60 protein-coding genes, 1 tRNA gene and 3 pseudogenes (1 of these 64 only partly in view) are annotated in these 56007 nt (G+C 71.0%); 38 read left to right on the top strand and 26 right to left on the bottom strand.

The window, feature by feature from the left end; genetic code table 11:
• Positions 1–584: the 3' portion of an AmmeMemoRadiSam system radical SAM enzyme gene (gene amrS / locus RM445_RS26270; protein WP_311559536.1), read on the top strand. Its footprint begins 526 nt before the window's first position; only the last 584 of its 1110 coding nucleotides appear in the window; its start codon lies off the left edge, out of view; the stop codon is at positions 582–584.
• Between the two features lie 24 nt (positions 585–608).
• Positions 609–1418: an AmmeMemoRadiSam system protein B gene (gene amrB, locus RM445_RS26265; RefSeq protein WP_311559535.1), complete on the top strand. Its 810-nt coding sequence runs from the start codon at positions 609–611 to the stop codon at positions 1416–1418.
• Positions 1419–1485: 67 nt separating this feature from the next.
• Here the strand turns inward: amrB and RM445_RS26260 are convergent, their stop codons facing one another.
• Entirely contained in the window at positions 1486–1722 is a 237-nt protein-coding gene (locus RM445_RS26260) for a hypothetical protein (RefSeq protein WP_311559534.1), read from the bottom strand.
• Between the two features lie 159 nt (positions 1723–1881).
• The gene (locus RM445_RS26255; protein WP_311559533.1) at positions 1882–2079 is read right to left on the bottom strand and encodes a CsbD family protein; all 198 of its coding nucleotides are present in this window, start codon (positions 2077–2079) and stop codon (positions 1882–1884) included.
• A gap of 491 nt (positions 2080–2570) precedes the next feature.
• Here RM445_RS26255 and RM445_RS26250 point away from each other — a divergent pair, with 491 nt between their 5' ends.
• Genes RM445_RS26250 through RM445_RS26235 form a run of 4 tightly spaced genes read left to right on the top strand, consistent with a single transcriptional unit; the run spans position 2571 to position 6861 of the window.
• The gene (locus tag RM445_RS26250; RefSeq protein ID WP_311559532.1) at positions 2571–3986 is read left to right on the top strand and encodes an ABC transporter substrate-binding protein; all 1416 of its coding nucleotides are present in this window, start codon (positions 2571–2573) and stop codon (positions 3984–3986) included.
• A gap of 4 nt (positions 3987–3990) precedes the next feature.
• Positions 3991–5028 (top strand): ABC transporter ATP-binding protein, encoded by a 1038-nt coding sequence (locus tag RM445_RS26245; protein ID WP_311559531.1) that lies wholly within the window; start codon positions 3991–3993, stop codon positions 5026–5028.
• Positions 5029–5063: 35 nt separating this feature from the next.
• On the top strand, positions 5064–5975 hold the full coding sequence (locus tag RM445_RS26240) for a carbohydrate ABC transporter permease (RefSeq protein WP_311559530.1): 912 nt from the start codon (positions 5064–5066) through the stop codon (positions 5973–5975).
• A 4-nt stretch (positions 5976–5979) separates the two neighbouring features.
• A complete protein-coding gene (locus RM445_RS26235) occupies positions 5980–6861 on the top strand; it encodes a carbohydrate ABC transporter permease (protein ID WP_311559529.1) in 882 nt (293 codons plus the stop codon).
• Positions 6862–6967: 106 nt separating this feature from the next.
• Here RM445_RS26235 and RM445_RS26230 read toward each other — a convergent pair whose 3' ends face one another.
• Positions 6968–7138: a hypothetical protein gene (locus RM445_RS26230; protein WP_311559528.1), complete on the bottom strand. Its 171-nt coding sequence runs from the start codon at positions 7136–7138 to the stop codon at positions 6968–6970.
• Between the two features lie 303 nt (positions 7139–7441).
• On the opposite strand from RM445_RS26230, the gene RM445_RS26225 reads away from it, so the two are divergent.
• From RM445_RS26225 to RM445_RS26205, 5 genes are all read left to right on the top strand, one after another.
• Positions 7442–8395 carry a phosphoribosyltransferase gene (locus tag RM445_RS26225; RefSeq protein ID WP_311559527.1) on the top strand — a complete coding sequence of 318 codons (954 nt, stop codon included), beginning with the start codon at positions 7442–7444 and terminating at the stop codon, positions 8393–8395.
• The gene (locus RM445_RS26220; protein ID WP_311559526.1) at positions 8392–9891 is read left to right on the top strand and encodes an Nramp family divalent metal transporter; all 1500 of its coding nucleotides are present in this window, start codon (positions 8392–8394) and stop codon (positions 9889–9891) included. The genes RM445_RS26225 and RM445_RS26220 overlap by 4 nt, the downstream gene beginning before the upstream one ends.
• Positions 9892–10639: 748 nt before the next feature.
• The gene (locus tag RM445_RS26215; protein ID WP_311559525.1) at positions 10640–11518 is read left to right on the top strand and encodes a tripartite tricarboxylate transporter substrate-binding protein; all 879 of its coding nucleotides are present in this window, start codon (positions 10640–10642) and stop codon (positions 11516–11518) included.
• Positions 11519–11559: 41 nt separating this feature from the next.
• Positions 11560–12198 carry a tripartite tricarboxylate transporter TctB family protein gene (locus RM445_RS26210; protein ID WP_311559524.1) on the top strand — a complete coding sequence of 213 codons (639 nt, stop codon included), beginning with the start codon at positions 11560–11562 and terminating at the stop codon, positions 12196–12198.
• 9 nt (positions 12199–12207) lie between these two features.
• Positions 12208–13710, top strand: a complete 1503-nt coding sequence (locus RM445_RS26205) for a tripartite tricarboxylate transporter permease (RefSeq protein WP_311559523.1) — start codon at positions 12208–12210, stop codon at positions 13708–13710.
• Positions 13711–14215: 505 nt separating this feature from the next.
• Here RM445_RS26205 and RM445_RS26200 read toward each other — a convergent pair.
• Positions 14216–14300 (bottom strand) — tRNA-Leu (locus RM445_RS26200).
• Positions 14301–14381: 81 nt separating this feature from the next.
• Between RM445_RS26200 and RM445_RS26195 the strand changes: the two genes are divergently transcribed.
• Positions 14382–15686, top strand: coding sequence for a M20/M25/M40 family metallo-hydrolase (locus tag RM445_RS26195; RefSeq protein ID WP_311559522.1), 1305 nt, complete (start codon positions 14382–14384; stop codon positions 15684–15686).
• Positions 15687–15764: 78 nt separating this feature from the next.
• Here RM445_RS26195 and RM445_RS26190 read toward each other — a convergent pair whose 3' ends face one another.
• Positions 15765–15980, bottom strand: coding sequence for a DUF5703 family protein (locus RM445_RS26190; RefSeq protein WP_311559521.1), 216 nt, complete (start codon positions 15978–15980; stop codon positions 15765–15767).
• 160 nt (positions 15981–16140) lie between these two features.
• Complete coding sequence (locus tag RM445_RS26185) at positions 16141–17058, bottom strand: aldo/keto reductase (RefSeq protein WP_311559520.1); 918 nt, start codon at positions 17056–17058, stop codon at positions 16141–16143.
• Positions 17059–17167: 109 nt separating this feature from the next.
• Between RM445_RS26185 and RM445_RS26180 the strand changes: the two genes are divergently transcribed.
• The 6 genes from RM445_RS26180 to RM445_RS26155 all read left to right on the top strand — a co-directional run bounded on the left by RM445_RS26180 (position 17168) and on the right by RM445_RS26155 (position 22155).
• Positions 17168–17989 carry an undecaprenyl-diphosphate phosphatase gene (locus RM445_RS26180; RefSeq protein WP_311559519.1) on the top strand — a complete coding sequence of 274 codons (822 nt, stop codon included), beginning with the start codon at positions 17168–17170 and terminating at the stop codon, positions 17987–17989.
• Positions 17990–18032: 43 nt separating this feature from the next.
• Positions 18033–18737 carry a histidine phosphatase family protein gene (locus RM445_RS26175; RefSeq protein ID WP_311559518.1) on the top strand — a complete coding sequence of 235 codons (705 nt, stop codon included), beginning with the start codon at positions 18033–18035 and terminating at the stop codon, positions 18735–18737.
• 71 nt (positions 18738–18808) lie between these two features.
• Positions 18809–19375 carry a DUF3090 domain-containing protein gene (locus RM445_RS26170; protein WP_311559517.1) on the top strand — a complete coding sequence of 189 codons (567 nt, stop codon included), beginning with the start codon at positions 18809–18811 and terminating at the stop codon, positions 19373–19375.
• A complete protein-coding gene (locus tag RM445_RS26165) occupies positions 19372–20187 on the top strand; it encodes an SCO1664 family protein (protein ID WP_311559516.1) in 816 nt (271 codons plus the stop codon). The genes RM445_RS26170 and RM445_RS26165 overlap by 4 nt, the downstream gene beginning before the upstream one ends.
• Positions 20188–20290: 103 nt before the next feature.
• On the top strand, positions 20291–21136 hold the full coding sequence (locus tag RM445_RS26160) for a patatin-like phospholipase family protein (RefSeq protein WP_311559515.1): 846 nt from the start codon (positions 20291–20293) through the stop codon (positions 21134–21136).
• Positions 21137–21144: 8 nt separating this feature from the next.
• Positions 21145–22155, top strand: coding sequence for a 1-acyl-sn-glycerol-3-phosphate acyltransferase (locus tag RM445_RS26155; RefSeq protein ID WP_311559514.1), 1011 nt, complete (start codon positions 21145–21147; stop codon positions 22153–22155).
• 79 nt (positions 22156–22234) lie between these two features.
• Here the strand turns inward: RM445_RS26155 and RM445_RS26150 are convergent, their stop codons facing one another.
• From RM445_RS26150 to RM445_RS26140, 3 genes are read right to left on the bottom strand one after another with little or no spacing between them, the layout of a single operon-like run.
• Positions 22235–23290 carry a Gfo/Idh/MocA family protein gene (locus tag RM445_RS26150; RefSeq protein ID WP_311559513.1) on the bottom strand — a complete coding sequence of 352 codons (1056 nt, stop codon included), beginning with the start codon at positions 23288–23290 and terminating at the stop codon, positions 22235–22237.
• Positions 23287–24306 (bottom strand): Gfo/Idh/MocA family oxidoreductase, encoded by a 1020-nt coding sequence (locus RM445_RS26145; RefSeq protein ID WP_311559512.1) that lies wholly within the window; start codon positions 24304–24306, stop codon positions 23287–23289. The genes RM445_RS26150 and RM445_RS26145 overlap by 4 nt, the downstream gene beginning before the upstream one ends.
• 4 nt (positions 24307–24310) lie before the next feature.
• Entirely contained in the window at positions 24311–25510 is a 1200-nt protein-coding gene (locus RM445_RS26140) for a phytanoyl-CoA dioxygenase family protein (RefSeq protein ID WP_311559511.1), read from the bottom strand.
• A 97-nt stretch (positions 25511–25607) separates the two neighbouring features.
• On the opposite strand from RM445_RS26140, the gene RM445_RS26135 reads away from it, so the two are divergent.
• Both RM445_RS26135 and gndA read left to right on the top strand, forming a co-directional pair.
• On the top strand, positions 25608–26639 hold the full coding sequence (locus RM445_RS26135) for a LacI family DNA-binding transcriptional regulator (RefSeq protein ID WP_311559510.1): 1032 nt from the start codon (positions 25608–25610) through the stop codon (positions 26637–26639).
• 172 nt (positions 26640–26811) lie between these two features.
• Entirely contained in the window at positions 26812–28350 is a 1539-nt protein-coding gene (gene gndA, locus RM445_RS26130) for an NADP-dependent phosphogluconate dehydrogenase (RefSeq protein WP_311559509.1), read from the top strand.
• Positions 28351–28826: 476 nt separating this feature from the next.
• On the opposite strand, the pseudogene RM445_RS26125 reads toward gndA, so the two are convergent.
• The 3 genes and pseudogenes from RM445_RS26125 to RM445_RS26115 all read right to left on the bottom strand — a co-directional run.
• Positions 28827–29876: pseudogene (locus RM445_RS26125) on the bottom strand (NAD(P)-binding domain-containing protein); the annotation flags it as partial.
• A gap of 119 nt (positions 29877–29995) precedes the next feature.
• Positions 29996–30403 carry a four-helix bundle copper-binding protein gene (locus RM445_RS26120; RefSeq protein WP_311559508.1) on the bottom strand — a complete coding sequence of 136 codons (408 nt, stop codon included), beginning with the start codon at positions 30401–30403 and terminating at the stop codon, positions 29996–29998.
• Between the two features lie 176 nt (positions 30404–30579).
• A complete protein-coding gene (locus RM445_RS26115) occupies positions 30580–32316 on the bottom strand; it encodes a glycerol-3-phosphate dehydrogenase/oxidase (RefSeq protein WP_311559507.1) in 1737 nt (578 codons plus the stop codon).
• A 168-nt stretch (positions 32317–32484) separates the two neighbouring features.
• Between RM445_RS26115 and RM445_RS26110 the strand changes: the two genes are divergently transcribed.
• Both RM445_RS26110 and glpK read left to right on the top strand, forming a co-directional pair.
• Positions 32485–33246: an IclR family transcriptional regulator gene (locus tag RM445_RS26110; protein ID WP_311559506.1), complete on the top strand. Its 762-nt coding sequence runs from the start codon at positions 32485–32487 to the stop codon at positions 33244–33246.
• A 10-nt stretch (positions 33247–33256) separates the two neighbouring features.
• Positions 33257–34768 carry a glycerol kinase GlpK gene (glpK, locus tag RM445_RS26105; RefSeq protein ID WP_311559505.1) on the top strand — a complete coding sequence of 504 codons (1512 nt, stop codon included), beginning with the start codon at positions 33257–33259 and terminating at the stop codon, positions 34766–34768.
• Position 34769: 1 nt separating this feature from the next.
• Here the strand turns inward: glpK and RM445_RS26100 are convergent, their stop codons facing one another.
• Positions 34770–35861: a spore photoproduct lyase family protein gene (locus RM445_RS26100; RefSeq protein ID WP_397469401.1), complete on the bottom strand. Its 1092-nt coding sequence runs from the start codon at positions 35859–35861 to the stop codon at positions 34770–34772.
• Between the two features lie 110 nt (positions 35862–35971).
• Between RM445_RS26100 and RM445_RS26095 the strand changes: the two genes are divergently transcribed.
• Complete coding sequence (locus tag RM445_RS26095) at positions 35972–36400, top strand: hypothetical protein (RefSeq protein ID WP_311559503.1); 429 nt, start codon at positions 35972–35974, stop codon at positions 36398–36400.
• 12 nt (positions 36401–36412) lie between these two features.
• Here RM445_RS26095 and RM445_RS26090 read toward each other — a convergent pair whose 3' ends face one another.
• Genes RM445_RS26090 through RM445_RS26080 form a run of 3 tightly spaced genes read right to left on the bottom strand, consistent with a single transcriptional unit; the run spans position 36413 to position 38896 of the window.
• The gene (locus tag RM445_RS26090) at positions 36413–37327 is read right to left on the bottom strand and encodes a sucrase ferredoxin (protein WP_311559501.1); all 915 of its coding nucleotides are present in this window, start codon (positions 37325–37327) and stop codon (positions 36413–36415) included.
• On the bottom strand, positions 37324–38556 hold the full coding sequence (locus RM445_RS26085) for a cupin domain-containing protein (RefSeq protein ID WP_311559500.1): 1233 nt from the start codon (positions 38554–38556) through the stop codon (positions 37324–37326). Before RM445_RS26085 ends, RM445_RS26090 begins: the two co-directional genes overlap by 4 nt.
• Before the next feature lie 28 nt (positions 38557–38584).
• A complete protein-coding gene (locus tag RM445_RS26080; protein WP_311559499.1) occupies positions 38585–38896 on the bottom strand; it encodes a hypothetical protein in 312 nt (103 codons plus the stop codon).
• 192 nt (positions 38897–39088) lie between these two features.
• On the opposite strand from RM445_RS26080, the gene RM445_RS26075 reads away from it, so the two are divergent.
• Entirely contained in the window at positions 39089–40099 is a 1011-nt protein-coding gene (locus RM445_RS26075; protein WP_311559498.1) for a TerC family protein, read from the top strand.
• A 6-nt stretch (positions 40100–40105) separates the two neighbouring features.
• On the opposite strand, the gene RM445_RS26070 is transcribed toward RM445_RS26075, so the two are convergent.
• From RM445_RS26070 to RM445_RS26055, 4 genes are all read right to left on the bottom strand, one after another.
• Complete coding sequence (locus RM445_RS26070) at positions 40106–40432, bottom strand: putative quinol monooxygenase (RefSeq protein ID WP_311559497.1); 327 nt, start codon at positions 40430–40432, stop codon at positions 40106–40108.
• Between the two features lie 56 nt (positions 40433–40488).
• Positions 40489–41628: a hypothetical protein gene (locus RM445_RS26065; RefSeq protein WP_311559496.1), complete on the bottom strand. Its 1140-nt coding sequence runs from the start codon at positions 41626–41628 to the stop codon at positions 40489–40491.
• A gap of 10 nt (positions 41629–41638) precedes the next feature.
• Entirely contained in the window at positions 41639–42607 is a 969-nt protein-coding gene (locus tag RM445_RS26060; protein WP_311559495.1) for an asparaginase, read from the bottom strand.
• A gap of 83 nt (positions 42608–42690) precedes the next feature.
• Positions 42691–42843 (bottom strand): hypothetical protein, encoded by a 153-nt coding sequence (locus RM445_RS26055; protein ID WP_311559494.1) that lies wholly within the window; start codon positions 42841–42843, stop codon positions 42691–42693.
• 225 nt (positions 42844–43068) lie between these two features.
• Here RM445_RS26055 and RM445_RS26050 point away from each other — a divergent pair, with 225 nt between their 5' ends.
• Positions 43069–43752, top strand: a complete 684-nt coding sequence (locus RM445_RS26050; protein ID WP_311559493.1) for an NADPH-dependent F420 reductase — start codon at positions 43069–43071, stop codon at positions 43750–43752.
• Between the two features lie 6 nt (positions 43753–43758).
• On the opposite strand, the gene RM445_RS26045 is transcribed toward RM445_RS26050, so the two are convergent.
• Complete coding sequence (locus RM445_RS26045; RefSeq protein ID WP_311559492.1) at positions 43759–44517, bottom strand: glycoside hydrolase family 16 protein; 759 nt, start codon at positions 44515–44517, stop codon at positions 43759–43761.
• 140 nt (positions 44518–44657) lie between these two features.
• Here RM445_RS26045 and RM445_RS26040 point away from each other — a divergent pair, with 140 nt between their 5' ends.
• Positions 44658–44933 (top strand): GlsB/YeaQ/YmgE family stress response membrane protein, encoded by a 276-nt coding sequence (locus RM445_RS26040; RefSeq protein WP_311559491.1) that lies wholly within the window; start codon positions 44658–44660, stop codon positions 44931–44933.
• 39 nt (positions 44934–44972) lie between these two features.
• Complete coding sequence (locus RM445_RS26035; protein WP_311559490.1) at positions 44973–45608, top strand: TetR/AcrR family transcriptional regulator; 636 nt, start codon at positions 44973–44975, stop codon at positions 45606–45608.
• Here RM445_RS26035 and RM445_RS26030 read toward each other — a convergent pair.
• On the bottom strand, positions 45583–46272 hold the full coding sequence (locus RM445_RS26030; protein ID WP_311559489.1) for a rhomboid family intramembrane serine protease: 690 nt from the start codon (positions 46270–46272) through the stop codon (positions 45583–45585). The two genes, RM445_RS26035 and RM445_RS26030, sit on opposite strands and share 26 nt — an antisense overlap.
• Before the next feature lie 51 nt (positions 46273–46323).
• On the opposite strand from RM445_RS26030, the gene RM445_RS26025 reads away from it, so the two are divergent.
• From RM445_RS26025 to RM445_RS26015, 3 genes are read left to right on the top strand one after another with little or no spacing between them, the layout of a single operon-like run.
• Positions 46324–46473 (top strand): hypothetical protein, encoded by a 150-nt coding sequence (locus RM445_RS26025; protein WP_311559488.1) that lies wholly within the window; start codon positions 46324–46326, stop codon positions 46471–46473.
• Positions 46470–46607 carry a hypothetical protein gene (locus RM445_RS26020; RefSeq protein ID WP_311559487.1) on the top strand — a complete coding sequence of 46 codons (138 nt, stop codon included), beginning with the start codon at positions 46470–46472 and terminating at the stop codon, positions 46605–46607. The genes RM445_RS26025 and RM445_RS26020 overlap by 4 nt, the downstream gene beginning before the upstream one ends.
• 1 nt (position 46608) lies before the next feature.
• Entirely contained in the window at positions 46609–46968 is a 360-nt protein-coding gene (locus tag RM445_RS26015; RefSeq protein WP_311559486.1) for an MmcQ/YjbR family DNA-binding protein, read from the top strand.
• Between the two features lie 37 nt (positions 46969–47005).
• On the opposite strand, the gene RM445_RS26010 is transcribed toward RM445_RS26015, so the two are convergent.
• Positions 47006–47191: a DUF1918 domain-containing protein gene (locus tag RM445_RS26010; RefSeq protein WP_311559485.1), complete on the bottom strand. Its 186-nt coding sequence runs from the start codon at positions 47189–47191 to the stop codon at positions 47006–47008.
• A 241-nt stretch (positions 47192–47432) separates the two neighbouring features.
• On the opposite strand from RM445_RS26010, the gene RM445_RS26005 reads away from it, so the two are divergent.
• Together RM445_RS26005 and RM445_RS26000 are read left to right on the top strand one after the other, a co-directional pair.
• Positions 47433–47861, top strand: coding sequence for a PPOX class F420-dependent oxidoreductase (locus RM445_RS26005; RefSeq protein WP_311559484.1), 429 nt, complete (start codon positions 47433–47435; stop codon positions 47859–47861).
• Between the two features lie 640 nt (positions 47862–48501).
• Entirely contained in the window at positions 48502–48975 is a 474-nt protein-coding gene (locus tag RM445_RS26000; RefSeq protein WP_311559483.1) for a hypothetical protein, read from the top strand.
• 463 nt (positions 48976–49438) lie between these two features.
• Here RM445_RS26000 and RM445_RS25995 read toward each other — a convergent pair.
• Positions 49439–49819: pseudogene (locus RM445_RS25995) on the bottom strand (AMIN-like domain-containing (lipo)protein).
• A 737-nt stretch (positions 49820–50556) separates the two neighbouring features.
• Between RM445_RS25995 and RM445_RS25985 the strand changes: the two are divergent.
• The 3 genes and pseudogenes from RM445_RS25985 (at position 50557) to RM445_RS25975 (ending at position 52745) form a co-directional block, all read left to right on the top strand.
• Entirely contained in the window at positions 50557–50715 is a 159-nt protein-coding gene (locus tag RM445_RS25985; RefSeq protein WP_311559480.1) for a cupin domain-containing protein, read from the top strand.
• 109 nt (positions 50716–50824) lie between these two features.
• The gene (locus RM445_RS25980; protein ID WP_311559479.1) at positions 50825–51520 is read left to right on the top strand and encodes a hypothetical protein; all 696 of its coding nucleotides are present in this window, start codon (positions 50825–50827) and stop codon (positions 51518–51520) included.
• Between the two features lie 383 nt (positions 51521–51903).
• Positions 51904–52745, top strand: a pseudogene (locus RM445_RS25975) (IS5 family transposase).
• A gap of 543 nt (positions 52746–53288) precedes the next feature.
• On the opposite strand, the gene RM445_RS25970 reads toward RM445_RS25975, so the two are convergent.
• Entirely contained in the window at positions 53289–53474 is a 186-nt protein-coding gene (locus RM445_RS25970) for a DUF1918 domain-containing protein (RefSeq protein ID WP_311559478.1), read from the bottom strand.
• Positions 53475–53970: 496 nt separating this feature from the next.
• On the opposite strand from RM445_RS25970, the gene RM445_RS25965 reads away from it, so the two are divergent.
• Both RM445_RS25965 and RM445_RS25960 read left to right on the top strand, forming a co-directional pair.
• A complete protein-coding gene (locus RM445_RS25965) occupies positions 53971–54708 on the top strand; it encodes an MEDS domain-containing protein (protein WP_311559477.1) in 738 nt (245 codons plus the stop codon).
• Positions 54675–54923, top strand: coding sequence for an ATP-binding protein (locus tag RM445_RS25960; protein WP_311559476.1), 249 nt, complete (start codon positions 54675–54677; stop codon positions 54921–54923). The genes RM445_RS25965 and RM445_RS25960 overlap by 34 nt, the downstream gene beginning before the upstream one ends.
• On the opposite strand, the gene RM445_RS25955 is transcribed toward RM445_RS25960, so the two are convergent.
• Positions 54875–55039: a hypothetical protein gene (locus tag RM445_RS25955; RefSeq protein ID WP_311559553.1), complete on the bottom strand. Its 165-nt coding sequence runs from the start codon at positions 55037–55039 to the stop codon at positions 54875–54877. The genes RM445_RS25960 and RM445_RS25955 overlap by 49 nt on opposite strands.
• Before the next feature lie 84 nt (positions 55040–55123).
• Here RM445_RS25955 and RM445_RS25950 point away from each other — a divergent pair, with 84 nt between their 5' ends.
• The gene (locus RM445_RS25950) at positions 55124–55882 is read left to right on the top strand and encodes an MEDS domain-containing protein (protein ID WP_311559475.1); all 759 of its coding nucleotides are present in this window, start codon (positions 55124–55126) and stop codon (positions 55880–55882) included.
• Positions 55883–56007: the final 125 nt, after the last annotated feature.

Below are 56007 nucleotides of genomic sequence, written 5' to 3'. Positions count from 1 at the left end.
GGCGAGAGCTGTTCAACCATCTCGACGCGGCGAACGTGGACCTGAAGGCGTTCACCGACGACTTCTATCGCCGCACCTGTGCGGCACGCCTGCAGCCGGTGCTGGACACCCTGGTGTACCTGCGGCGGGAGACGGACGTGTGGTTCGAGATCACGACGTTGCTGATCCCCGGGCACAACGACTCGGATGCCGAGATCGACGCCGAGTGTGGATGGATCGCCGACAACCTCGGCGCCGACGTCCCGCTGCACTTCACCGCGTTCCACCCCGACTTCAAGATGCGCGACGTCCCTCCGACGCCACCGGCCACCCTGCTGCGGGCCCGGCAGATCGCGCTGGGACACGGGCTGCGGTTCGTCTACGCCGGCAATGTCCACGACGCCGAGGGTGGCCGGACGACCTGTCCGGGCTGCGGCGCCGCCGTGGTGGAGCGGGACTGGTACCGCATCGACCACTATCGGCTCACCGACGACGGACGGTGCGCTCGATGCGGGATGGAATTACCCGGCCGCTACGACGGTCCGGTCGAGCGCTGGGGGCCCCGCCGGGTACCGGTGTCGATCACCAGCGGGATCCGGTCCTGACCCGTGGAGGGTGACGGGGTTCGCGTGCGTCCGGCGGCAGTCGCCGGCCGGTTCTACCCCGACGACCCCGACGCGCTCGCCGCGCTGGTGGATGCGCTGCTGGCGGACGTTCCGCCTCCGCGGCGACGCTCGCGGCCGGTCGCCGTCGTCGCTCCGCACGCGGGCTTCCGGTTCTCCGGCCCGGTGGCGGCAGCCGCGTACGCGGACCTGTCTTCGTGGCGCGGCAACGTGGGCCGTGTGGTGGTGCTCGGTCCCGCACATTTCACGCCGCTGCACGGCATGGCGATCCCGAGCGTCGGGGCCTTCGCCACCCCGCTCGGTCCGGTTCCGGTCGACGCCGACGCACGCGCGGTCGCGGCCGGGTTGTCCGCCGTCGTGGTCGACGACGAGCCGCACGCGAGCGAACATGCCATCGAAACGCAGCTACCGTTCCTGATCCGCACGCTGGGCCCGGGGGTACCGGTTCTCCCCGTCGTCGTGGGCGGCACGCCGCCGTCGGCGGTCGCCACTCTCCTGACCACCCTGCTTGGCGCAGCCGGCACGATCGTCGTTGTTTCCACCGACCTGAGCCATTACCTGAACCGTGCGCAGGCCCGCGAACGCGACACCCACACCGCCGCCGCCGTCCTCGCCTGCAACGGCGACGCGCTTCAGCCCGGCGACGCCTGCGGCTTCCACCCCCTGCGCGGGCTGCTGCGCCATGCCGTGGACCGCGGCCTCGTCGTCGATCAGCTCCAGTTGGCCACGTCGGCCGACACCGGAGGCAATCCCGGGCGCGTCGTCGGATACGGAGCCTTCCTGTTTCACGAGGCAACCGGCGAGGCCACGGAGTGACCCCGCTCCGTCGGCGCGTCGCGCCGGCGAGATCCGGCCTCCGGCCTCCGGCCCGGTCCAGGCTTCTTCAGATCGAAGTACTGAGGCCGCCGACGGGCGGAGACGAACGGGATATGCACGCGCGGGCAACGGCGAGCCGGCGGGCGATCTCGCCGGTGATCAGGTCGGCGTCGGCGGCCCAGCGCTCTTCCCGTTCGTCCTCGGGTACGCCGCGGTAGGACCGCAACAGGTCGTCGAGTGCGGCGAAGAGCTCGGCGATCGCTACGGCCCTCCCCGGTGATGGAATCTTCTGCACGGTATCCACGCTGTCCTGGCCTACTCCCGCGCGATCGGATCCGAGTGGCCCATCGGCACCTCCGGCTGCCGACCGATGGCTGGGCAGCGCGGACGTGCTCGACGCGCTGGTCGGGGTCACGCCGTCGGATGGAAACGGGCCGCCGCGTCCGGGAGGCGGTCGGTCTTGTCAGTGCCGGGGGCGGCGCCGACCACGGCCGCGGAAGGCGTCCTTGAACTTCTGCCCGGCCTGCTTGAGGCCGCCTCGGACCTCCTCGGAGCTGCCCTCGGCCTCGAGCCGCCGGTCACCGCTCACCGCGCCGGCGTTGCGCTTCATCCGCCCCCGCAGCTCCTGGACCCTGTTGGCGAACTTGTCCGCGAAGCCCACTTCAACCACCCTCCGCCGAGGGGCGCCCGGACCCCCCGGGGCCCGTCGGTACCAGCGAGGATACGCCCCCAGCCGCGAGGGGAGCGGTGTCGTTGACGGCGCCGCGAGCATGCCGGGGCGAGGTAGACGAGGGCTTGTGCCGGGCTCCACCGGCACGGGGTATCTGGCCAGCTGCGGGACGGCGGCAAGGATCTCGGGGGCGCTCAGCACTACCCGGAACTATTGACAGTTTGGCCCTCCCCGATGCGCGGCCGTCGTCGCTCCGTCGACGGCACGACTGTGAGTGCCCGAATGTGCAGAGCCCCGTGACCGGCTGGCTCGCCGCTGCTCCGAACGTGGTTCGGGCACTGGCGAGCCTCCACCTCCCGCGACGGCGACCAACCCAGGCTCGCGGGAAACGGGTAACAATCGGATCGACCTGGAGCTGGGCAGGTGGCCGATCCCCTACCATCATCCGTTTCGACCGGTTCCGTGTGGTGAGGGCTCACATCATGCGAGACAACATCGAATTCGACCGCCGCCGTTTCCTGCGTGCAGCGGGCCTACTGGCACTCGGTGGAGCCGCGGTGGCCTGCGGCGGTGACTCCGGAGGCGGGCCGCCCGAGCCACCGGCAGCTGCTGCTCCGTCCGGCGCCTTCACCGAGCCCCGGTCGGCTCTGTCGGGGACCATCGCGATCCTCATGTGGAGCCACTTCGTGCCGGCGCACGACATGTGGTTCGACCCGTGGGCGAGGGAATGGGGCTCGCGGGTCGGTGTGGACGTGACCGTCGATCACATCAACTACGCCGAGCTGCCCGCGCGGACGCAGGCCGAGATCCAGGCCCGGCAGGGCCATGACCTCATCCTGCACATCGCCCCCGTTCCGCAGTACGAGCCAAGCGTGCTCGACCTCACCGACGTGGTGACCGAGGCGGGCAACCGTTACGGCGAGCAGCTCGACCTCTGTCGGAGGTCGAGCTACAACCCGACCACCCGCAAGTTCTTCGCCTACGCTCCCGCGTGGGTCCCCGACCCGGGTGACTACCGCCGCAGCCTGTGGACCCCTGTCGGACTCCCCGATGGCCCAGGAACGTGGGACGACCTGCTTCGGGGCGGCGCGGAGATCAAGCGCAGCCAGGATGTCCAGCTCGGTGTCGGCATGTCGCAGGAAATCGACTCGAACATGGCGGGCCGTGCGCTGTTGTGGTCGTTCGGCGCCTCGATCCAGGATGAGAACGAGCAGGTCGCCATCAACTCTCCGCAGGCTGTTGAGGCCGTCGATTTCATGGCTCGGCTTTTCCGGGACGCGATGACGCCGGAGGTGTTCTCATGGAATGCCGCGTCGAACAACCAGGGCTTGGCCGCCGGCCAGTTGTCCTACATCCTCAACTCGATCTCGGCGTGGCGGACCTCGCAGGAGACCGACCCCGAGGTGGCCGACGACATCTTCTTCACCCCGGCGCTGCGCGGTCCCGCGGACGCCCGGGCCGCGAGCCACGTCATGTACAACTGGATCATCCCCAGCTTCGCGGCGAATGCGGACGCGGCGAAGGAGTTCCTGTTGTACTACACCGACAACCTCGACGTGATCGCCTGGAACTCGCGGCTCTACGACTTCCCGGCTTACGCCGACGTGGTGCCCGATCTCGCCGGATGGCTGCAGAGCGACCCGTTCGGCGCCCGGCCCGCGGACAAGCTCGCCCTGCTGGCGAACGCCACCGAGTGGAGCACGAACATCGGTTACCCCGGCACGGCCAACACGGCCGAGGGCGAGGTGTTCGCGACCTTCGTCATCCCGAACATGTTCGCCCGGGCCGCCCGCGGCGAGGTCAGCGCGCAGCAGGCGGTCACCGACGCCGAGGCCCAGATCCGCCCGATCTTCGACCAGTGGCGGGCGCGCGGGCTGATCGGCACCGGCGGGAGCTGAGGACGTGGCGACGGTCGAGGTCCGCCACTTGCAGAAGCACTTCGACGGCGGCCGCGTGCGCGCCATCGACGAGATCGACCTGGCCACCGGTGAGGGCGAGTACCTCGTGCTCCTCGGGCCTTCGGGCTGCGGTAAGACCACGCTGCTGCGCACCATCGCCGGGCTCGAGGAGCCGACGGCCGGTGACGTCCTCATCGGTGGTCGGGTCGTGACCGGGCTGCCGCCTCGCGCGCGGCGGATCGCGATGGTGTTCCAGAGCTACGCGCTCTACCCGCACAAGACCGTGCTGGCCAACATCGTGTTTCCGCTCCGGGCGGCCCGGGTGGCGGTGGGGGAGCGGGAGGAGCGGGCCCGCAAAGCGGCCGAGATGCTGGACATCGGGCACCTGCTCGACCGAAAACCGCGCCAGCTCTCCGGCGGCGAGCGCCAACGCGTCGCACTGGCCCGTGCACTGGTCCGCGAGCCGGCGGTGTTCCTGCTCGACGAGCCCCTCTCCAACCTGGACGCCAAGCTGCGGGCGAGCGCCCGCGACGAGCTGAAGCGGTTTCAGCAGCGCGTCGGAGTGACGACGATGTATGTCACGCACGACCAGAGCGAGGCGATGGGGCTCGGCGAGCGCATCGCGGTGATGAGCGCCGGACGGGTCCGGCAGATCGGTGCGCCGGTCGAGGTTTACGACGATCCCGCCGACACCTTCGTCGCGACCTTCATCGGCTCCCCGCCGATGAACCTCGTGCCCCGCGGCGAGGTGCTCGTCGGCTTCCGGCCCGAGCATCTGCTACCCGAGGAGAACGTGACCGGCGACCGGATCACGGTCGCGCTGGATGTCCAGCGGATGGAGTACCTCTCCGGCGACCGGCACGTCTACGGGACGGTCCAGCTGGGCGACCACCCCACCCGCGTCATCGCCCGCCTACCCGCCACCGTGGACACGCCGATCGCGGTCGGCGAGCAGCACGACTTCGCCATCGCCGTGGACCGGCTGCGGTTCTTCGACGAACGCACCGGCCAACGGACCGATCCGCTGCGCGTGGGGTCCTGATGGCGGGTCCCCGGGCGGCATCGGCGGAGTGCACCGTGCCGACTGAACCGGCGACGGCGCACCGCCGGCGTCTGGTCGACCGGGACGAGGCACTCGCCTGGGCCTTCCTCGTCCCGTCGGTCGCCTACGTCGCCGCCCTCGTCGGCATCCCGTTCTTTCTCGCCATCGCGTTCAGCCTCTCCGACGTGACCGGCGGCGACCCCAGCTTCGACTGGGTCGGTCTGCGCAACTTCAACCGGATCTTCGCCGACCCGGTGTTCTGGCGGTCCCTACGCAACACATTGGTGTTCACCGCCGTGTCGATGCTGCTGATCGTGGTCTGCGGCAAGGTGCTCGCCAACGTCCTCATCGCGCAGTTCCGCGGCCGATGGCTGGTGCGCTTCCTGGTGTTACTGCCATGGACCACGCCGGTGGCGCTGTCCACCATCACCTGGCTGTGGCTCCTTGACTCGGTGTTCTCGCCGATCGACTGGGTGCTGCGGGAACTCGGCCTGATCCAGTCCAACACCTACTGGCTGGGCCGGCCGGTGCTGGCCATGGCCTCGGTCATCGCCGTCCACGTCTGGCGGCTGGTGCCGCTCGCCGCGGTCATCATGATGGCCGGGCTGCTGTCGGTGCCGAAGGACGTGCAGGAGCAGGCGACGGTCGACGGCGCGGGGTACTGGCGGCGGATGTTCGAGATCACCATCCCGCTGACCGCCCCGGTCATCGCCATCTCCGCGCTGTTCGGCGCGATCTTCACGTTCACCGACATGGCGGTCGTGTACGTCCTCACCCGTGGCGGCCCGACCAACGGGACCCAGGTACTGGCCAGCTGGGCGTTCTTCCGCGGCATCGAGGGCGGCGACATCGGTCAGGGCGCCGCGATCGCGCTGTTCCTCTTCCCGCTGTTGCTGGCCGCGGCGATCGCCATCCTGCGGGCGGTCCGCCGCACGGAGGTGAGCTGACGGCATGGCCGGGTTCGAGGCGGACGAACGCGAGCGGCGACGCCTCGGTCGGCGGTATCGGGCGGGGCGGGTCGGCCTCTACCTGCTCGCCGTCCTGGCCGCGCTGGTGGCGGCCGGACCGTTCCTCTGGGCGGTCATCACGACATTCAAGCAAGACAGCGACCTTTACCGACGACGCAACAACCCGTTCGTCTTCAACGAACCCCCGACGCTCGACCACGTTGACCTACTGCTGACCCGTACCGGATTCGCCACATTCGCCTGGAACACACTCTGGGTCGGGGTACTGGTCGTGGCGGTCACCCTCGCACTGAGCTTCCCGGCCGCCTACAGCCTCGCCCGGCTGGACCGACCCTGGGCCGGGTGGATGGGCATAGCCATCTTCTTCGTCTACCTGGTGCCACCGACCCTGCTGTTCCTGTCGCTGTCGCGGATCGTGGTCGCGCTCGGGCTGCAGGACTCCACCTGGTCACTGGTCGTGGTCTACCCGACAATCACGATCCCGGTCTCGGTCTGGCTGCTCATCGGTTTCCTGAAGACCATCCCGAAGGACATCGAGGAACAAGCGATGGTCGACGGGTACAGCCGAGTGGGGGCCATGCTGCGAGTGGTCGTGCCGCTCACATTCCCCGGCATTGTGGCCGTCGTCGTGTTCGCCTTCACCCTCACTGCGAGCGAGTTCATCTACGCGCTTGCGTTCATCTCGCCCAGCTCCGAGAAAGTGATCAGCACCGGTGTGCCGACCGAACTCGTCCGCGGTGACGTGTTCTTCTGGCAGTCGCTGCAGGCCGCCGCCGTCCTCGTGGCGGTCCCGATCGCGCTGGTCTTCAACCTGTTCCTCAACCGCTTCATCGCCGGCTTCACTCAGGGAGCGGTCAAGGGGTGACGCCACCAGCACCAGCTGTATCCCTCTCACGGCGACGCTGCGGCGCGAGGGACATGCGGATTCGGAGTGGAGGTGGGCAGGAGCCAGAGCGCCAAGGAACTGTGCTCTATTGATCGAGGCGGCTGAGAAGATCGTCGGCCGCGGCCTTGAGCTCCTCGGCGTGCCGCTTGTCCTGATGTGTCTGCTCTTCGTAGGTGGCCAGCCGCTCACTGACCCTGCTCAGCAGCGACGAGAAGGCGCGGACCTCGGGTTCGGTAAGTGTCACCTGAGCGGCCATGCTCCAGCTCCTCTCCGGCCGGCGCGGTCCTGTCCTGGGGCAACCAGGATCCTGCGCTCGTGCCGCCCGCACAAGCGGTCCGGTCATCGTGTTTGGTCGCGATGACTTCGCATATGCCAGAAGGCCCCGATCTGCCGATGTCGGATGTCGCGCCCGCGCGATGCCGTGCCGGGCCGTCCCGACACCCCGAGGCCGACAACTACGTGACGTCGCAAAGCTTGCGCTGCTGTTCCGGGCCAGAATGACCCTGTCGCGGTGACGGCAGCGGTCCGACAATGCCCACGACGAGGGCGGGGAGTTGTGGTGCCGTTCGTGGATCGGGTGGATGCGGGGCGACGGCTGGGGGCGCGGCTACGCCACCTGAGGGGTGCGGACGTGGTGGTGCTCGGATTGCCGCGGGGCGGGGTGCCAGTGGCCTCGGAGGTGGCCCGGGCGCTGGCGGCGCCGTTGGATGTGATCATCGTGCGCAAGCTGGGGGTGCCGTCGCAGCCGGAGCTCGCGATGGGCGCGGTTGGGGAAGACGGCGTACTGGTGGTGAACCAGCGGGTAGTGCAGGCGGTGCCCGTCGGCGAGGTCGCGTTCGTCGGGGTGGAGCGGCGGGAGCGTGAGGAGGTGCGACGGCGGGCGCAGCAGTTCCGTGGGCACAGGGCGCGGCTGCCGCTGGTGGGTCGGACGGCGCTGGTGGTCGACGACGGCATCGCAACCGGGTCGACGGCGCGGGCGGCGTGCCGGGTGGCGCGGGCCCACGGGGCGGCGCGGGTGGTGCTGGCGGCGCCGGTGTGTGCGCCCGATGTAGCGCGCACGCTGGGCGATGTGGCCGACGAGATGGTGTGCCTAATGGCCCCGAAGCGGTTTGTCACGGTCGGGCAGTTCTACGCGGACTTCGGCCGACCTCCGAAGCGGAGGTGGTCGAGCTGCTCCGTCCCGGCCCCGGTTCATACCCGATCGACACCCGTGATGACCCACCCCCGGTGGCGGGAACGCCACGGTAGGGGAGCGGCTCGGCCGAGGGACGCGGCGCGGCCGGTGGTTGTCGTGGTGGGCGGCTGCGCGTTTGACGTCATCTACGTCATGTTCAAGTCGTACCGCCTGCGACGTGGTCCGCCGCCGGGCCGGCGTGGCACGGCCGTGCAGCAAGCCGGCCGTTGCAGAGACGTCATTCGTGATGCGCCCGTGACTGAATGTGCCTTGTCCGGGATGTGGGGCAGGGTCATCCTGCCGGGAACACTCGGGAGCAGCGTCGGGAGCGCGAGATGACCGAGGTGCAGCCGGCTCGGACCTACCCGTTGGGCGTGAGTCGCCCACCGCTCGAACTCGGGGACCTGCCCACCCCGGAGGAAGCCTTCGGGGTTCGTCGCATCGGGCCGCGGGAGCTGTGCGCCTACGTGGTCGGCCCGAGCCTGATCGCGCTGGGGATCTCGATCGGTAGTGGCGAGTGGCTACTCGGCCCGCAGGCGGTCGGCCAGTTCGGCTTCACCGGTGTCGGCTGGGTCATCCTGGTCTCGGCGGTCTTGCAGACCTTCTACAACGTCGAGTGCGCGCGGTACGTCGTCGCGACCGGCGAGGTTCCGGTTCTGGGCTGGGGGCGGGTGCCTCCGGGTGCGGCATTCTGGGTTCCGTTCTCGGCCTTCGTGGTGATCTTTGCGTTCATCGCCGGGGGCTGGGCGGCCTCGGCGGGTCAAGGCGTCTTCGCGCTGGTCAATGGGCGGGTCGCGGCGCCGGACGAGGTGCAGGCGACGCGCTGGTACGCGATCGCTCTGCTCGTGCTCGTGTTCGTCATCACCGCGGCCGCTCGGAAGATCAGCAGGGCTCTCGAGCTGTCGAACTGGGTGATGGTCGGCACCATCCTCATCGTCCTGTTGGTCGTGGACCTCGTCGTGGTGCCGTGGAGTGTGTGGTGGGAGGGCATCAGCGGCCTGGTCACCCCGGCTGCACCGCCCGCGGGGATCACCGCGACCCAGCTCGGCGCGTTGGCCGGGTTCACTGCACTGGCCTCGGGCCTGAACTGGTACGTCATGGGCCACTACCGGGACAAGGGCTACGGGATGGGTCACCGCACCGGCTACATCACTGGTCTGCGTGGAGGGCGGCGCGACGTTCGTGCCGTGGGTGTGACGTTCCCGGACGACGAGCGCAACACCACGCTCTGGCGACGGTGGTACCGGCTGCTGATGGTCGACATGTGGGGGGTGTTCTTCGTCGGAGCGATGCTCGGGATGCTGCTGCCGACGGTGCTCATGTCCCATGCCGTGGCGCTGTCGGGGCGGCAGCCGACGGCGGCGACGGTACCGACGTTCGTCGCTGACACCCTGCGCCCGCAGTACGGCACTGGGATGTTCTACCTGCTCCTGCTGATGGGTGTGCTCATCCTGTTCTCCACCCAGCTGGGCATCTTTGAGGCGATGGTTCGGGTGGTCACCGACGCGGCGCCGGCCAGCAAGCGGCTGCGGGGACTCATCGAGAACGACCCGCGTCGGTTCTACTACCCGTTCATGATCACGTTGCTCGTCGTCATCGCGTTCGTCCTGCATCTGGCCGTGCCAGTCGCTCTCATTCAGTTCTCGGCCAACATGTCGAACTTCGGCGCGCTGATCTACCCCTTCCTGCTGATGTACCTCAACAGCAGGCTGCCGCGGGCGGCGCGGCCGCGTCCGTGGCATTACGTGATTCTCGTCCTCAACTTCTTGTTCTTCGGGTTCTTCTTCGTCAACTTCGTCGCCGACTTCGTGGGCGACCCGCTGGTCACCTTCTGATCCTGCAGAAGGGACGACGAGACTGCGTGCGTCGCGGTCGGGCAGCCGGAGCTGAACCGCCAGGGTGCTCACCACTGCTTTCTCCTCGCTGCCAGGAAAGAAGGCGAGCAGAACGCAGGTCAGAAGCTTGATTTTGTGCCCGAGGGGGGACTCGCGCACTGACCACGGGGCTGGCGTTGCGCGTCCGACGATCGACGATCTCTCGCCTCCGTGCCCGGGGTTCAGCACCAGGCCTTACACGACGCCGGGCGTCGGCCGGTCGGTGAACGGATGCCGGACCCAGGCGAAGAACCGCCGGACGTCTCGAACCCGCCTGGCCGGGCGGCCGGGCCTCGCCCAGCCAGGCCCGGCGCTGCGCGATCTCGGCGACCCGCGTCCTCCGCCAGGCCCCGTCCCGGGCGAGCCCGGCGAGCGCGGCCTCCTGTCCGGCCCGTGGCGAGCAGATCGCGACGCAGTCCAACAGACGACGCGTCGACCAGTAGTTGACCTGTCGAGCCGGGGTCGGCGACAGTGATGTATGCCACATAAGGAGAGCTGCCCGGCGTTCGCCATCACGCCGAGGAGCCCGAGCGAGCCGGCCCGCTCCACCTCGACCGTGATGCGGCCGGCCGCCCGAGACCGCGCACCTCGCCTGCGCGCCGCTTCCGTGCTCGCGATCGTCATCGTCCTCGTCAGTGCGTGCTCAGGCACCGAGTCGAGCGGCGGAGCCGGCGGCGGCGGTTATCCCGACCGACAGATCACGATTGTCGTGCCCTTCTCCGCGGGCGGACCGACCGACACCGTGACCCGGCTGATCGCTGAACCGATGAGCGCCAAGCTCGGGCAGCAGATCGTCGTGCAGAACGTCGAAGGGGCCGGCGGGACGCTCGGTGCCGGGCAGGTCGCGAGGGCCACGCCGGATGGATACACCGTGCTGATGCACCACATCGGCATGTCCACGGCGCCGACCCTGTACCCGCAGCTGCCCTACGCACCACTCGAGGACTTCGAGACCGTCGGTCTCGTCACGGAGGTCCCGATGACGATCGTCGGTCGCAAGGACCTTGCTCCCAACACGCTTCAGGAGCTCGTCGCCTATGTGCGGGGCAACCCCGGCGGGGTCACGCTGGCGACGGCGGGGGTCGGCGCTGCGTCTCAGCTGTGCGGCCTGCTGATCGAGCGCGCCTTCCAGGTTGACGTCACCGAGGTGCCCTACGAGGGAACCGGTCCGGCGCTGACCGATCTCGTCGGGGGGCAGGTGGACATGATGTGTGACCAGACCACCAACACCACGGGGCAGATCACCGCGGGCGGGGTCAAGGCCTACGCGGTGACCACCCCTGAGCGGGTCGCGGTCCTGCCGGATCTTCCCACCACCGTGGAGGCGGGGCTGCCGGAGGTTCAGGTCTCGGTGTGGCACGGCCTCTACGTGCCGGCCGACACGCCACCGGAGGTCGTCCAGGCGCTCACGGACGCGCTCGCCGTCGCCCTGCAGGACCAGAACGTGGTCGCCGCGATGGCCAAACTCGGGACCGCGCCGGTGGCGGCGACTGACGTCACGCCGCAGGCGCACTCCGACCAGCTCCGCCAACAGATCGACTTCTGGGGTCCCGTCATCAAGGCGGCCAGCCCAACGCCCGGCGGCTGACTCGTCTCCCATCCCCGACGCGACAGGAACCGCGACACACCGTGACCCCGAGCGAGGTGCCCGACCCCGGGCTGACGAAGTCACCACCCCCCGACCGCCGCGCCGGCCGCGACCCGCGTCCCGACCTGCTGGCGGGGGGCACCTTCGTGATTGTCGGCCTAATGTTCGTCGTGGCTTCGAGCCGCTACGAGCTCGGCAGCGCACTGCAGATGGGACCGGGGTACTACCCGCTCGTACTCGGTGGTCTCCTCGTTGCCCTTGGGGTCGGCGTGGCCGTGGAGGGCCTGTTCCGCCGCCGGAACCCGCGGGACGCCGCCGTCCGGGACCCGACCCCTGCGCCCGCCCCCCGGGACGATACGGGTGGGGACGATACGGGTGGGGACGATGCGGGCGGTGACGACGCGGATAGCGACGACGCGGCCGGCGAAGAGCGTGGGCCCGTTCCCTGGATGTCGATGGCGCTCGTCGTCGCGGCAATCGTCGCGTTCGCTCTGGGGGTGCGCGAACTGGGTCTCGTTCCCGCGCTGCTGATCGCCACCTTCCTGGCCGCCTTGGCCGGACGCCGCAACGCGGCCTGGGCCGCCGGTGTCGCGGTCGGCCTCACCGTGCTCTGCGTGCTGATCTTCGTCGTCGCCCTGCAGCTGCGACTCCCGCTCGTCGGCTCCCTGTTCACGGGCTAGGCGCCGGACGTGGACTGGGCCAACCTGCAGCTCGGTGTCGAAGCCGCGCTCACGCCGACCAACATTCTCGTGTGCCTGATCGGGGTCGTGATCGGCACGGCGGTCGGCGTCCTGCCGGGCATCGGCCCGACGGCGACCATTGCCCTGTTGCTGCCCATCACCTTCAACCTGGACGCGGTCGCGGCGCTGATCATGCTGGCCGGGATCTACTACGGTGCGCAGTACGGCGGGTCCACGAGCGCGATCCTGCTGAACGTCCCGGGTGAGTCCTCGGCCGCGGTGACGGCCATCGACGGGTACCAGATGGCCCGGCGGGGTAGGGCGGGGCAAGCGCTGGCCACCGCGGCCCTCGGGTCCTTCTTCGCCGGGACGGTGGCCACGGTCGTCCTCGCCGTCCTTGCGCCACCGCTGTCCCGCGCCGCGCTAGCGTTCGGGCCGGCCGAGTACTTCTCGCTGGTGGTCCTCGGCCTCATCGCCTCGGTCGCGTTGGCGAGCGGCCCGATGGTCAAGGCCCTTGCGATGATCGTTCTTGGGCTCCTACTGGGAACGGTCGGTCAGGACATCTACTCCGGGACACCCCGTTTCACCTTCGGGTCGCGCGAGCTGTTCGACGGTCTGAACTTCGTTTCGCTGGCGGTGGGGCTGTTCGGAGTGGCGGAGATCCTGCGCAACCTGGAGGCCGGTGGCATAGCCCGAGCCTCGGTCCGGAAGGTGCAGGGCCTGTGGCTGAGCAAAGCCGAGCTGCGCCAGATCGTCAGGCCGGTGCTGCGTGGAACCGGCCTCGGCTCGCTGCTCGGCGTTCTACCCGGTGGTGGGCACGTGCTGGCGTCCTTCGCGTCCTACGCCGTGGAGAAGCGGCTGTCCCGACGACCGGAGACGTTCGGCCGAGGCGCGATCGAAGGGGTGGCCGGGCCGGAGTCGGCCAACAATGCCGCCGCGCAGACGTCCTTCATCCCCCTGCTGACGCTCGGCCTGCCAGCCCACCCCGTGATGGCGCTGCTCGTGGGCGCGTTCATCATCCAGGGCATCACCCCCGGGCCGAACGTGATCCAGGACGAGCCCGTGCTGGTATGGGGCCTGATCGTGTCGATGTGGGTCGGCAACATCCTGCTGGTGGTTCTCAACCTGCCGCTGATCGGGCTATGGGTGCGGATGCTCCGGGTTCCTTACGGCGTGCTGTTTCCCGCGATCATCGCGTTCTCGGCGGTCGGCTGCTACTCGCTCGGCCTCAACGCCTACGACGTGCTGGCCGTCGCGCTCTTCGGGGTGCTCGGCTACTTCCTCGTCCGGATGGGCTGCGAGCCCGCCCCGCTGCTGCTGGGCTTCGTCCTCGGCCCGTTATTGGAGGAGAACCTCCGCCGCGCGTTGATCATCTCGCGCGGCGACCCCAGTGTGTTCGTGTCCCGGCCGATCTCCCTGGCGCTGCTGGTGCTGGCCGCGGTGGCCGTCGTCGTGGCGGCGCTCCCCGCGATCCGCAGGAGGCGCGAGGTCGTCTTCGCCGAGGACGCGTGACACCGGAGGCGACACCGGGCGCTCCGCGGAGGCTGCTGAGTAGTGATCTCGACCGGTTGGTCGAGCTGCGGCAGATGCGCCCGGCGCCGCGGCGGTCGACCAACACTTCTTGGCCGGCTGGAATAACGTCATCGTGAAGAAGGCACCGGGATCCTCCCGCGCCTGATCGCGTTCCGGCTGACGAACCCCGGACGGAGCCCGACGAGTTCGTCGTGACATCACGCTGGTCGACGGCAGCCCGAGCCCGAACTGGTGCCACCCGGATGTTGGCAGGAGCCGCACGAGCGAGCCTGGCTGGCGGGGGGTGGCCGGCTCGTGCTGCAGGGGATGCCGGAAGCCGCCCCCGTGCGGCCGGCCGAGGAGCCCGCCCGGCTCGAGCTCGTCAAGGCCGAGGGCCGCGACCAGGCCGTGGGCTCGCCATCCGGCCGGGGGAGCACGTCCCGGTCGTCCTTTGCGCACGAGGAAGAAGTGTGCATGCAAAGTGCTGGTCACAGACTCGTTCGTGTGTCCGAGGGGGGACTTGAACCCCCACGCCCGTTAAAGGGCACTAGCACCTCAAGCTAGCGCGTCTGCCATTCCGCCACTCGGACCAGCGCACGACCGTGCCGTGCGTGTCCCGCAGAGGATAGCGGACGTCCCGGGCCCCTCCGCACGGTGGTAGGAAGATCCCCATGACTGCCGCCGAGGACGAGGTCGTCGAGCTGGCCTCCCAGCTCATCGCGATCGACACCACCAACACCGGCGAGCCCGACGGCACGGTCGGGGAGCGGGAGGCGGCGGAGTACGTCGCGGGGAAGCTCTCCGAGGTCGGGTACGAGGTCGAGGTGCTCGACTCGGGCGCGCTCGGACGGTCGAACGTCTTCTGCCGGCTCCCGGGGGCGGACCGCGAACGTGGAGCCCTGCTCGTGCACGGGCACCTCGACGTCGTGCCGGCCGAGCCGGCCGAGTGGTCGGTACACCCGTTCTCGGGCGCGGTGCAGGACGGCTACGTGTGGGGCCGCGGGGCGGTCGACATGAAGGACATGGACGCGATGATGATCGCGGTGGCCCGCCGGTTCCGGCGCGACGGCGTGGTGCCACCGCGGGATCTCGTCTTCGGGTTCATCGCCGACGAGGAGGCGGGCGGCGCGCTGGGTGCGCAGTGGCTCGTCGAGAACCGCCCCGACCTGTTCGAGGGCTGCACGGAGGCCGTCGGCGAGGTCGGAGGCTTCTCGCTGACGGTCAACGAGCAGCGGATGTACCTGATCGAGGCCGCCGAGAAGGGCCTCGGATGGATGCGGCTGCGGGCCCGCGGCGCGCCCGGGCACGGGTCGTTCCTGCACGACGACAACGCCGTCACGAAGATCGCCGAAGCCGTTGCGCGGCTGGGGAACCACCGGTTCCCGCTGGTCGTGCACGACACGGTGCGCCAGTTCCTCGACCGGCTCGGCGAGATCACCGGGCTGGAGGTGCCCGCCGACGACATCGAGGGCGGCCTGCGCAAGCTCGGCCCGCTCGCACGGATCGTCGGAGCGACGGTGCGCGACACCGTCAACCCGACGATGCTCAAGGCCGGCTACAAGGCCAACGTCATCCCGTCGACGGCGGAGGCGGTCGTCGACTGCCGGTTCCTGCCCGGGCGCGAGGAGGAGTTCCTGCGCGAGGTCGACGAGCTGCTCGGGCCGGACGTCACCCGCGAGTGGGTCACGCACCTGCCGGCGGTGGAGACGCCGTTCGAGGGAGCGCTCGTCGACGCGATGGCCGCCGCGCTGCAGGTGCACGACCCGGATGCGCACATCGCGCCGTACATGCTCTCGGGCGGCACGGACGCCAAGTCGTTCGCCCAGCTCGGCATGCACTGCTACGGCTTCGCGCCGCTGCGGCTGCCGCCGGACCTCGACTTCGCGTCACTCTTCCACGGCATCGACGAGCGGGTGCCGGTGGACGCGCTGAAGTTCGGCACGCGGGTGCTGGACGAGTTCCTGCAGAAATGCTGAGCACCACCTCGCAGAGCCCATGACGTCGTCGCAGGCGCGACCGCCTCTGCGGGGACGCCGCTCACTCTGCGAAGACGGTCAGATCGAGAGCTCGGGGAGCATCCGCGAGCTGCGCCTGCGGCGCAGCACCACCTTGCGCACCCCACCCGGGTAGAGGCGGACTCGCGCGAGCTCCCACCCTCCGAACTCGGCCTGGATGGCCAGTCGCACCGCCGCGGTCAGCCGGGACACGTCACCGGACAGCTGAACCGGGCGGTACTCCCATTCCCCGTCGGCCGTGTCTCCTTCGGCCATGGCGGTCGCGCATGCACGCTCCACCGCTCACCTCCCCGTCGAGGGCCCGGTGGGCACCGGCCCTGGCGGCCACTTTAAGTCCGGTGCGGCGAGGGATGCCAGGATCGTGCGGCGAGCTGTCGTCACCGCCCGGTCGCGCTGCGTTCACCGAGCCGCAGGCTCACCTGTCGCCGCTCACGTCGTTCAGCGCCGCCCGGATCTCCGCCGGGAGCGTCACCGCCTCGGCCGCCATCGACGCCCCGAGCTGCGCCGCGTCGCGCGCTCCGACCACCGCCGCAGCCACCCCCGGTCGGTCGCGCACCCAGGCCAGCGCGACCGCCAGCGGCGAGGTGCCGAGGCCTTCGGCGGCGGTGAGCACGGCCTGCACGATCCGTGCGGCGCGCTCCGTGCGGCGCTCCTCCACGTACGGCGAGAGCGCGGGCACGTCCGAGTAGGTGCCGGTGAGCACCCCGCGGCCGAGCGGCGCCCACGCGAGCAGCCCGGCGCCGTGGTGTGCGGCAGCGGGGAGCAGCTCGGCCTCGGCGTCGCGGGCGAGCAGGGAGTACTCGGCCTGCACCGCGGTCGGTGCCGCGGCCGGCCATCGGGCCGCGGCCCGCTCGGCCACGGAGGCCAGCTGCCAGCCCGCAGGGCCGACGAGTCCGACGTAGCGCACCCGCCCGGACGCCACAGCGGCGTCGGCGACGGCGAGCGTCTCGTTGAGCGGGACGTCGGGGTCCCAGCCGGGGAGCTGCCACAGGTCGAGATAGTCGGTGCCCAACCGGCGCAGCAACCGGTCGAGCCCTCCCAGCAGGGCGCCGCGTCCGGCCCCGCCGCCGTGCGGACCGTCGGCCAGGAGGCTGCGCCCGGCGATCACGAGGTCGTCCCGCGCCACCGCGCGCCGCATCAGACCGGCGAGGACATCCTGCGCGATTCCGCCGCCGTAGCCGTCGGCCGTCTCCACCAGCGTCCCGCCCGACTGCACGAACACGCGCAGCTGCTCGGCCGCGGCATCGCCGTCGGTGTCGTCGCCCCAGGTCATCGTGCCCAGGCCGATCCGCGACACCTGCAGCCCGCTGCTGCCCACCCGTCGTCGCTGCACGTCCGGAAGCCTAAGCGGAGATCAGCATCGGCGGGGCTGTACGGTGCGGCGCCGTGAGGATTTCCGCCCACCTGAACCAGATGATCTCCGCCAACGGGACGTACTCGGCGTGAGCTGGCTCGAGATCGTCGTCCTGGGGCTTGTCCAGGGCTTGACGGAGTTTCTGCCGATCTCGTCGTCGGCCCATCTGCGGATCGTGTCCGGGGTCTTCTTCGGCAACGACCCCGGTGCGGCGTTCACCGCTGTCACCCAGTTGGGTACGGAAGCCGCGGTCCTCATCTACTTCGCGCGCGACATCGCCCAGCTCGTCGTGGGCTGGGTGCGCGGGCTCCGGCACCGCGAGGAGCGCGGGGAGCCGGAGTACCGGCTCGCCTGGCTGGTGATCATCGGCACGATCCCGATCAGTGTGCTGGGGCTGCTCCTGCAGCACCAGATCGAGACCGTGGCGCGCAACCTGTGGCTGATCGCCACCACGATGATCGTGTTCGGCGTGTTGCTCGGGATCGCCGAGCGGCTGGGGAAGCAGAAGGTCGACCTGGAGCGCGTGACCTTCGCCCAGGGAATCGGCATGGGTCTCGCACAGGCGCTGGCCCTGATCCCCGGGGTCTCCCGCTCCGGCGGCACGATCACCGCGGGGCTGTTTCTCGGCCTGACCCGGCCCGCGGCCGTCCGGCTGTCGTTCCTGCTCGCCATCCCCGCGGTCGTCGCCTCCGGGCTGTTCGAGCTGCCCGACGTGCTCACTCCCGGCGGCCCGAGCGGCCTGCAGATGATCGTCGCGACGGCCATCGCCTTCGGCGTCGGCTACGCGGCGATCGCCTGGCTGCTGCGCTACATCGAGCACCACAGCGTCTACCTGTTCGTCTGGTACCGGCTCGCGCTCGGTGCCGTGCTGTTCGCCGCCCTCGGGGCGGGATGGATCTCCGCGACCTGAGCTGCGCCGGGACGCGAGGAGCCGGCACGTAGGCTCGACGATCGTGACCACCCTGATCCTTCTGCGCCACGGGCGCTCGTCGGCGAACGCGGCGGGCGTGCTGGCGGGCCGCACCCCCGGGGTGGAGCTCGACGAGACCGGCCGGTCCCAGGCCGAGCGGGTCGTCGAGCGGCTCGCCGGGGTGCCGCTCGCGGAGATCGTCAGCTCACCGGCGCTGCGGTGCGAGCAGACCGTCGCGCCGCTGCTGGGCGAACGCGGCCTCACCGCGACGACCGAGCCGGGGCTGGCCGAGGTCGACTACGGCTCGTGGACCGGGCGTGAGCTGAAGAAGCTCGCCGACGAGCCGCTCTGGCGGGTCGTGCAGGCGCACCCGTCGGCGGCGGTGTTCCCCGACGGGGAGGGGCTGGCCGGCATGCAGGCCCGTGCGGTCGCCGCCGTCCGCGCGCACGGCGCACGGATCGCCGCCGAGCACGGCTCGCGCGCGGTGTGGCTGGCCTGCAGCCACGGCGATGTGATCAAGTCGATCCTGGCCGACGCGCTGGCCTGCCACCTCGACAACTTCCAGCGGATCGTCGTCGACCCCTGCTCGATCAGCGTCGTGCACTACACCGAGACCCGTCCGTTCGTCGTGCGGGTCAACGACCTGGGCGGCGACGTCGCCGGGCTGGTCCCGCCGGAGCCGAAGCCGGGGGAGGGGTCCGAGGAGACATCGGACGCCGTCGTCGGGGGGGCCACGGGCCCTGCCTGAGACCCCGCCCGCCGATCCGGTCTGCGCGCGGTGTGCCGGTCTCGGCTGAGCGGTCTACCCTGGGTGGGGTCATGCCACGCGTCATCCACGTCTTCCGCCAGCCCGAGCGCTTCGTCGCCGGGACCGTTGGCGAGCCCGGCGACCGCTCCTTCTACCTGCAGGCGATCCAGGAAGCCCGCACGGTGAGCGTGCTGCTCGAGAAGCAGCAGGTCACGGTGCTCGCCGAGCGCATCACCGCGCTGCTGCAGGAGGTCGCGCGCCGGTTCGGCTCCGACGCCCCCGCGGGTGCGGGCGATCCGGACGCCGACCCGCTCGCCGTGCCGCTCGAAGAGGAGTTCCGGGTCGGCACCATGGGGTTGGGCTGGGACGCCGATTCCCGCACGATCGTCGTCGAACTGCTCGCGGTGAGCGAGGAGGAGGTCGACGAGTCGGTCGTCCTCGACGACGGCGACGAGGGGCCCGACGCCCTGCGGGTGTTCCTGTCACCGGTCCAGGCCCGCGCGTTCGCCGAGCGCGCCGAGAAGGTCGTCTCGGCCGGTCGGCCGCCGTGCCCGCTGTGTGCCGAGCCGCTCAACCCTGAGGGCCACGTCTGCATCCGGCTCAACGGCTACCACCGCCGGCCCACTCTCGCGGAGTGACCGCCGCCCCCGTGGATCTGCGCGACCCTGCCGTCCCCGAGTTGCTGCGGCGCGGCCGCATCGAGATCACGGGCCGGCTCGTCGACGCCTCGAACGCCACGCTCTTCGGCACGGTCAGCGCGGACGGCGTGGAGCTGCGGTGCGTCTACAAGCCGGTCCGCGGCGAGCGGCCGCTCTGGGACTTCCCGGACGGCACGCTGGCCGGGCGCGAGGTGGCCAGTTATCTGATCTCCGAGGTCGGGGGCTGGCACGTCGTCCCGCCGACGCTGCTGCGCGACGGACCGTTCGGTCCCGGGATGGTCCAGGTCTGGGTGGACACCGACGACGAGCGCGAGCTCGTCGACGTCCTGCCGCCGACGGAGGTGCCGTCCGGCTGGCTGGGCGTGCTGCGGGCCCGCGACGGCCGCGGCGAGCCGGCGGTGCTGGTGCACGCGGACGTCCCCGAGCTGCAGGCGATGGCGACGTTCGACGTGGTGGTCAACAACGCCGACCGCAAGGGCGGGCACGTCCTCGCCGGCGTCGACGGCCGGATCTACGGGGTCGACCACGGGCTGTGCCTGCACGTCGAGCACAAGCTGCGCACGGTGCTGTGGGGCTGGGTCGGGGAGCCGATGAGTCCGGAAGTGCTCGAGCCGCTGCGCAAGCTGCGTGCCGCGCTCGACGGCGGCGGGTCGTTCCGCGACGAGCTGGGCGGGTACGTCACGCGGCGCGAGGTCCGCGCTCTGCGGACGCGGCTGGACGCCCTGCTGAAGGATCCCTGCTTCCCCGAGCCCTCGGGCTACGGCCCCGCGATCCCCTGGCCGGCCTTCTAGCCCCGGCGAGTTGGCGAGTCTTGCGTTTCTGCACGCGAGTCCTGCGGTTCCGGTGCGCCGTGCGCGGACAGCCCCGCCGTGAAGCCCGTGCAAGCATGAGCCGGTGGCTGCGGAACGCGTCGGCACGGCCGTGGTCCTCGGCGGCGGGGGAGTGCTCGGTGCCGTGCAGGTCGGCATGCTCCGCGCGCTTCTCGACGCGGGCGTCCGCCCCGATCTCGTCGTCGGCACCAGCGTGGGGGCGATCAACGGCGCGGTCCTCGCCGCATGCCCGGCGTCGGAGGTCGCCGATCGTCTGGAAGCACTGTGGCGCTCACCGGACGCCGCCGAGGTCTTCGCCGCCGGCACCGTCGCCCGGCTGCGGGAGCTCGCGCGCACCCGCACCGCCGCGCACTCCGCGGAACCCCTGCGTCGCGCCCTCGTCGCGCAGCTCGGCGACCGCCGGATCGATGACCTGCCGGTCCCGTTCCAGTGCTGCGCTGCCCGGATCGAGGACGCCGCGGAGCACTGGTTCGACCGCGGGCCGGTCGTCGAGGCCGTCCTCGCCTCCGCTGCGGTTCCCGGCCTGCTCCCACCCGTGCAGATCGACGGCAGTCACTACCTCGACGGCGGCCTCGTCGACAGCATCCCGCTCGGGCGGGCCGTCGAGCTCGGCGCCCGCCGGGTGTTCGTCCTGCAGGTCGGGCGCATCGAGCAGAAGCTCGACCCTCCACGCAATCCCTGGGAGGTGGCGGTGGTCGCGTTCGAGATCGCGCGCCGGCACCGCTTCGCCCGCGACATGAGCGCGGTCCCCGACGCCGTCGAGGTGCACCTCCTGCCCGCGGGCGACGGTGCCGCGCCGCGCTGGAACAGCCGTGAGGCGTTGCGCTACCGGGACGTCTCGGGCATCGGACGCCGTATCGACGGTGCCTACCGGGCCTCGACGGACTATCTGAGCACGGTGCGTCTCTGATGCCCCTGATGGCGCCGAAACCGCTGCCGCCCCGCTGGTTACGCCGTGTGGTGCTCGCCCCGGCGATGGTGGGGATCACGATCGTGCTCCTGTTCACCCTGCCGTTGTGGCTGCTGGTCGCGGCCGCCGCGTCGCCGCTGCTGCCCGGCCGCTTCCGGGCGCTTCGGGTGCTGTGGGTCGCGATCGTGTGGCTCGTGCTGGAGAGCGCCTCGTTGATGGCGCTGTTCGGGCTGTGGCTCGCCGCCGGCTTCGGAGCGCTCGTGCGGACGCCACCGTTCCAACGGGTGCACTACCGCCTCGTCGGCGGGTACCTGTGGATCTTCCACCACGCCGCGACGCGGGTGCTCGGGCTGCAGGTGGAGGTCGAGGGCCCGGTTCCGGACGAGTACCTCGGCCGCCCGCTCCTCGTGTTCTGCCGGCACGCCGGACCGGGTGATTCGTTCCTGCTGATGCACGCGCTGGTCAACTGGTACGCGCGGGAGCCGCGGATCGTCCTCGCCGCCGCGCTGCAGTGGGATCCCGCGCTCGACGTCGTGCTCAACCGCCTGCCGAACCGCTTCCTGTCCACGGGCGGACGGGACGTCGAGCGGCAGATCGGGGAACTGGCGATGGAACTCGACGGTGACGACGCGTTCGTGATCTTCCCCGAGGGCGGCAACTTCACCGAGCGTCGCCGGGCCGCAGGGATCGCGCGGTTGCGTGCCCGGGGGCTGGACGACGCCGCCCGCCGCTCGGAGGCGATGCGGCACGTGCTGCCGCCGCAGCCGGGCGGGGTCGCCGCCGCTCTGGATGCCGCACCCGACGCCGACGTGGTCTGGGTCGCCCATGCGGGTCTGGACCATCTGTTCACCGTCGCCGACGTCTGGCGCGGGCTGCCGCTGGACACCCTCGTCCGGATGCGGTGGTGGCGGGTCCCGGCCGACGAGGTGCCCGTCGGCTTCGAGGCGCAGGCGGCGTGGCTCTACGACTGGTGGGAACGGATCGACGCCTGGGTCGACGCGACGCGGGCGGACCGCTGATCGCGGCCCGCCACGTGCAGCAACGCAAGACTCGCGTGCAGAAACGTAAGACTCGCCGGGCGCGAACGCGCAACTCGGGCTACTGCGGGAGGCCGGGGGCGGACTCCTCGAGGTACGTGACACCGATCTGGCGGCGGATCTCGTCGACCACCCTGAGCGTCGCCACCGAGTCGGCGAGCGGGCGCAGCGGCGTGCCGGTCTCGCCCGCCGCGATCCGCCGGGCCGCCTCGACGGCCGTCACGAACAGCCCGTCGTGGCCGATTGCGGGCTCGGTGTAGTGGATCGTCGACTCCTTGCCCGCCGACGTCAGCGTCAGGTCGCCCGGGAAGAAGAACGGGCCGTCCGTGACGAGCGTGGCGCCCGTCCCCGCGAGCACCGCCCGGTTCGGGGTGTCGGCCATGACCGTCGTGTTGATCGCCGACTGGGTGCCGCCCGAATGCCGCAGCACAGCCGAGACCTGCCCGTGCACCTCGCCGCCCGGCACGTCCTGCCCGATCGCGACGACCTGCTCGGGCTCGCCGAGCACCCACGACGCGAGTGCCAGCGGGTAGGTGCCCAGGTCGAGCAGCGCCCCGCCGGCGAGGTCGTGGCGCAGGATGCGGTGGGTGTCCGGGAACCACTCGCCGTGGTCCGCGAGCACGGTCCGCACGTCGCCGAGCACGCCGTCGTCGAGCAGTTGCCGGATCACGTCGTAGCTCGGCAGGTAGAACGTCCACAGCGCCTCGGCGCAGTACACGCCGCGCTCGGCCGCCCGCTCCGCGACCTCGGCCGCCTCCACTGCGTTCAGCGCGAGCGGCTTCTCCACCAGCACGTGCTTGCCCGCGTCGATCGCGAGCTGGGCGTGGCTGTGGTGGAAGTTGTGCGGCGTGGCGACGTACACGACGTCGACCTCGGAATCGGTGACGAGGTCGACGTACGAGCCGTGCGCCCGCCCGATCCCGACCCGGTCAGCGAACTCCTTCGCCGACGCCACCGACCGCGATCCGACGGCGACGACCTCCTGGCGGGTGTTGCGGCGCAGGGAGCCGGCGAACCGCTCGGCGATCCAGCCGGTGCCGAGCACGCCCCACCGCAGGGTGGGCGCCGCCATCGGGTCGGGCAGGCGGGAGGCCGGGAAGGTGCTGGGAAAACTCATGGGAGTTCGACCTTGGTCAGGCGCCCGCCCTCGTGCATCGACGTGATGACGGCCTCGGCCACGGCGCTCGCGGCCACGCCATCGCGCCCGGTGGCGAGCGGCGTCGGTGCCCCGGCCAGCACCGCGTCGACCCACGCCTGCAGCTCGATGCGGTAGGCGTCGGCGAACCGAGGCCGCCAGTCGGCGGCGTAGCCGATGCCGTGGCGCTGCCCGGCGTCCATCCGCACCCGCGCCGGCTCGGTCAGGCTGATCGCGCCGGTCTCGCCGACGACCTCACAGCGGATGTCGTAGCCGTAGCGGGCGTTGAGGAACGTCTCGCAGGTGCTCAGCACGCCGTCCGCGGTCCGCAGGTGGATCACCTGCGGGTCCTGCAGTCCCTCGTGGACCTGCGACGACCGGCGCGGCGCCGTCCACGACACCTCGACCACAGGCGAGCGCAGCAGCCACGGCACCACGTCGAACTCATGAATCGCCGAGCCCGTGATCGAGAACTCCGACGTGGCGTTCGGAGCGCCGCTGACGCCCCGGCTGATGTTGTGCACGAGGACGGGTGCGCCGACGGTGCCGTCGTCGATCGCCTGCTGCAGCTGCACGTAGCCGGGGTCGAAGCGGCGCATGAAGCCCAGCGACAGCAGCGCCTCGCCGGTGGCGCCGATGTCGCGCAGCACCTGCCGTCCCTCGGCGAGCGTCGGCGCGAGCGGCTTCTCGCACAGCACCGCCTTGCCTGCCCGGGCCGCCGCGACGACCTGCGCGGCGTGCACCGAGTCGTGCGAGGCGATCAGAACGGCGTCGACCGCAGGATCCGCGATCAGCGCGAAGGCGTCGTCGTAGGCCGTGGCCCCGGCCGCGGCGGCCTTCGCTCGATCCAGGTCGACGTCTGCGACGGCCGTGACCTCGGCGCCCCGGACCGAGCGGCGCAGGGTGTTCGCGTGGTCGGCGCCCATGATCCCGGCGCCGATGACGCCGACGCGGAGGGGCTGCCCGACGGCAGCCGCAGCGGCGATCAGATCGACCACGCCGTCACCGGGCCAGCGACGAGCGACGACGCTCGGTCTGGGCGGCCAGCTCAGCGGTGAAGGCCTGCTCGTCCCAGTCTTCCTGCAGCGCCCGCCACACCAGCTCCGCCTGGCTCTCGGGCGTCAGCCGGCCGACCGGCTTGTCGCGGTCCAGGTTCGTCGGGAAGGCGTAGCCCTCCGCGGCCGCGGCGACGACGTTCTGCAGGTCCTTCTCGGGCGCCCCGGCCGCCTTGCGGGCGCGCAACGTCGCGTAGAGCGCCTCCGACACCCGCTCGGTGTCGACGGTCCCCATCGCCCGGCCGAACGCCGACGACACCTGCAGCAGGTTCGCCATGCGCTTGACGTCGGTGGTGCGGTTGGTACCCGCGCCGTGCAGCAGGGCGGGGTTGAAGAACACCGCGTCGCCCTTCTCCAGGGGCAGCTGCACGTAGTTCTGCTCGAAGTACTCCTGGAACTCCGGCAGGCCGATCGCCATGTAGCCGGGCTCGTACTTCTGCGAGTGCGGCAGGTACATCGTCGGGCCGGTCTCGACGGGCATGTCGACGTGCGCGACCGCGCCCTGCAGCGTCAGCACCGGCGAGAGGCGGTGGACGTGCGCCGGGAACTGCCCGGCGAGGTCGAGGTCCATGAAACCGAGGTGGTAGTCGCGGTGCGCGGTCTGCGCGGTGCCGCCCGGGTTGACCACGTTCGGGTCGGAGACGATCTGGTAGTTCGGGCCGAGCCAGGCCACCGAGACGAGGTTGACGACGTCGTTGGCGAAGTAGTCGACGAACGTCTCCGGGTCGGTGACGGCGAGCTTCTCCAGCGCGCTCCACAGCCGGTCGTTGGAGCCGGGCTTGGCGAAGTGGTCGCCCGTCTGCACGCCGCGGGACTTCTGCTCCTCGATCAGCGACGTGATCACGGCGGTGGCCCTGTCGACGACCGCAGGCTCGAAGGCCTTCTTGAACACGACGATCCCGGGCCCGTCCATCAGCGCGTACGCCAGCTCGGCCTGCACCGCGCGGCGGCCCTCCGGGGTGGCGACGTCGTCCGCGAGCGTCTCGCCGTAGAACAGCACGCCGCGCTCGACGCGGTCCGCGTGCGGGTAGTCGGCGGCGTCGGTCTCGACCTCGACGACCGCGCGGAAGTCCTGCAGGTTGCAGTCGTCGCGGGTCAGCCAGGCCCCGAAGCTTCCAGACCTGGGGCGAACGGGTGCTGCGGTCACGTCGGACTCCTTCGTCGTGTGGTTCCCTCAGGGTGAGTGCCGCCGGAGCTGTCGGTCAACCCTTGCCGATCCCTCAAAAACCCCTCAGCATGAGCCCGTGGGCCACCCCTATCGGATTCGCGAGATCGCCGTTCAGGCCGGCCTGTCCGAGGCGACGGTGGACCGCGTCCTCAACGGCCGCGGCGGGGTACGGGCCAGCACGGTCGCCGAGGTCAACCAGGCGATCGAAGATCTGCACCGGCAGCGCACCCAGCTCCGGCTGGCCGGGCGGACCTTCGTCGTCGACCTCGTCGTCGACGCCCCGGTGCAGTTCTCGTCCGGTGTGCGCGCGGCGTTGGAAGCCGAGCTGCCGGGGATCCGACCGGCCGTCTTCCGCTCGCGGTTCCACCTCACCGAGGCCGCACCGGTAGCCGACATCGTCGCCACTCTCGGCCGCATCGCGACGCGCGGCTCGCAGGGTGTCGTGCTCAAGGCGCCCGACGACCCGCGGGTGGTGGCCGCCGTCGAGCGCCTCGTCGGCGTCGGGATCCCGGTGGTCACCTTCGTGACGGACCTCCCCGTCAGCCCGCGCACCGCTTACGTCGGCATCGACAACCGCGCGGTCGGCGCGACTGCCGCGTACCTGATCGACCAGTGGCTCGGCGACGCCTCCGGCACGGTCCTCGTCACTCGCGGCGACGGGTCGTTCCGGGGTGAGGACGAGCGGGAGATGGGCTTCCGCGCGACGCAGCGCACGGTGGCGCCGAACCGCCGACAGGTCGACCTGGTCAACACCGACGGCCGCGACGACCTGCACCGGCTGGTGCTCGACGCGCTGGCCGCCCACCCCGACATCGTCGCCGTCTACTCGATGTACGCGTTCGGCGGCAACCGGGCGGTCGTCGACGCGTTCGCCGAGGCCGGGCGCACGTACCGCGTGTTCGTGGCCCACGACCTCCACGAGCACAACCTCGCCCTGCTGCACGACGGGCACCTCTCGGCGGTGCTGCACCACGACCTGCGGCAAGACATGCGCCACGCCTGCCAGGTGATCATGCAGGCGCACGGCGCGCTCGCCGGGCATCCGCGCTCGTGGCATTCTGCCATCCAGGTGGTGACGCCGTACAACCTGCCGCCGTCGCCGGGGTGACCACGCACGTGGCCCGCACCGATCCACGGGTTCGCGGCAGGGCTCGCGTCGGTTGCCGATCTGCGGAAGGCTGGTTGCAGGATCAGTGCGCCGTCGGCGGCGACGTCGTAACGTGCGCACCCGTCACCCACCGAAGCGCCTCCGAGGGCGCACCGCGCCCAGAGGGAGAGCGATGACCGAATCGACCGGCAAGAGTCGCATCGGGGTGACCGGGCTGGCGGTGATGGGTGCCAACCTGGCCCGCAACATCGCCCGGCGCGGTACGCCGACGGCCGTGCACAACCGCACGACGGCGAAGATGACCGAGTTCATCAAGGAGTACGGCGACGAGGGCCCGTTCACGGGCTGCGAGTCCGTCGAGGACTTCGTGAACGCGTTGGAGACGCCGCGTCGGATCATCGTGATGGTCAAGGCGGGCAGGCCCGTCGACGCCGTGATCGAGGAGCTCACCCCGCTGCTCGACGAGGGCGACATCATCATCGACGCGGGCAACTCGCACTTCCCGGACACCGTGCGCCGCACCGAGGAGTGCGCCGCGAACGGGATCCGGTTCATGGGCATCGGCGTCTCCGGCGGCGAGGAGGGCGCACTGCTCGGGCCGAGCATCATGCCGGGCGGCGACCCGAGCGCGTACGCCGAGGTGGAGGAGGTCCTCACCTCGATCGCCGCCGTCGTCGACGGCACGCCGTGCTGCGTCCACGTGGGGCCCGGCGGCGCCGGTCACTACGTCAAGATGGTGCACAACGGCATCGAGTACGCCGACATCCAGCTGATCGCCGAGGCGTACGACCTGCTGACCCACGTCGCGGGCCTGGACGCGCCGGCCATCGCGAAGATCTTCGAGGAGTGGAACTCCGGCGACCTCGACTCGTTCCTCATCGAGATCACCGCGAAGGTCCTGGCCAAGACCGACGAGAAGACGGGCGGCCCGCTCGTCGACGTGATCGTCGACCAGGCCGAGCAGAAGGGCACCGGCACCTGGACGGCGGTCGACGCCCTCGGGCTGGGCATCCCGCTCACCGGCATCACCGAGGCCGTGTTCGCCCGCGGGCTCTCGGCGCTGCGTGACGAGCGGAAGAAGGCGTCGACGACGCTGTCCGGCCCTGCTCCGGGCCAGGGCGCCGACCGCGACGACCTGGTCGAGGACATCCGGCTGGCGCTGTACGCGAGCAAGGTCGTCGCCTACGCGCAGGGCTTCGCGCAGATGCGGGCCGCGAGCGAGGCCAACGACTGGGATCTCGACCTCGGCGCGATGGCGACGATCTGGCGCGGCGGCTGCATCATCCGGGCGCGCTTCCTCAACCGCATCCGTGACGCCTACGCCGAGCACGGCGACGTCGAGAACCTGCTCATGGTTCCGTACTTCACCGACGCCGTCGCGAACGCGCAGGACGCCTGGCGGCGCGTGGTGGTCGTGGCGACCGAGCAGGGGGTGGCGATCCCGGCGTTCTCGTCGAGCCTGTCGTACTACGACGGCTACCGGCGCGAGCGCGGCCCGGCGAACCTCATTCAGGGGTTGCGCGACTTCTTCGGCGCGCACACCTACAAGCGGACCGACGCCGAGGGCTACTGGCACACGCGGTGGAGCCAGGACGGCACCGAGGTGGCGTCGGGCGGGCAGCCGCGCAGCGAGGCGAGCGGCTCGACGTCGCTGCCCGCGGGCACCGACACGCCGGCGAGCGAGCCCGATACGGGGCCGAAGGCGGAGTAGCTACACGAGCGCGTCGAGGTCGATGCGGACGGGGAACGGCTCGGTGGCGGTGAAGGTGCCGCTCACCGGCCGGCGTCTGCGTAGCCGAACTCGCCGGCGAGGTGGTGGGCGGTGAGCTGGGGCCGATCGCCGGGCTCGGTAACAGCGACGAGGTCGGGCGCTCTCACCGTCCCAGGACGTTTTGGTGGGACCAGCTGAAGGTCGATGTCGACGTCTGGGACGAGCACGAGGTTCGCAGGAAGTCGATCCTCAAGTTGTGGGGCCAGCCGCATGACGGCGATCTGATGCTCGGGAATTGGGCTCGGCGCCATCACAAGATTGCCCTCCTGCAGCTCGTAACGCACGCCGTCGGGGTCCTCACCGAGCGCGACATAGTCGAGGACCGTCAGCGGTAGCCGCTGCGGCGGCAAGGGAAGGGCGGTCATGGCAGGGAGTGTGGCACGCAGCACCGACAGTTCCTGGCCGTTCCAGGCGGCGCGGGTCTCCTCCAGCAGCGCGACGACCTCCCGCGCCGCAGCCTTGCCGGCCCGGTTCGCGCCGATCGTCGAGGCGCTCGGCCCGTAGCCGACCAGGTGGATCCGCGGGTCCGCGACTACGCGCGTACCGTCCATGACGATCCCGCCGCTCGGGGTGCGCAGGTGCAGCGGCGCGAGGTGGCCCAGCGCGGCGCGGAAGCCGGTGCACCACAGGACGATGTCGGCCTCCACGGCGGTTCCGTCGGCCCACATCACGCCGGTCGGGGTGAAGCGCTCGGGTAGAGGGTGGCGTTGCAGTACGCCCGCGGCGATCCCCGCCTGCACCTCCGGCGTCCGCATCAGCCCGGTCACGCTCACCACGCTGCGCGGCGGCAGACCGGCCCGGACCCGCTCGTCGACCAGCGCGACGGCCGCCCGACCGGCCTCGGCGTCGAACGGGCCGTCGTGCCACACCGGCGGCCGGCGGGTGACCCAGGTCGTCGCCGCGGCGACCGGGGCGATCTCCAGCAGCAGTTGCACCGCGGACGTCCCGCCCCCGACGACGACCACCCGCTTCCCCGCGAACTCTGCAGGCCCGCGGTAGTCGGCGGTGTGCAACTGCCTGCCGCGGAAGGACTCCTGCCCCGGCCAGCGCGGAACGAACGGGTGCGTCCAGGTGCCGGTGGCGTTGATCAGCGCGCGGGTCGTCCAGGTACCGACGGACGTCTCCACGGCGAGCTCGGCGCCGACCGACCAAACGGCGTCGATCCGGACCGGGCGTCTGACGCGGAGGTCGAACTCGTCCTCGTACGCGGCGAAGTACTCCGGCACGACCTCGTTTACGGGGCGTGTCGGGTCGTCGGGGGTGAAGGGCATGCCGGGCAGGTCCGAGATGCGGTGGGCGCCGTCGACCCGCAGCGTCGGCCAGCGGTGCTGCCACGCGCCACCCGGGGCGTCCTCACCGTCGAGGACGACGAATCCCGACCCGGGCTCCAGCCCGGCGCGGCGCAGGCCGTAAGCAGCCGACAGCCCGGCCTGCCCGGCACCGATCACGACGACATCCGTTCGCACGCCTGGATAACACCGCCGCGCAGGTGCAGCTTCCGGACGCCGACGTGAGGTGCACGTCAGCGCTGTTCGATCAGTGCTCGACAGCGCTGACGTCCACGTCACGCGGCGAGGCGCCGCCGTCAGGACGCGGCGGCGAGCAGCGCCCGGCAGGCCTGCTCGCACCGCCGGCACGCGTCGGCGCACACCCGGCAGTGCTCCATCCCCATCTCGCCGTGATGGGCGCACTCGTCGCCGCACGCCCTGCACGCCGCCGCGCACGCCTCGAGGACGGCCCGGGTGACGGCGTCGTCGTAGGCGGTCTGGCGGGAGAGCACCGCAGCGGCCGCGGTGCAGACGGCGGCGCAGTTCAGGTTGTGGGTGATGCAACTGCGCAGGTCCGCCACCTGCTCCTCGGCGAGGCAGGCGTCGGCGCACGCCGTACAGGTCTGCGCGCACTCCTGACATGCGGCGATGCACTCGGCGAGCGCCGCCGCGTCGAACCCGAAGTCGCCCGGGTAGGTCTCGAGCATCTGTGCGGCGCGGGTCATCGGTGCTCCTCGGATCACGGACGGGGCCGTAGGCCTACCCCGTGCCCATGGGCTCAACCGGGCCGCCGACGCGGGTCCAAGGCGGGCTCCGGGAGTGCAGCATGGTGGCTTTGCTGCACTCCGACCGCAGCAAAGCCACCATGCTGCGACAACCCCAGCCGCCCGACGGCCGCGGATCACCGCACCGGCACGATCTCCGGCGCCCCCATCCGCGCCGCGTCCGCCGTCTCGTCGTCCGGCATCCGCTGGCTCTCGCGCTCCGCCTCCACCCGCTTGCGGTAGTGCTCGACCTCCCGCTCCACCTGCTCGTCGCTCCACCCCAGCACCGGCGCGACCAGCCGGGCCGTCTCCGACGCCGCCCCGACACCCCGGTCGAAGGTCTCGATCGAGATGCGCGTGCGGCGGGCCAGGATGTCGTCGAGGTGCCGGGCCCCCTCGTGCGACGCCGCGTACACCGCCTCGGCACGCAGGTAGTCGGGAGCACCGGCCAGCGGCTCGCGAAGGGTCGGGTCGGCCGCCACGAGGTCGAGCACCTCGTGCGCCAGCGACCCGTACCGGTCGAGCAGGTGCTCGATCCGGACCTCGTGCAGCCCGCTGCGCTGCGCGAGCTGCGACCGCCCGTTCCACAGCGCGTGGTAGCCCTCGGCACCCAGCAGCGGGGTGTCGTCGGTCACCGACTGCGGGACCTTCTTCCCGTTGACCGTCTCCAGGGCGTTCACCGCCGCGTCGATCGCGTCCTTCGCCATCACGCGGTAGGTCGTGTACTTCCCGCCCGCGATGACGACGAGGCCGGGCACCGTGTGCGCCACGGCGTGCTCGCGGGAGAGCTTCGACGTCGACTCCGACTCGCCCGACAGGAGCGGTCGGAGCCCCGCGTAGACCCCCTCGACGTCCTCCTGCGTGAGCGCGGGCTCGATCGCGGAGTTGACGTGGTCGAGCAGGTACTGGATGTCGGCGGCGCTGGCGGCGGGGTGGGCCTTGTCGAGCGACCAGTCGGTGTCCGTCGTGCCGATGATCCAGTGCCGGCCCCACGGGATCACGAACAGCACCGACTTCTCGGTGCGCAGGATCAGCCCCGACTCCGACCGGATCCGGTCGCGCGGGACGACGAGGTGGATGCCCTTGCTCGCCCGGACGTGGAACTGGCCGCGCTCGCCGGCCAGCCCCTGGGTCTCGTCGGTCCAGACCCCGGTGGCGTTGACGACCTGGCGGGCCCGGACGTCGAACTCCCGCCCCGACTCCAGGTCGTGCACCTGGACGCCGACGACCCGCTCGCCCTCCTTGAGCAGCCCGACGACCCGCGCCCGCGACGCGACGTGCGCCCCGTACGCGGCCGCGGTACGGGCGATGAACATCGTGTGCCGGGCGTCGTCGACCTGGGCGTCGTAGTACTGCAGCGCGCCCACCAGCGCGTCCTTCTTGAATGCCGGGACGATCCGGCGGGCCCCGCGGCGCGTGAGGTGGCGGTGGTGCGGGACGCCCCGGGAACGACCCGAGAGCAGACCGAGGGTGTCGTAGAGCGCGACGCCCGACCCGGCGTAGAGCCGCTCCCAGCCGCGGTGCTGAAGCGGGTAGACGAACGGGACCGGCTTGATCAGGTGCGAGGCGAGCTTCTGGATGAGCAGCCCGCGTTCCTGCAACGCTTCGGCGACCAGCCGGAAGTCGAGCATCTCCAGGTAGCGCAGGCCGCCGTGGATGAGCTTGCTCGAGCGGCTCGACGTGCCCGAGGCGAAGTCGCGGGCCTCGACCAGTCCGACGCTCAGACCGCGCGTCGCGGCGTCGAGAGCGGCGCCCGCGCCCACGACACCGCCACCGACGACCAGGATGTCCAGCTCGCCGCCGGGCTTCGTCGTCGCCGCCAGCGCGTCCAGCGCGCGTTCCCGCGTCTCGGGGGACAGGGCGACCGATCTCATGGGGTGTGTCCTTTCCTGACAGCACGCGATGCCGTACACAACTCCGGCGTACCCCTCGGCGCGCTGCTCCGCATCCCGAGCGACGGCGGCTGCACCCGGCCGAGTGTGTGATGCCGCTCAAGCCGAGCTGTTCGACATGGTCGAACCGCCCACCTAGGCTGCGGCTCGATGCCGGGCACCATCCAGTCCATCGAACGCGCCGCCGCGATACTGCGACTGCTCGGCAGTGCAGGGCGTCCAATGGCCCTCGCGGAGGTCGCCGCGCCGTTGGACCTGGCCCGCCCCACCGTGCACGGCATCCTGCGCACGCTGCGCGAGGTCGGGTTCGTCGACCAGGACCGCGACACCGGCCGGTACGCGCTGGCGGCGGGCCTGAGCCGGCTCGGAAGTGGCTGGGACCGCCACGACCTGCGCTCCCGGGCGATGAACTGGGCCGACTCGCTGGCCGGCAGCGCGGGTCAGGAGGTCTTGCTCGGCATGCCGGCCGGATCGACGGTCGAGCTGGTGCACCACGTCTTCCGCCCCGACGGCTCGCCGCAGCGGCTGCGGACGGGGGAGCAGCTCCCGTTGCACGCCTCGGCCCTCGGCAAGTGTCTGCTCGGCTTCGCCCCGATCGCCGTGCCGCGGCCGCACGAGCTCGATCTGCAGCGCTACACCGGCCGGACCGTCGTCGCCGTCGGCATGCTGACCGAGCACCTCGCGACGCTCCGGCACCGCGGTTGGGCGGCCGACGTGGGGGAGTACCGGACGGGCATCGGCGGTCTCGCCGCGCCGGTGCGCACCTCGGGCGGGCTGGTGGTGGGGGTGCTCGGCGTCGAGGGGCCGGTCGACGAGCTGTTCAGCGGTGGCGGGACGCCGACGCCGCGGCTGGTGGAGCACCTGCTCAACGCGGCACGGGAGATCTCGGTCGGGTTGGGGGCGACCAGATGAGGGTGGCACGGTGACCGAACGGGTGGTCGCGGCGATCGACCAGGGCACGACGTCGACGCGGTGCCTGCTGTTCAACCCGGCCGGCCGCATGGTCGCGGTCGCCCAGCGCGAGCACCGGCAGTACTACCCGCGCTCGGGATGGGTGGAGCACGACGCCGAGGAGATCTGGCGCAACGTCACCCGGATCGTCCCCGCGGCGCTGCGCAGCGCCGGGCTCGGGCCGGAGAACATCGTCGCGCTGGGCATCGCGAACCAGCGCGAGACGACCGTCATCTGGGACCGGCACACCGGTGCACCGCTGGCCCGCGCCATCACATGGCAGGACGTCCGGACGGAGGGTCTGGTGGCCGGGCTGGTGGAGGCCGGGCGCGCCGAGCTGGTGACGGAGCTGTGCGGGCTGCCCCCGGCCACCTATTTCGCCGGGCCGCGGCTGCGTTGGCTGCTCGACCACGTGCCGGGGGCGCGGGCCGGCGCAGAGGCGGGCGACGTGCTGTTCGGGACCATGGAGAGCTGGCTGGTGTGGCAGCTGACCGGGGGCCCGGACGGTGGCCGGCACATCACGGACGTCACCAACGCCAGCCGCACGATGCTCATGGACCTGCGTACGCGGCAGTGGTCGCCCCCGCTGCTCGACGCGCTCGGTGTGCCCGCGCGGATGCTGCCGGAGATCCGGTCGAACTCCGAGGTCTACGGCACCTGTACGACGGTGCTGCCCGGTGTGCCCGTCGCGGGGGCGCTGGGCGACCAGCACGCCGCGCTCGTCGGGCAGGCGTGCTTCGAAGCGGGCGAGGCGAAGTGCACGTACGGCACGGGTGCGTTCCTGCTGATGAACACCGGGCCGCGGATCGCGCGCTCGACGCACGGCCTGATCCCGACCGTCGGGTACGTCCTGGGCGACGAGGTGCGCTACGCGCTCGAGGGATCGATCGCGGTGACCGGGTCGCTGGTGCAGTGGTTCCGCGACGCACTCGGGATGATCTCCACCGCCGCGCAGATCGAGACGCTGGCCGCGAGCGTGCCGGACAACGGCGGTTGCTACATCGTGCCGGCGTTCTCCGGGCTGTACGCCCCGCGCTGGCATCCGGAGGCCCGCGGCGTGATGGTCGGCCTGACGTCCTTCATCACCCGCGGCCATCTGGCCCGTGCGGTGCTGGAGGCCACCGGATGGCAGACGCGCGAGGTCGTCGACGCGATGAACGCCGACTCGGGCCTGCCCGTCCTCCGGCTCAAGGTCGACGGCGGGATGACCGCGAACCACCTGCTCATGCAGTTCGTGGCCGACGTCCTCGACGTCCCCGTCGAGCGCCCGCTGGGATCGGAGGCCGTGTCGCTGGGCGCGGCCTACGCGGCCGGCCTCGCCGTCGGGTACTGGACGGACCTCGAGGTGCTGCGCGGCAACTGGCACCGCGCGGCGGCGTGGGAGCCGGCGATGGACGCCGAGGTCCGCCGCCGGGAGCGGGAGAACTGGAGCCGCGCCGTCGACCGCAGCTACGGCTGGGCCCCGCCGCCTGCGCCGGAGTGAGTCAGGTCCAGTAGAGGGTGCGGGCGGCGGGGAGGCGGTCGGACAGCGCGCTTTCGAACCATGTGCGCAGCTCACGCATCTCGGCCGCCGGGTAGACGTACTTCACCGCGCCGAACTTCCCGAACTTCCGGCTGCGGGCGTCCGGGTCCATCTCCAGCTTCGTGCGCGGATACCAGGTCTCCAGCACCTGCTTGCTGTTCGGGGTGAAGCGGTGGGTGATGCACTCGACGGTCAGGTCGAGCCCCGGCACGGGCGCCAGCTCGGCGGCGGCCGCATCGAGCAGCGCGCCGTACTCGGCGCGCCAGTCGCCCGACGGCATGATCGGCGCGATGGTCAGGCCCACCGGGTAGCCGGCGCGGGCGAGGCGGCCGAGCCCGGCGAGGCGGGTCGCGACGGGGTCGGTGCCCCCCTCGAAGCGCGCGGCCGACGCCGAGTTGACCGACGCCCGGATCCGCGTGCGCCCGCCGTGCGGCAGGTCGAGCAACGGCTCCACGGCACCGAACTTCGTCGTCGCCCGCAGCTGCACGGGTCCGGCGAACTCGTGCGTGCCGACGTGCCCGATCGTCGCGGCCAGGCTGCCGGTCAGGTGCTCGATCCCGAGCGGGTCCGTGTAGCAGGAGGCCTCGAACGTCGTCCCCTCGTGCCCCCGCGCGTCGGTCCCCGAGGTGACCTGCCCGGTGCCGACGTACGCGTCGAGCCCGGCCAGGATCTCATCGAGGTCGGCGTAGACCCGCGTGACCGGCGGCCCCGCGAGCGATCCGGCGAGGTAGCAGTACTGGCAGTGCGCCGGGCAGCCCTCGGCCAGGTCCACCCGCCAGTCGGCGCTCGGCGGGATCGGCTGCAGCTTGCGCTTGGACGGCGGGCTGACGACGACGGCCAGCGTCGCCTTGGCCCGCGCGTAGGTCGCCCGCTCGTCGGCGCCCCGCAGGCCCGCGATGCGGTCACCCCGGAGGAACTCGACGTCGTCGATCCCGGCGGCCTCGACCCGCCGCAGGATCTCGGCCGTGTGCGGGCGCTCGCCGGCCGACCGGGTCACGACCACGTGGCGGGGGGTCCAGAGCCGGGAGCGCGCCGAGGCGAGTAATGCGGTCACATGTTGTGCAACAGCGGGGAGTCGCTGCCCGTTCCCGCCCGGGAATTGCGATGGTCACCCGCCCGAGTACGTTGACCGCTCACCTGTTGAGTACTCATTCAGGGGGACACATGTCTCGCTTCAAGCTGCGCCGTGCACCACTGCGCGTCGCGACCGGCGCGTTCATCCTCAGCTCCGGCCTCGACAAGTGGAAGGGCGACGAGCAGACCGCCGGAGGCGTGCACGGCTTCGCCACCGGCACCTACCCCTTCCTCAAGCAGATCGAGCCGCCGAAGTTCCTCAGGCTGCTCGCCGCGAGCGAGATCGCCGTCGGGTCGGCGCTGCTGATCCCGGTCGTACCCGCCGCGGTCGCCGGCGCAGCGCTCGTGGGGTTCTCGGCCGGGTTGCTCGGCCTCTACGTCAGGACGCCGGGAATGCGCCGCGGCCGCTTCGACCCGCGCTCGACCCCGGAGGGCCTGACGATCTCGAAGGACATCTGGATGCTCGGGACCGGCCTGAGCCTGCTGATCGACGGCCTCAGCAAGGACGACGAGGCCTGACCGGGCGACCGCTCAGTGCGTCGCGGCGGCCCGGTCCGGCGCCGCGACGTCGAGCAGGTCGAAGACCCGCATCCACCCCGGAGCGGTCGCGGCACACGTCAGTCCCCGGCCGGCGTCGACCCGCCGTTCGCGCAGCACGATCGTGACGTCCGGTGCCGCGAACCGGACGTGCCAGATCCCCGCGCCGTCCGGGCTCGCGTCGACGGGTCGGAGCGCGTCGACCCCGTACGCCCCCGTCGCGATCCGGGCGTGGTGCTGTGCGGCCTGGACCACCGGCGACAGCGAGGCCCGGCCCCGGACCCCCGCCTCGGGTAGTTGGCCTGCGGCGTAGCGGGTGGCGATCTTCGGGCCGTCGACGGCGGCCACGTCCCCGAGGACGACGCCGTGCGGCAGCAGCACCATCGCCGCCGCGAACCGGCACCCCCCGACGTGACTCGACTCCCACGTGTGGTCGGGCAGTTCGGCGGCGACCGCGGCGGCCAACGGGCGCCCGCGAATCGCACAGCACTGGTCGTGCCGGCCGTGCGCACACACGAGAATGAGCGGACCGTCGTCGGTGACACCCGCTGCGGGGTCGGCGACGACGTCGACGAGCTCGGCCTCGGCGGTGAAGAGCCCCGTCCGGACGGACTCGTGCCCCGGGCGGCCGTCGACGCGGTACCAGCGCCGTTGCGCCGGCCGTACCTGGCGACCGGGCCGGCGGACGAACAGCACCCGTCCGACCCACTCGCGCGCCCAGCGGTCGAGTGCGCCCGCAGCGGCCCGGTCGAACCCGGATCCGGTCAGCACGTAGCGGTCCCACGGGCCCTGGTGTTCGACGAGGAACCAGTGGTCGGCGGGCGGCGCCGACCCCTCCATCAGGTCGCCCGCAGCCTCGGCGGCATCGGCGCACCGCACCCGCTGCGGCTCGGGAGCCGGCGCCGTCACGGCCGCCCGGCGGGCACCACGACACCTTCGCGCAGCAGTCTGCGCACGAGCACGATCTGGTCGGCCTCCTCCATCTTCGGCAGGCTACCCACTGCGACCGCATCTCCGCCCAGCAGCGCGCGAACGGCCTCCTCGGTGAACGCCGGCAGGGCGACCTCGCGGTCCGCCAGCTCCAGCACCACCTGTTCACCCGCGTGGCGCAGGCGGTGGGGCAGGCCGACGCGGAGCCGCACGGCGTCGCCCACCGCCAGGCCTGCGGCGAACGCCGTCCCGGCCACCACGCCGACGGGTTCGGGGCGGCCGCCCGACCACACCCGGCGCCGCACGCGGCGGGCCACGGCGTCGTCCGACACCCGGCCGAGCGCGTCGACCAGAGCGGCGCGGACGGAATCCAGGTGCGGAGCGAGCGCCGCGGGATCCGCGACGTCGATACCCAACGGCAGGGTGGCCCTCAGGGCGGGATCGTCGGCCACCAGTGCCATGAGCGCCTCGACCAGCGCGAACCTGGTGACGACGTGGATGCCGACTGTTAGGTGCGCCGACACCTCACCCAGCGCCGTCGCCGCGTGCAGCCATCCGCGCGGCAGGTACAGGGCGTCGCCCGGCTCGAGGACCGCGTCGATCACCGGCGGCTGCTCGGCCGCCGCGGCGACCGCCGCAGACCGCTGTCCCCACCCCTGGTCGCGCAGGGGGTCGGCGAGCACGGGAGCGTGGATCGTCCAGTGCTTGCGGCCCGCGAGTTGGAGCACGAACACGTCGTGCACGTCGTAGTGCGCGGAGAATCCGCGCGACGACGGGGGCGTGACGTAGGAGTTGGCCTGCACCGGGTGGCCGAGCTCGGCCGCGAGCCGGGTGCAGAAGTCGATCACGGGCGGCCAGGTGCGGTGCAGGGCCTGCAGGACGACGGTGGCGCCCTCGCCGAACAGAGCTGCCACCTTGTCGTCGCGGACCTGGTCGCCGATCTCGGCGCCCACCCCGCCCGGCGCCGTGAACGACGACGAGTCGAGAACCTGGCCCGCCTTGGCCATGCGGATGAACGGGGTCCGCAGCCCGCGGCGCGACAACAGGTCGTCGATCCCGTCGAGGTCGAGCAGATCCCGGAAGCCCGCTCCGTTCCGCGTCAGCAGCGGGGCGCGGCCCCAGTGCTCGGCGGCGAAGACGTCCGGGTCGCCGACGCAGCGGGTGAGCGGCCCGGGTTCCGGGCGGCCCTGTACGGGCCGCCCGGTCACCGGAGCTGTCGTGTCGGCGACGGCAGGGTCAGCTGGCACCGCTGTCCGCGCCCCCGTCGGCCCCGCCGTCGTGCACTCCCGGCGTGCCATCGCCGGCACCGGAGTCGGCCGGGCCCTCGCCCGCGCCGCTGTCGGCGCCGCCGTCCGCCCCGCCGTCGTGGACGCCCGGGGTGCCGCTGCCGGCACCGGAGTCGGCCGGGCCCTCGCCCGCGCCGCTGTCGGCGCCGCCGTCCGCCCCACCGTCGTGCACGCCCGGGGTGCCGCCGGTCGCACCGGAGTCGGCCGGGCCCTCGCTGCCGGAGCCGCTGCTCGTCGTCATGTCCTCGTCGTCGAGTGCCACTGATCCTCCTCGGGTCGTCGCCACCTGAGCCGGTGACCGGGCGGGACTACCCGGAAGATCGCCGGTCCAGTCCCGCCCGTCCGCGACTCGTGGACGGAGGCTCTCAGCCGACTTTAGGTACTCTTTACTAACAGGGGTGCGGGCCGGAGTACGGCCTGCGGGAAGGCCCCGCACACGAAGGGGATCGGGAGCGTGCTGCAGATCAGCGGGTTGACGTGGGCCGTGACGATCGGGGTGATCGTCGCGCTGCTCGCACTGGACCTGGCGCTCGCCGCGCTGCGTCCGCACCGCGTGGGCTTCAAGGAGGCCACCGCCTGGTCGGTGTTCTACATCGCGGTCGCGCTCGCGTTCGGCGCCTGGATGTGGTGGCAGCACGGCAGCGAGTTCGGCACCGAGTACCTCGCCGGCTACATCGTCGAGAAGAGCCTCTCGGTCGACAACCTGTTCGTCTTCGTGATCATCATGACGACGTTCGCCGTGCCCGAGGAGCACCAGCACAAGGTCCTGACGTTCGGAATCGTGCTCGCGTTGATCATGCGCGCGATCTTCATTGCGCTCGGTGCCACGCTGCTCTCGCTGTTCTCGTTCATGTTCCTGATCTTCGGTCTGCTGCTGATCTTCACGGCTGTGCAGCTGTTCCGGCACCGGGACGAAGACCCCGACATCGAGGACAACGTCGTCGTCAAGGGCGCGCGGAAGCTCCTGCCTGTCACCGACGAGTACGTCGGCGGCAAGCTGGTCACCCGGGTCGACGGGCGCAAGATGGTCACCCCGCTGATGATCGTGCTGGTCGCCATCGGCGGCATCGATCTGCTGTTCGCCCTCGACTCGATCCCCGCGGTCTTCGGCGTCACGCAGGAGGCCTACATCGTCTTCGCGGCGAACGCCTTCGCGCTGCTCGGCCTGCGGGCGCTGTTCTTCCTCGTCAAGGGCCTGCTGGACCGGCTGGTCTACCTCTCGACGGGGCTCGCGCTGATCCTCGCGTTCATCGGCGTGAAGCTGATCCTGCACTGGCTGCACGTCGACATCAGCCCGGCCGTGCCGGAGATCTCCACGCCCATCAGCCTCGGGGTGATCCTGGTGGTGCTGACGGTGGTGACGGTGGCCAGCCTGGTCAAGACCCGGAACGACCCGAGCGCGAAGGCGCACCCCGGTTCTCTCAAGGCGTCGAAGAAGCGGCCGGCGGACGTCGAGCGCCCCTGACCGGGCTCAGCGCGGAAGGCCCGGGCCGCCGAGCGGGGTGAGATCGACCAGCTCGGGCGGCCCGGCCAGCAGCTCGATCACCTCGCCGATCCCGGCCTCACCGAGGTCACCGGACAGGGCGCTGTCCGACGCGGCCTCGTCCGCCCACACCTCGGTGACCCACACGATGTCCGGCTCGTCCGCCGAGAGGTTGACCACGTACAGCTCGCAGCCCGGCGCCCCGCGCATCCCCTCGGCGACCGTCAGCAGCTTTCCGGCGAGCACCGACCCCTTGCCGGGGAGCGCCTCCATCCGCACGTACCGACCGATCCGTCCGCCCTGCCCGAAGTCCACGCGACGACCGTAATCGCGGTCGCATCAGGTGGGCGTGCGGGGGCTGTCTGCCCCTGTCAGATCGCGTAGCGCCAGATCGTCAACGCGTAGCCGCCGAACCAGGCCGAGGCCAGCGCCGCCGCGACCACCACCGCGACGGCCGTGCCGGTCCGGCGGTGCGCGAGTCCGAGGGCGACCGGCAGCAGCAGCGGGAACGCCGGCATGAGCAACCGCACCCGTGAGTGGATCTGCCCGTCGCTCGCCCACACGGTGATCAGTACCGCCGCGGTGTACACCAGCAGCGGCCACGGCAGACGCATCCGGACGGCAACCACGAGCAGCACGATCGAACCGGTCAACGCCAGCAGCACCGCCAGGTCGTAGGCCTCGTGCCCGGTGAGCGCCGCCTGTCCGACGAACCGCGCCAGCGACGCACCTCCGTCGAACCGGGAGTTCCACCCGGTGCGCTGGATGTCGAACCAGCCCGTCGGCGTGCCCGTGCGCCACCCGACGTAGCCGAGGTAGCCGAGCAGACCCGACACCGCCAGCAGCCCGCCGAGCCACGGACGCACGCCGTCGCGCCGCTGGACGACGGCGACGGCCGCCGCCAGCCCGACCGCGACCGCCAGCGCGCTGCCCGTCGGCCGGACCAGCCCTGCCGCCGCGGAGCACAGGCCCGCGAGCAGCCACTGCCCGCGCAGCACGCCGACCAGCGCCCACACCGCCAGCGCGCAGAACAGCGCCTCCGTGTAGACCATGCTCAGGACCACGCCCATCGGGGCGGCGGCGAACAGCGCGACGAGCAGCAACCCCGCGCGACGCGACCCGCCGGGCACCACCTCGGCGAGCCGGACCAGCCCGTACGCCGCCGCCACCCCGGCGAGGTTGGTGACGAGCAACGCCGCGACGACGAGGTTCCCGCCGGTCAGCAGCCCGACGGCGGCGATGGTTGCGGGGTAGCCGGGGAAGAACGCGTACGCCGTGTCCGCCGTGTGACGACCGAGGGCGTCGACGAGCGTGACGGGCACGCCGTCGTACCCGTACCGGGCGATGCTGAGCATCCACACGCCGTCCCAGCTGCGCAGCTCGGTGACCAGCGGCGTGTCGTAGATGCGGGCCATGAGACCGAGGACGGCGACCCCGACGGCGCGGACGGCGAGGTGGACGGCGGCAGGAGCGAGGGCGTCGGCGAGACGTCGGGCGTCGAGATCCTGCACCGGCAGCCCGTCAGCCTGCGGCGGAGCCGTCCACGACCGGCTCGACGCTGCCCACCGGGTCGCCGTGGCCGAGCACCGGCGTGTATCCGGCCGACGCGAGGCCGGGCTCTTCGATGCCCAGCGTCCGCAGCGCCGCCGCGACCACCGCCGCCACCGGACGCGCCGAACCGTCGAGGACCTTGAGGACCACCGCCCGCCCGTCGGGCAGCGCGGCGGCGAACACGCCCTCCGCGCCGTCCTTGGAGATCAGGCCGGGAACCGCGGCGGCGAGCCGGACGACCTCGCGTCCGGTGCCCGCCACCCACCACGGGTGCGCACGGACCGCCGCGCCGACCCGCCCCTCGGGGGTGCCGGGCGGTGCGGTCGCGATCCGCGCGAACGCCCGGGCGAGCCCGGCCGGACTGCTGGAGAACAGCGGGGCGCCGCACCCGTCCACGGCGGTGTACGCCACGGGGACACCGGTCAGGTCCTCGACCGTGGCCCGCACCGCCTGTTGCAGGGGGTGACCGGGGTCTCGGTAGGTGGCCGTGTCCCAGCCCGCGGCGCGGCACGTGGCAAGCATCGCCGCGTGTTTCCCGGAGCAGTTCTGGGCGAGCGAGGACGGCGGCCGGTCCGCTGCGCGCCAGGTGACGGCGGCGCGCGGGTCGAGCGGGACGTCAGGGGTGTTCTGCAGGTCGTCGACGCCGAGATCGGCGCGCTCGAGAATCTGTCGGACCCCGTCCAGGTGGGCGGGCTCGCCGGAGTGGCTGGCTGCGGCCAGGGCGAGGAGCTCGCCGTCCAGGTCGAGCCCGGCGCGCAGCATGGCGACGGCCTGTAGCGGCTTGAGGGCCGAGCGGGCGAAGAAGGTGACGGCCGGATCCCCAAAGGAGAGGACCGTTGCGCCGGAGCCGTCGAGCCCCACCAGGTGTCCGTGGTGCACCGACTCGACCACCCCGGCGCGCACGACGTGCGCCACCGGTGCGGCCCGGACTTCGATCATGGCGACCACGGTACGTGTCGGTCGACCGCCGTCATCCGGGCGTGACGTCGCGCCGCTGCCTTCCTCCGGTGGTCCTGCCGACCTCAGACGCTGTTGACCGACTGGCCGATGCTGCGGAAGAAGATCACGATTGAGTCGATCGCATTGCCGAGGTAGCTGCCCGTCCCCGCAGGGTTGGGCAGGATGAAGACGATAATGATCAGGATGATGATCAAGGCAACGAGCCACCGCGGCATGCGATCACTGTGACGACGACAGGGCGCGAGCGCCAGTGCACGCGCCGTTCTCGTGACAGAAGTGATGCGGATGGCCCAACCGGGCTCCGGTGATCGGGTGACGGTCCGTGCGCGAGCCGAGAGGTTCTCACCGCGTTACCGAGGCGCTACGCCCTGCCGTCGTTGACCTCGACCGTGCTCGACGTTCTAGCGTCCATGACACACCGGACGAGGGGACGACGGATCGTGAGAATCTCAGTACTGGGCACGGGCTCGGTGGGCCGCGCGCTCGCCGGTCGACTGGCAGGCCTCGGGCACGACGTCGTGGTGGGCACGCGTGACCCTGCGGCGACGCTGGCCCGCACCGAGCCGGACGTGCAGGGCACGCCGCCGTACGCGCAGTGGCAGGAGCAGCACTCCGACGTGCGGCTGGTCCCGCTGCCCGAGGCCGGCGCCCACGCGGAGGTGCTGGTCAACGCCACGGCAGGCGCGGCGTCGGCCGACGCGCTCGCCGCCGCAGGGGTGGGGGAGCGCGACGGGCTCGTGGTCCTGGACGTCGCGAACCCGCTCGTCTTCACCGCCGACGGGCCGGCCCTGTCGGTCGCGAACACCGACAGCCTGGCCGAGACGCTGCAGCGGACGTTTCCGCGGGTGCGCGTGGTCAAGGCTCTCAACACCATGAACGCCGAGGTCATGGTGCACCCGGACCGCGTTCCTGGTGACCACGTCGTGTTCGTGGCGGGCGGCGATGCCGAGGCGAAGGCGACCGTGTCGGCGCTGCTCGGCGAGTTCGGCTGGGGTGCCGGACGGATCGTCGACCTGGGCGGACTGGTGGCGGCCCGTGGGACCGAGAGTTTCGTGTTGCTCTGGTTGTCGATCACGCAGGCGTACGGGACCTTCGACATCAACATCACGGTGCAGCGACGCTGATCGGGGTCACCGGGTTCCGCGCACCCGGTGCACGGCGAGCTCGGCGACGGCCACCTCGCCGGCCGGCCTGCGGTCCGGGAAGTCGAAGACGCCGAGGATGAGCTGCAGGGGATAGTCGGGTGCCTGCGCGCACACCCGCATGCGCTCGTCGTCGACGAAGAACTCGACCCGCCCGGGCTGCCAGTCGATCGCGTAGCGATGCGGCTGCGTGACGTCGATCGTCATCGCCTCGGCGGAGAACTCCTCGACGAGGCGCGGGTCGCGGAAGGGGTGGATCCCCGACCCGACGGCGGCCCGGTGCCCGTCGACGGCGTCGCCGAACACCTCGACCAGGCAGATCTCCCCACACCGGTCGGGCTCGTCCTCGATGCCGACCATCCAGGCGGAGAACATCGACCATGGCTGGATCCGCGCCGAACACGTCACCTCGACCCGCCCGTGATGCGGGGTGAAGCCGAGCACGGTGGGCTGTTCCTCGCGCACGACGAGCCCGTCGCGGAACGGCTGCTGGCCTCGCGAGCTGCCGACGGGACCCGACCAGTTGCCGCTCTGCACGGCCGAGACCCGCAGCGGGGTGGTGTGCAGGTCGGGACACCACAGCGGGTGGTCGGCAGGGATCGTGAGGTGCAGCCCGTCGTCCTCGACGGCGTATGTGGCTGCGGCCGCGGCGCGGGAGCTCCATGCGGGCAGGTAGGACGTGGTCCACACCGCGGGGTCGAGGACGGGCTGATCGAAGTGTTCGTCGAACACGGTCGACCGGATCATGCGGGGAGTATCCCGCCTCGGAGGTCGGATCCAGGAGTTACGGAGCCGTTGGGAAGCTGTGACACGAGATGGGCCATTAGGCCATCTGGACGTGTCATGGTGATGATCCGGCCTTCGTATCGCGAACCTTGGAGCAGAGCATGACCGTCACCGGCATCATCAGTGCAATCGTGGTGGGCCTCATCATCGGGGCGCTGGGCCGCCTGGTCGTGCCCGGCAAGCAGAACATCCCGATCTGGCTCACGATCGTCGTCGGCATCGTCGCGGCCCTCATCGGCACGTTCCTCGCCCGCGCCCTGGGCGTCGCCAGCACCCGCGGCTTCGACTGGATCGAACTGATCATCCAGATCGTCCTCGCCGCCGGTGGCGTCATCCTCGCCGCCAACGTCTACGGTCGCCGGGGTATCCGCCGCTGACCCCATTCGGCGGTCGGGCGGGCCACGGGAGGTGGAGCTGTGCGTCAGCCCCGTAGCGACGTGGCCCGCAACCGGCGGCTGCTGATCGAGGCGACGATCGAGTCGTTCAGCGACCACGGCCTCGACGTCCCGCTCGACACGGTGGCGCGACGGGCGGGCGTGGGCAACGCGACGCTGTACCGGCACTTCCCCACCCGGGACGACCTCTACGAGGCGGCCTTCGGCGAGATCCGCGAGCGCTTTGCCGCCGTCCTCGCCCGCTACGAGGACGTGGACGACGGCTGGCGGGCCCTGTACGAGCTGATCTTCGAGATCTTCTCGACGGCCCCGCTGGTCGGTCCGGCGGTCGGCCAGGTGGAGAAAGAACGCCTCGACGCGTCGCCGTCGTTGAGATGGATCGTCACGGAGGTCCACGCCACCCTGGACCGCGTGCTGCAGTTCGCCCAGAGCCAGGGTGCGGTCCGTGTCGACGTCGACGTCGAGGACCTGTCTCTCCTGGTCGACACACTCAGGCCGGTCGTCGCCGCGTCCGGTAACGACGCGCCCGAGCTGTGGCACCGTCATCTGGTTCTCGTGCTGGACGCGCTACGCCCCGGGGTGGCGAGCCCCCTGCCGGCCCGGCTGAGCGATGTCGAACAGCGCATCCGGCTCACCCGCACGGTGCATCACCGGTAGCTGCGGGGCTGCTCCGGCGGAAACGAGCGGCCACGGCACCGACCAGCGTCCCGACTGCCAGCGCGGGACCGTGGATGTTGGCCACCGCAATCAGGGCGGCGGCGACCGCACCACTCGCGGCGACTGCTCCGGCCGTCCGGAACCCAGGCCGCGTTCGCGCCACGGCGCGGTCGAGCGCGCTGCCGAGGACACCCACCGCGAACAAGGGCGGCCACCAGGTCGCGAGGAGCGCACCGAGCCAGAGTGCGACCGCCGTGCCCGCCCAGCCCGGCATCCGCTCGTGGCGCAGCGACCACGCCACGAGCCCGGCCAGCCCGCACACAGCCACCGAGTTCCCTGCGCCGACCGGTTGCCAGAACACCCCGGCGACCTGCCCGGCCAGCCCTGCGAACAGGTAGCAGAGGATCATCGTCGTGCGCCCGACGACCTGCTCGGCGGCCATCCCCAGAAGGCCGAGGAAGATCAGGTTCGACGCCGTCCCGAGGATGCCTCCGTCCTGGACCAGCAGTGAGGTCACCCAGCGCCACACCTCGCCGTGCAGTGCGGCCGGTGTGCGTTCCAGCGCGCCAAGCACGGCAGGCGAGATCAGACCCGCCACGCTGACGACGCCGGTCAGAGCGGTGAGGACGATCGTCAGCACCGACGCCCGCCATCGCAGGATCACGATCCTGCACGGTAGGCGATGACTTCCGGGAGGCGGGCGAGTCCTACCCACATGCTGATCGTCGCCGGGTACGTGATCACCGATGCGGAGGATCGCGACGCGTTCGTCGCCGAAGGGGTCACGGTGGTGTCGATGGCCCGGAGCGCCCCCGCTGCCTGGACTTCTCGATCACGGCGGACACGCTCGACCTGCAGCGCGTGAACATCTACGAGCGCTGGGAGACCGAGAAGGAGCTGCTGGCGTTCCGCGGCTCGGGGCCCGACTCCGGTACCGCGGCGCGGATCCTGGACGCCGACATGAAGCGGTACGTCATTGCGTCTGTCGAGGATCCGTGACATGGCCACGGTCGAGGACGTCCGGTGGCTGGGCTCGAGCCTGGAGCGGTCGTACCAGGTCTACGTCCGGGGCAGGCTGAAGTTCCGCGTCAAGCAGATCGTCTACGTCGCGTTCTCGCTCGACGAGACGGAGATGGGTTTCGCGTTCCCCAAGGAGGAGCGGGCGGCGCTCGTCGCCGCGCAGCCGCACCGCTTCCGCATGCCGCGGCCGTCGGATCTGCGGTTCAACTGGGTGGAGGCCGACCTTGCCGCCCTCAACCCGGCGGAGGCGCGCGAGTTCGTGGTCGACGCCTGGCGGATGGTGGTGCCGAAGAAGGTCACCCGCGCATACGACCTCGCCCACCCTGACGGCCCAGGTTGAGCCGGGGCGCCGGCTTCTGGTGGTGACCGCAGGCCCGTCAGTCCGCCGACACCACCCGGGCGGCCGGGCCCGGGAAGTAGATCGACTCGTGGCCGTCCTGCCACCGGATCCGATAGTGCTCCCGCTCGCCCTGCCCGATCACCTCGATCACCTCGCCGTGCCGGCGGAGCGCATCGAGCGTCTGGGTCTCAATGACGATCTGGTCGCCCTGCTTGGCGTGCATCAGCCCTCCTCAGTGCGATGCGCTACAGAGTCCAACTCATCGCACGAGATCGCCAGGGGTCAATCGCCTCGCATATCGTGTGGGGCAGCGGGATCGCGTCGCGGTTGTCCCGACAGGTGCAGGTCCTCGCGGTCGGTCTGGCAGCCCTCGGGCGTGAGTAGGTCGCCGCCCCTGGTGCCCCTCCCTCGAGCCTCCAGCCGATCGGTGCTATCCAGCCACGACCTACGAGGAGGTGGCCAGGATGTCCTTCGACGACGCCGAGACCGCGTTCTTACGGTCGCAGCCGCTGGCGCGCTTGGCGACGCTGGGCGGGGGCGGACAACCGGATGTGGTCCCGGTTGCGTTCGAGTTCGACGGCACGTTCCTCGGGGTGGGGGGCGTCGGCTCGTCGGTGCTCAGCACCCGCAAGTTTCGCAACGTCGCCGCCGGAAGCGTGCGAGTCGCGCTGGTCGTTGACGATCTGGTGTCCGTTCAGCCCTTCGTGGCCCGCGCAGTGCGGGTGTACGGCATTGCGGACGGACCGGTCGAGCGGGTCGGCATGTTCGGGCCGGGGATATTCCTACGGATCACCCCGACCGTGTCGTGGAGCTGGAACATGGCCGGCGAGCCTGTCAGCGACGACTGGTATCCGGCTCGCAAGTGTGAACACGCTGCGCCGGTGGCCGGGTAGCTCCCGGCCGGGGGACAGCCAACCTCAAAGAGCCGAAAGTGTCCCTGGATCATGAAAACAAGCCAGGCCCGGAGCCCTGGCCTGCTGGTTGTGTGCGCCGCGAGGGAATCGAACCCCAACCCCGCTGGCTGGGAGTCGCGTGATCAGCCCTGCGCGGACGTTCGCCTCAGTGCTGGCCAGGAGTGGTGTGCCACCTCGTCGATCATGTGCCGTGGTCGCCGATGTCGGCCGATCCGTTGCCGTAAGCGGTGACCAAAGCGGCAACCTGATCATGCGCCTCGTCGCGCACATTCGTCGGTGATGGAGGCTTCCCGGGATGCCGTTCCCGGAACGAGCGCCCCTCGCGCAACCGCCGACGTCACCGCTGCGACCACCATCGCGTGAGCCGGATCTGCGCCGACCTGCGAGGGGCTGGAGCCGGGCTGAAGCACACCTCCTGCCGATGCCGCGCATCAGCGAGACCCCCACGGGGAGGGGCGCGGTGGAGCGGGTCGGGGTACAGGTGCGATCGGCAGTCCTGAGCTACCCAACAGCGCCGCGGAGACTAGCCGCATCCTGGCCGTGACGCAAGATCGAGGCTAGATTGTGAGTGCTACGGGCGGTCGCAGGAGTTCCTGCAGTGGTAGCCAGGGGGTGCATCATGGCCCGTTATCTCGTGGTGGCTCATGAGACGGTTAGCAATCCCAAGTTGGTCGAAAAGCTCAAGGAGATTGCGAAGGAGGACGAACCCGCCGAGTTCGTCCTGCTCGTTCCCGCCAGCCCGGTGCGACACCTGCTGTTGTGGAAGACGGACACCGCCACCGAGCAGGAGGCGGCCGAGCATCGGGAGGCCGAGGGACGCGAGGCGTTCATCCAGGCGGGAGTCAACCTGGTGGCGACGAGGATCGGGGCGGAGTCACCCGTCGACGCCATCGACCAGGAGCTTCGGGAGAACCCCGGCTACGCCGGGTTGGTCATCTCCACGCTGCCCCAGGAGCACTCGCGCTGGCTGCGCCTCGACCTCCCACAGGTGATGAAGCAGAAGCACCATCTGCCTGTCCACCACGTCGAGGCGACGCCCAACCAGCTGCGGGCCTGGCTTGCTGGTGGGGTAGACGACGGAGTGCTCAAGTAGAGCGCTGGCACGCCCCAATCCCACAGCTACACGAATCCCGCGAGCGGCAGTGTGGCCCCGGTGGGGGCCAGCACCCGATCTGTAGGCGGGCGTCGACGCCACCACGACCCTGCTCCTCGTCGGCCACCACGACGGTCGGCGTTTGATGATCCAGACGGTCTTACCGTGGGTTCTTGGTGCCGAGCGTGGTACGACTCGCCACGCTCGGCGAACTGCAGCACGCCCACTCCGCGGTGGACGGCCTGGGCATGCTGCTCGTCCGTCTCGAAGCCCTGGGCATCCTCGGGGCCATCCGTGAGCGCCATAATGGGGACCGTCCGAGCCGGACAGTCGCGCTAATACGTGATCATGTAGCGGCGTTCCGGGCGCTCACGGCCGCCGACGCCTTCGGCGTGTGCACCCGGTTGGGATTCGGAACGTCCTCAGCGGGCCGCAGGCTGGTCGACGTCGAGGCCACCAATCGTCATGTGGTCCAGCGGTGTGCAACGTCGACGACGATCCGGCCGTGCCCGCCCGCGATGGTGACGACCCGGAACGGCAGCCAGGCGCGAACGCCCAGCCCGTAGGTGGTCTGCCCCTCGAAGCTGCCGGCGTTGGTAATCGAGCGGAAAGTCAAGAAGCCGGCGAGGTTGGGCAGCGGGACCGGCGAGAAGCTGGGGTGCCGGACGATCACCTGCGACCGGGCGCCACCGGGGGTGGGTACCACGGCGCCGGAGCCGTCCGCGATCACCTCGTCGACCTAGCGGACGTTGTAGCCGACCGGCGGCCCGTCGATGTCGACGACGAGGCGGTCGAAGCATTCGTGCCGGCCGGCGCGCACGGTGTCCACCTCGCCGGTTCCCATCGCGGGGTCGTCCCTGGGGAGCGAGCCGAAGGGGGTTGAGCACACGGTCGCCGAGGCTGGCGCCGCCAGCAGCACCACCGCGAGCAGTGTGGAGGCGGTGAGGATGAAGGTGCGGGCGACGCTGCGCATGGCATGCCGAGGACCTGGGCCCATGAGCTCCCGCCGCCGGCCGCCAGGGCTCTGGCCTGCGGAGATTGGTGCGCCGCGTAGGAATCGAACCTACAACCCGCTGGCTGGGAGCCTGATGATCATCGGCGTGCGACCGTCAGTTTCTGCGCTGGTGAGCGACGGTACGTCGAAGTCTTGATCATGGCCGGCGCTCGGTGGAGGTGTGTCGGACTCCGACGTAAGCGACGACCAAAGCGGTAGATCGATCATGCGCGGGAGAGACGTCCCCGACTGGTGTTCGGCCAGCAGCCAGGCCGACCAGTGGGTCACGCCCAGATGCGCGGCGGCCGGCTGTCCTCGGCCAGCATTGCCACCACAACATCGATCTCATCGATTGCGGCGGCCGACCGCTGCGCGGCTGATCATGCAGCATATCGATACCACCGGCGTCGAAGCGGGCCCGCCAGCCCGCCGCCGTCTGTCCAGGCCGCGCGTCCGGCCCGGAGGTTCACTCCGACGGAGTTGCGGCGTCCATGGACAACCGCAGCCGAGGGGGCCATCCTCGGATCCCTCCCGCATGGCGCCACGAGAGCAACATGGATGTCCCTACTCGAAGTAAGGAGCCCGTCATGGCTGGCCTGATCCGCAAGAGCCTCGACTCTCCTGAGGAGACGCGGCCATTCGAAGACGGTAAGGGCAAGCTGGGGTTGGTCAACCTCGAAGGTGGGCCAGTTGGGCGTGCGACCTTCGAGCCGGGCTGGCAGTGGTTGGTGCGGACGATCAGGTAGTGCGTGATCACAAGGTTGTGAAGGAGCGGACGTAGCAATGAGTTCCCCTCAGCCCCCCGCGGGTGGACCGGCAGGTCAGCTACCCGGTGAGTCCCTCACCGATCCCGTGGTGCCTCCGGCCGAGATCAACGGCAGTTCTAGCGATCGCAGCGACCGGGTGGTTGCGCCGGGGAGCAACGTTGCCGCCGGAGCCGGTGGCCAGAGCAAGGCGCAGCAGGTCCGCGCTCAAGCGGCGGCGAAGGCCGCGCAGCTGCGCGGCCAAGCGATGGAGAAGGCTCCGCAGGCTCGCGCTCAGGCCGTCGAGACGGCCCAGCAGATCCGCGCGCGAGCTGCCGAGAGGGCGCCACAGATGGCGCAGGGGAACCAGGGCAAGGCGGCCGCGGCCTTGGCCTTCGGTCTGCTGGTGTTGTGGCTCCGTCGTCGATGGAGCCGGCGGTCATCGCGGACCGCCATAGGTGTCGCCGCTGCCGTTGACGAGCAGGCGCGCAGCCTTGTCGGGGACACGGTCAACGCGCTGAGCGTTGAGGCAGCGTCCTCCGGTCGTGCCCAGAGCAAGGCACAGAAGGCCCGCGGTCGCGCTGCCGCCAAGGCGCAGGCTCGTGCTCAGGCCATTGAGAAGGCGCAGCAGGCTCGTGCTCAGGCCATCGAGAAGGCGCAGCAGGTCCGTGCCCAGGCCATCGAGAAGGCGCAGCAGCTGCGCGAGCAGGCGACGGAGAAGGCGCACGCCGCTGAAAAGGCACAGCAGGCGGCCCAGGAGGCCCAGCAGCTGGTGCAAGCGCTAAGGCAGCGGCTGCCGAGGCGGTAACGGGACCGGACCTGTGCCGCCGGGACATGGCGAAGCTGCGGCCCAGGCTGCCGCCTTCTGGAGCCCCCACACGCGACCCACGCACCGGCGACAGCGCCAGGAACTGCAAAACACGAGAAGTCGTGGTGGCTGGCGTAGGCGATCCCGCACGACGTCGGACGCGCCGTGACAAGGCAGGACCGCCGGCGGCCGCGCCCGGTGACCGGACCTTGCGGCCTACACCGCCCGCCGCACCCGCTGCCCTCGCCCTCTGTCCTGTTCCTTCTTAGAGGTCGCACGGATTGATCACAGCCTGGTTGCGGCAGGGCGTGGCGGAGCAGGATGCGGGCACGAGACCTGTCGATCATGAAGTTGTCTACGCTTCGTGATCGTGTGGAGGCCTCGTGCCCGCGTTGCCATCATGGCTTGCCGACCCGCTGTGGGACCAGTTCGCCGCGCTGCTCCCGCCCCGGGAGGTGTTCGTCCCCACCCATCCGTGGGGCTGTCACCGCCGCCGGATCGGCGACCGGATCGTGTTCGACAAGCTGGTCCAGGTACTGCGGTTCGGCTGCTCCTACGACGCGATCGCCGACACCACCTGCTCGGCGACAACCCTGCGGGCGGGCGCGACGAGTGGATCGCGCTGGGGGTGTTCGCCGCGCTGGCCCGCATCGCCCGCGAGGCCTACGACCGCATCGTCGGCCTGGCCCTCGATCACCTCGCCGTCGACGGGTGCATCACGAAGGCACCCGGCGGGGGTGAGTGCGCCGGACCGTCGCCGGTCGACCGGCGCAAACAGGGCCTGAAACGGTCGGTGCTGGTCGAGGGTGGCGGGATCCCGCTGGGCCGGGTCCTGGCCGGGGCGCACCGGCACGACTCCCCGCTGCTCGAACCGACCCTCGACCGGCTTGCCGGGCTGGGCCCGCTGCCCGCACAGGTCACCGTGCACCTCGACGCCGGCTACGACTCGACCAAGACCCGCACCCTGCTGGCCGACCGCGGCCTGCACGGCGAGATCGCGCACAAGGGCGAGAAGGCGCCGATCCAGGCCGGCCGGCGTTGGCATGTCGAGCGCACCAACGCCTGGCACAACGGCTTCAACCGGTTCCCACGCTGCTATGAGCGCCGCGAACGCGTGATCGACGCCTACTTCGACCTCGCCGATGCGATCATCACTGTCCGTCGCCTTGTCCGGCAGGACTGGACCACCCACCGATGGGACACCCGACCCGCACGACGGCCATGATCAACACATCAATCCGCGCGACCTCTTAGCTTGATCTTCAACGTGCGCTGTTCGTGGGCGGTGATGGTGCGCTGGCGTTTGATCGATCAGTCCGGGTCGAAGCCCCCGCAGCAGGCGTCTCGCGCCCACCACGTCGTCTGCTCCGGTGCCCACCTCCGTGAGCACGCGCACCTCGACCCGCGGGTGACATTGCACCGCTTGGGACGTACGGTCCACGCGTGACAGGGGTGGAGCCCCACCCGGATTTCGGCATCTGCCGCGCTTGTGGGCGCGGGCTGATGCTGGATGACGGGGTTGTGCCCAGACACCCGGGCGATCCGGAGCGAAATCGGCCCGAGCACACACCGATCCCCGAGGACCAGCGCTGCCGGGGCGAGGGACACCCTCCGCTGTAGCAGGTCCGCCGCGCCAGGGGATGACAACGGGTGCGTCGGGGCCCGTCGTGGAGTGCCTGCTGACCGAGTCGTTCAGGCCGGTGCACTGGCTGGCCCCGGTGAGGTACCGGCTCGGATGCAGTGCTCCGGTTCCTGCGACAGACGACGCTCAGTCCGCTGACACCACGCGGGCGTCCGGGCCCGGGAAGTAGACCGACTCGTGGCCGTCCTGCCAGTGGACCCGGTAGTGCTCCCGCTCGCCCTGCCCCATTACCTCGATCACCTCACCGCGCCGGCGGAGCGCGTCGAGCGTGGTGGTGTCGATGACGATCTGATCGCCTTGCTTGGCGTGCATCCTGCCTCCTCCGGTCGACGCCTACAGGTTCCAGCGCAGCGCGCGAGATCGCCAGGGCCGATCGCCCATGCGCGCCCATTCCGCGGGACGCACCCTGAGCAGCCCGACCTCGCGCGGTATGCGATCGGAGGAACAAAGGCCGATGGGCACGACGGCTATGACGAAGCCCTGACCTGTAAGCGTCCCGCGAGGGTCGTCGCTAGATGTCTCGCTCTGCTGGCCGCCACCCCGGTTCCTCCTGTGCTTCACCTCCGACCGAGTGACGCCTCGCGACGGGCGGGCAGAGCATGGTGACCGGTGAAGGACGGCTTTGGTCCGCTGATCTGTGCCCCGATCGTCCGAAAGGGTGATGGCGACCACGACTGGTACGACTCCGTGCACGCTGGGCGCTCCACGGGTAGACATGGGTGTCTAGCTGCGGGCTCGGGCCGTGGCCACGTGTCGTGCGGGTGCGGTCCGATCCACGAGTTGAACGGCATCCGGACGGAGTTTCGCAATGACCAGTACCGCTACCGGTCATCGCAGCTTTCGACACGAGTTGTTCCTGTACGGCTCGGCCGAGGACCTGGTGGAGTTCGTGGTGCCGTGGGCCCGGGACGGGGTGGCCGCGGAAGAACCGACACTGCTGCTACTCCGGGCCGACGCCGCGCAGGCTGTGCTGCACGAAGTCGGGCCGTCGCCCTACCTGACGGTGGAGCCGGCGTTGGCAGAGCCCGGCCACCCTCCACAGCACGTGAGCACCGCGAGCGCGCTGCTGCCCAGCTACTCTCGTGTCGTTCACCAGGAGCCGGTGATCGCCCCGTCGCAGTGGTCCGACTGGCGGCGCCTGGAAGCGGTGTTGAACCTGGCCCTGCGCCACTACGGCACCTGGGCGGTATGTGCTTACGACCAGCGCGCTCTTACTGCCGACATGGTCGAGGACCTGTGGGCCACTCACCCCCTGGTCGGGCAGGACGGCGACCACCGGCCCAACGACCGCTACCAACATCCGGCCAACTTCCTCGTTCAGCGCGGATACGATCAGCCCGATCCGATCGAGCGGACTCCGCCGGCGGTTGAGCTCGTGGACCCGTCCGCCGCTACCGCGCGCGCCACGGTCAAGTGGTTCTCCCGGCATCGGCTGCCCGACCAGGTAATCGATAAGCTGATCTTCGCCAGTCACGAGCGGTCGTCAACGCGCTCAGGCACGGGCCCCCAGTTGTGCTGCGCCTGTGGACGACGAATGGCCGGGTGACGGTTACCGTGACCGATTCGGGCCCCGGCCCGACTGATTCCCCAGTCGACGCGTACACCACGGATACGTCGACGGACACCGGCGACGTGCCTGCCATGGAGCCGGGCCTCGGCCTGTGGCTGATCCACCAGCTGGTCGACGTCTCCCAACGCTGCGATCCCGGCGGCTACACCGTCTGTTTGACCGCGGTCCACCCGGACACGCGCACCAGGTAGCCCCGAGGTGCCGGTGCGATGGTGATCCGGGAGTGCTGGTAGCGGATGTTTCCCAATGGAGCGCAACGGGCGAGCGCGAGGAACGCGGCCCCGACGGCGCGCGGGAGTGTTTGCATCCAGCTGCAGTAGCACGAGCGACGCAGCCGCGTGAGCACGGCGAGTAGCTGACAGTCAGGGAGGGGGCGGAGTAGCTTTCCGGTATGCGCCAGGCTGGCGTTGTCGATTCTGCCCGCGGGCTCGTGTCCTGTAGTCACGTGGGGTGGGGCTACGCGGGCCGGGTGGAGCTCGGAACGCGCGTGTGGGAGTACCTTCTCGACGGGGTTGCGGCGGGCCAGCGGATCGAGTTCGTGGGCAGCGGCAGTGTGGGGGCGCTACGAGCTGAGTTGGCCGGGTTCGCCGACAGGGACGCGGACTACGGCCAGGGCGTGGTCGACCGGGGTGAGTTTCGCGTCGCGTTGGTCGACGAGGTGTATGCGTTTTCCGGTGCGGGTCAGGTGGTCGATCCAGACCGATCGGTCGCGTCGCGTGTGGCAGCTACCGAGGATGCGCTCGCGGCCGGCTATACAGGGCTGCGTGCCGTGGTTGACGCAACTGGTCTGACTGGCACCGTCGCGCAGCGGGTGGCGTACGCCCACTACGAGTATCTGCTCGACCAGCAGTCGAGCGTGCTGCCCTTGGCGACGGTTTGCGCCTACGACGTCGCGCAGCTGGGGAGGGAGGCGGTGGCGGAGATGGCGTGTCTGCACCCGTTGACCAGTCGCGGCGCGAGCGCGTTTCGCCTTTACACCGACGACGGAGCGGCTTTCACGTTGGCCGGCGAGGTTGACTTTGCGTCGGCGGGTCAGCTCGGCGACACCCTGGGCCGCGTCCTGCCGTTCATGTCGGGGCCGGAGCTGGTCGTGGACGGGCGGCAGCTGGAGTTCATCGACCACCGCGGGCTACTGGTCCTGGACCGTTGAGCCTGTCACGATTCCCGTGTAAGCCACGGGTGACTAATCTGGCTAAAATATCACAGAGGAAGTCGTCCGGGGAAGAGGACGACGAGCGTATTCAGGGCTGTTTTCCAGCCGTGTGTTCCGGTTCC

The sequence above is a fragment of the Pseudonocardia charpentierae genome (assembly GCF_031845345.1).
In the GTDB taxonomy this organism is placed as follows: Bacteria; Actinomycetota; Actinomycetes; order Mycobacteriales; family Pseudonocardiaceae; genus Pseudonocardia; species Pseudonocardia charpentierae.
The sequence above is the reverse complement of the archived record's forward strand: the minus strand, read 5'-3'. Positions and strand labels throughout refer to the sequence as shown.

Coding starts and splice junctions, on each gene's coding strand:
- RM445_RS26110 (WP_311559506.1), top strand. CDS start 32,485: ATGCCGGGCACCATCCAGTCCATCGAACGCGCCGCCGCGATACTGCGA.
- RM445_RS25985 (WP_311559480.1), top strand. CDS start 50,557: ATGGCTGGCCTGATCCGCAAGAGCCTCGACTCTCCTGAGGAGACGCGG.
- RM445_RS26120 (WP_311559508.1), bottom strand. CDS start 30,403: ATGACCCGCGCCGCACAGATGCTCGAGACCTACCCGGGCGACTTCGGG.
- RM445_RS26025 (WP_311559488.1), top strand. CDS start 46,324: ATGCTGATCGTCGCCGGGTACGTGATCACCGATGCGGAGGATCGCGAC.
- RM445_RS26190 (WP_311559521.1), bottom strand. CDS start 15,980: ATGGCCGAAGGAGACACGGCCGACGGGGAATGGGAGTACCGCCCGGTT.
- RM445_RS26220 (WP_311559526.1), top strand. CDS start 8,392: ATGACCGAGGTGCAGCCGGCTCGGACCTACCCGTTGGGCGTGAGTCGC.
- RM445_RS26095 (WP_311559503.1), top strand. CDS start 35,972: ATGTCTCGCTTCAAGCTGCGCCGTGCACCACTGCGCGTCGCGACCGGC.
- RM445_RS26015 (WP_311559486.1), top strand. CDS start 46,609: ATGGCCACGGTCGAGGACGTCCGGTGGCTGGGCTCGAGCCTGGAGCGG.
- RM445_RS26005 (WP_311559484.1), top strand. CDS start 47,433: ATGTCCTTCGACGACGCCGAGACCGCGTTCTTACGGTCGCAGCCGCTG.
- RM445_RS26250 (WP_311559532.1), top strand. CDS start 2,571: ATGCGAGACAACATCGAATTCGACCGCCGCCGTTTCCTGCGTGCAGCG.
- RM445_RS26230 (WP_311559528.1), bottom strand. CDS start 7,138: ATGGCCGCTCAGGTGACACTTACCGAACCCGAGGTCCGCGCCTTCTCG.
- RM445_RS26235 (WP_311559529.1), top strand. CDS start 5,980: ATGGCCGGGTTCGAGGCGGACGAACGCGAGCGGCGACGCCTCGGTCGG.
- RM445_RS25965 (WP_311559477.1), top strand. CDS start 53,971: ATGACCAGTACCGCTACCGGTCATCGCAGCTTTCGACACGAGTTGTTC.
- RM445_RS26000 (WP_311559483.1), top strand. CDS start 48,502: ATGGCCCGTTATCTCGTGGTGGCTCATGAGACGGTTAGCAATCCCAAG.
- RM445_RS26060 (WP_311559495.1), bottom strand. CDS start 42,607: ATGATCGAAGTCCGGGCCGCACCGGTGGCGCACGTCGTGCGCGCCGGG.
- RM445_RS26150 (WP_311559513.1), bottom strand. CDS start 23,290: ATGAGTTTTCCCAGCACCTTCCCGGCCTCCCGCCTGCCCGACCCGATG.
- RM445_RS26040 (WP_311559491.1), top strand. CDS start 44,658: ATGACCGTCACCGGCATCATCAGTGCAATCGTGGTGGGCCTCATCATC.
- RM445_RS26045 (WP_311559492.1), bottom strand. CDS start 44,517: ATGATCCGGTCGACCGTGTTCGACGAACACTTCGATCAGCCCGTCCTC.
- RM445_RS26115 (WP_311559507.1), bottom strand. CDS start 32,316: ATGAGATCGGTCGCCCTGTCCCCCGAGACGCGGGAACGCGCGCTGGAC.
- RM445_RS25955 (WP_311559553.1), bottom strand. CDS start 55,039: ATGCAAACACTCCCGCGCGCCGTCGGGGCCGCGTTCCTCGCGCTCGCC.
- gndA (WP_311559509.1), top strand. CDS start 26,812: ATGACCGAATCGACCGGCAAGAGTCGCATCGGGGTGACCGGGCTGGCG.
- RM445_RS26155 (WP_311559514.1), top strand. CDS start 21,145: ATGGCGCCGAAACCGCTGCCGCCCCGCTGGTTACGCCGTGTGGTGCTC.
- RM445_RS26010 (WP_311559485.1), bottom strand. CDS start 47,191: ATGCACGCCAAGCAGGGCGACCAGATCGTCATTGAGACCCAGACGCTC.
- RM445_RS26170 (WP_311559517.1), top strand. CDS start 18,809: ATGCCACGCGTCATCCACGTCTTCCGCCAGCCCGAGCGCTTCGTCGCC.
- RM445_RS25970 (WP_311559478.1), bottom strand. CDS start 53,474: ATGCACGCCAAGCAAGGCGATCAGATCGTCATCGACACCACCACGCTC.
- RM445_RS26195 (WP_311559522.1), top strand. CDS start 14,382: ATGACTGCCGCCGAGGACGAGGTCGTCGAGCTGGCCTCCCAGCTCATC.
- RM445_RS26055 (WP_311559494.1), bottom strand. CDS start 42,843: ATGCCGCGGTGGCTCGTTGCCTTGATCATCATCCTGATCATTATCGTC.
- RM445_RS25950 (WP_311559475.1), top strand. CDS start 55,124: ATGCGCCAGGCTGGCGTTGTCGATTCTGCCCGCGGGCTCGTGTCCTGT.